Source organism: Paenibacillus durus (genome assembly GCF_000756615.1).
Taxonomy (GTDB): Bacteria; Bacillota; Bacilli; order Paenibacillales; family Paenibacillaceae; genus Paenibacillus_AQ; species Paenibacillus_AQ durus.
This window is the reverse complement of record NZ_CP009288.1, coordinates 2,247,956-2,305,626: the sequence shown is the minus strand read 5'-3', so window position 1 is coordinate 2,305,626 and position 57,671 is coordinate 2,247,956. Positions and strand designations below refer to the sequence as shown.

Sequence of the window (57,671 nt, the reverse complement as noted above, 5' to 3'; positions counted from 1 at the left end):
CGCTCCCGGCCTGACAAACCTGATGGCTCTCTACGCCAAAGGTCTGATGGATCAGACGGATGCCATCGACATTTCTATTATGCTGGGATTGGGAGATCAGCACGGCAAAGCCGCGGTCGAATGGACGATCGACAACCTGGACACGAAATATGATTTGATTCAGAATGGGAATCATATTGAAGCAGCGAGTTTCACTGAAGGCAAAGCAACGGATTTTGGAGAGAGGTTAGGGCGTAAAAAAGCATATCGGTTCAATTTCTCGGATCAGCATACGCTTCCGCGAACACTCGGCGTGCCGTCCGTTTCCACACGTCTCTGTTTCGACTCGGCTGCAGTGACCGGGTTGCTCGCTTGGTTTAGAGCATCGGGAATCTTCCGTTTCTTGAAATTTACGCCGATTCGCAACACCGTCGTCAAGTTGTTCGGCAAGCTGCGTTATGGAGAAGAAATATTTGCCGTAAAGATCGATGCATGGGGGAAAAAGAATCACGGCGATGTGCTGGTCGAGTGCTTCGTTCAAGGAAAAAATGAAGCCGAAATTACCGCCAAAGCAGCCGCTGCTGTGGCAGCTGCTGTATACCGATCCTCGTTCGCGCATGGTATCTATCATATTGAGCAGTTATTTGAATTAAAGGACATCCTTCAATATAACCATCAATCAGTTTCCTTTCAAGTCAGAATGACTACAAAACCGTTCCCCCCGCTTCCCGCATGATTCGAAGACGAATTAAAGTGTGAACCAGTACTAAGTCGTTCACTATTCCATTTCTTCTAAGTTCTCTCCGAATACATCCTTCGCAACTTGTATCGCGGATGCAGCGCACGGCCAGCCCGCGTAAAACGCAAGATGGGTCATCGCTTCGATCAGTTCTTCTTTGGTCAGACCGTTCTCTTGGGCCAGCCGGAAATGATAAGGAAGCTGCCCCGTATGTCCTCCGGCGACTAGCGCTGATACCGTGAGCAGACTGCGCTCCCGAAGCGATAATTGTTCTCTTCTCCAAACGTCCCCAAAGAGCACTTCTTCCGAATAGCGAACGAAAGCGGGGGCAATATCCACGAACGCTTCACGGGCGTTAGATTCAATTATTCGATGCTTCATTCTTATAACTCCCCTTCTTGACTGGACGTTCGATCATTTGCGCTATGCCGTTACCGAATGACCAGTCTTCGAATTCCGTATCAACCAACACAACGAACACATCTTCTTTCCTCATTTTAAGCGTGTTTGACAATAGCTCGGCTAACTTTCCGTAAAAGCTTATTTTCTGCTCTGTGCTTCTTCCAGATTTGAGCGTGATTTGAATGTAGAGCAACCCGTCACTTCGCTCTAAGTCCAAGTAATTGCGGCTGTAATAGAACTCGCTTGCTGTATGAGCATGAAATACTTGAAAATAATCATCTTCCGGAACATTGAAATGCTGGATAAGAGCACCCATGATCGCACGGCTTATGATGGGTAACTGATGAGTCCCATATTGATGTTCCAAGTAGCTTACTCTAACGAATGGCATGTTCCATCACTCCTTAATCGGGATATTCCAAGTGTACTCCGCACTTCTTTATTTGTATAATGGAATAAAATCATACACTAATTCAAATTATTCGATGGAGATATATGCCATGGACTTGAAGGAACTAACCGCATTTCAAACCATTATTGAAGAAGGAAACTTCTCTAAAGCGGCCCTGAAGTTAAATTACGCGCAGTCTACGATAACGAATCAAATTCAGCGGTTGGAGAGGGAATTAGGCATTCAGCTATTCAAAAGAGGATGGGATGCGGAGCTAACGGATGCCGGAAGAATCTTCGCTGCTGAGATCGACAAGCTCATTCAACACTGGAACTATGTATCTGAGCAAGCGAAAGCTTTGCAAAGGGAGGAGATTGGTACGCTGAGCGCCGGAGGGTTGGAATCGTTAACTGAGCGTGTATTGCCCAACTCGCTACGCCGATTTCGGGAACATAAACCTAATGTATCGTGTCATTTTATCATCGGGAATACCGACTCCCTGTCTCGTGCAGTGCTTCAGAATCAATTGGACTTTGCTATATGCGGTGAGCCTGCCGATCCGTCTTCTTTCCGCTTTGAGCCGCTGTATAACGAGAAAATCTCCTTTATTGCAGCGAACAACCATCCTTTGGCAGAAAAAAGCGGAATACTCTTCAAAGAGTTGTTAGGTTATCCGTTGATCGTCGGGGGAAAGACATGCCTATACTATTTACGGTTATCCAAACATTTTTCCCATTACACCGAGACTCCTTTTCTATATTCAGTAAGCCAAATCTCGGCAATTCCCGGGTTCGTCAAGCAAATGTCTTCCTTAGGAGCCGTTCTCGATTCAACGCCATTACCTTCAAGCGTCAAGAAAATCAACGTCGAACTGAAGGATTCTTCCATCCCGGTCGGCATACTGCAATCACGTAATAATGAGTATATTTCATCATCCAAAAATCTATTGATGCAATTTATTAAAGAGGAGTTGGTCTCATCAAACGAAAAAAACACGCCCTAATCAGCGTGGTCTTTATTTGTGTATAGTGTGGCCTAGGGGGGTGAATCCCTGCTGGCATCGTTGCCAGCAATGCGCTTTGGCGTGATGGTCAGGGGCTCTTGCCCTAAACCTTTGCTTGTACTAATTGTCCTTTTCGCCCGCCCGGTTATCAATAACGGCTTTCATTTGCAGCTTATCAAACGGGGGATGCATGTATATCTTACAACAAAGATATAAGTTAGGTACTATCTTTCAAAATGATGACTTCCTATAGGGACATCAATATTATTGATCGTTGCACTAAGCATCATTTTCTTTTTCGAAACAGATGCCTGTTCGACTACTTCTCGCCACAGGGAAACGACCCGGCCCTGAAGCCGGAATGCGGCGTTTCCGTTGGTTTTGACGTGGAGTCGCTGGATGAGGCAATAGAGAATTTGAAAAGCAAGGGCATCCCGGTAGCGCGCGGACCGATCATGCCGAATCCAAGCCTGCGTTTCTTTTATATACTGGACCCCGACGGCTTCGAGGTGCAGATCGCGGAGCATAGCTAGGCCAGCGCATTTCAAGTCAATAATCTACAAACTAGAGCGCTATCCAATCACCATAACTGGTCATACTGTCCCTGATACTCTTGGTCGGCATGCATAATCATTAATGATTTGCCGAATTACCTCAAAAAGAAATAGACCGCCTTCGTCCAAAGGAATCGGTCTATTTCTGCCCGTAATACCTTGAAAGCCCGCCCTTAAAAGCGGCTATTCAAAAAATTCACGATATCATTTAAATGCAGGGTTCTTAATATTCATTTTTAGTGTTCCACTGATGAACCTCCCCTGCTTACACTTCGTTTAGAAGCAGGGGTTTCTTACCAGCCCATACCGTTACTTTCGATAAGCACATAGGTTGGCTATCTGCTTTCGCTGAATGCGGAAATCTAACGGTGGGGTTCAGTAAGCAACACTTGTACAAGTGGGTGGGAACTCACCTTCTACTACTTCTCGCACTCACGCGATCCGTAGATACTTGATTTCTTTCGTTTCACCCAAAAAACGGATCTCTCCATGCAGATACTTGGATAATATCCCCTTGCTCCCGTGTACATCCCGGTGTTCGGTATAGCCGCAGGAACAGCTGTAGTTTCGGCTGGATGTCTTTTTTCTTCTTCCGCAACAAGGACATTGTTGGCTCGTATAGCTTTCATCTATGGTTTTAACTCTGATTCTCTGGGCTTCCAGTTTGTATTCGAGCTGCTTCTGAATCTTGCCAAAGCTCCAGTTGGACAGCTTTTGGGTTACGATCTTTCTCTTCTTCTTTTTTGTGTTCCGCTGTACGCCGTCCACTTTTCCAACAACCGCCTCTTTGACCTCGTTTTTTCTGCACCATTCTACGAATTGTCTTGTGGTTTTGTGGATGGCGTCATTCAGTTGGCGTTCGCTTTTGCTGAGTATGTATTTTTTAGCCCGGTTGTATTTTTTCCATTGCCGGCTGCCTTTTTGGCATTTGCTCATGAGCTTCTGGATCTCGGCCAGCTTCTTGTTTCTCAGCCTGTGAGTGCTTCTTACCTTTCTTCCGGTGATAATGATTGACTTGTTTTCAGTGGTTGTTGCCGTGATGGAATGAATTTCTCCCAGGTCAACGCCTGCGGTCTGGCTGCCTTGATTGTCCGCTGCCGCTTGTCCATCATCATAGCTCATAGAAATCATCAGTTTCCGGTCATACACCAGCTCGATTTCCTTGATGTCCGCATCAGGCAACTGCGGGACGGTGATTTTGATTGGCTGCTGGCGTTTGCCGTTTTGGATACCCAGACTTAAGTGGATCGTGTTGCCCTCAATTTTGAACGCTTGGTCTACCCATTTGGTGTTGAAGTGCTTCTTCTTTTTGTAAGGGTATTTGGTAGGGAGACCTTGCTTTCTGGCTTGTTTTGCGCTATCTCTGGCAAAAAGATATTTATGGCAAACCGCCTGTACAGACTGGGAATGCAGTGGAAACTGATTTTTGAGCGCCGCTTGAAGTTCCGTTTTTCCGGTCCATTTTCCATCGTGCTGCAGGGCATAGTCTTTGGCTACCGACAAGCAATGATTCCAAACTTCTGCTGAAATCCGGTTACACGCAAACAGCCGTTCCAGATCCGTTTTGGAGGTGTGAAACGGTGTTTTGACACATCGGATCACCTGATTTTCGCCTCCTTCCCTTGATTCTCGATGTACGCCTTTAGTACCTCCAAAGGAGCGCCGCCCACAGTAGTTAGGCAGAAGCTTTGCGACCAAAAATATTCTTTCCACAGCTTCGTTTTGACTTCGGGGAAGTCTTTTTTGATGAGGCGAGAACTGGCACTCTTATAGGCATTGATAAATTTGGATAGTTCGGTTTTGGGATGAGCCTTGAACAGTACGTGGATGTGATCACTATCGTGATTCCACTCGCTCAGTGTAATATGATAGTTCTCTCCAATGCGTTCAAAAATGTTCCTCGCATACTCGGAGACCTCGTCGGTGAGCACTTTTTTACGGTACTTGATACAAAGGATGAGATGGTAGTTTAGGGAGAATACTGAGTGATTATTCGAGTCTAATTTCATTGATACACCAGCCTTATATCTAACTAAGACTGATTATATCAAATGAGCTAATGTAGATCAATAATTTTCCAGGGTTGCCTGACCGATATTCATCCCCTCCCTGCGCAGAGGAAGGGAACTTCTCTCGGAATGCTGTTAAATAACACATTCAATAATATTTTCGCTGTTTGTTACCTTATACCCGAGCTTCTTATATATATTCAGTGCATTCTCATTGTTCGCCCGGAGTTCAAGATGGGTTTCGTCCATCCCCTTGCCTGCCAAATAATCCATTCCTCGGCTAATTAGATATGTTGCTAATCCCTTTCCACGCCATTCAGGTAACACGAAGATTTGTTCCGTAGAAGCTCTGTTTATCTCTTCGTTCATATTTTTTTCTTCATCCCAGTAGAGCATAATACTGCCAATTAATTGCCCCTTATTAAATGCAGACAATGTTGTGCCCACTGCCCACAGTCTAGATAACATGAAATGCTTTACTCCCTCTATATTCCATGGCTTCTCAGGAAAAGCTACATTGTAAGCTCGAACGTAATCTTCTATTTCTTTATCTTCGTTCATCTTCCACTCCTTCACTTCAATCTGATCAGGATTAGGATAATACTCAATGGGCTCAGCAAGATTTCTAGCCATATGATAAATCCCTTCATTTACTATAAAACCATTAGAAAGCACATACTCTGAACTTTCCTGTTCGGACGGGAAAAAGGTAAAGCAAATTTTGGTCTTTTTTTTAACTGCATCTTTCTTGATTTCACTTACTCTGTTCATTAAATGTTGAAATAACCGCTCTCTTAATGCCGCATGATCCGCAGTTAAGGGATTATACTTAATTTCCACCCAAAGTATATTCTCCGCACTATCGCTACTGTCTGCTGCCATTATAGGATAAATAGAGGAATATCCCTCCAGCAGACCTTGCCCGTTCAATGCACAGAACATATTCCCGTTGTCAAATTCGGGGGAAAGGTACGCTTCTCCTGGAATTACTGATGTTTCAGGGAACACTTTGTTGTACGCTACTTGAACGTTATAAATGCTGGAGACGTCTTCCGGAATAAAGTTTCGAATTATGTAATTGTTCAATCTATTAACCCCATTTCAAATAAATAACTTATTATTCTTGAATCAGAACTCCATTATTCCCATAATTGTAAATATAGAACTAGCTAAAGAGATTGTCCAGCTCATCCTGTGTCAAATATTGTTATTTCGAAATCGGAGATAGTAACTTCAATTTCTTCTTTAGAACAGCAAGGATTACCCTTAGCTCCCTATCTATAATTTTGTTATTTCGGGTAAATTGTTTAATAGCCAAAAGAAGTGCTGTAACTATTAACTCTCTTGATTCCGTACTGTACGCTTGATTCGCCTTTGTTTTTAACAAATCTGTCTCAAACTCACTAAGTTTCGCAACTACATTATCCGTATGTTTATAGGTGTCTGGACCCATATCATAATCAGGAGAATACGAATATAATTCATCCGTCGCGGCCAGTAACCACTAAGATGATTCTTCATTGCCAATATGCCTTCTTCTATTTGTTCCAACAGTAAATACATATCATTTAAGAAAATCCTCCATGATACTCCACATCTAAGCATTTTCAGCCCTTCTCCGATAAACTCCAATCAAGTCAGACTCCTTTCTGTCCTTAACAAGTATCATTGAGCTTACATCTGAATGATGAATTTGAATTCACTTTATAGTACGATATAATAGGAAACAAAGGTCGTGAAGTACACGCCGCTTACATGCAATATCCATCTGAATTGATTTCAGGAGGGCATTGTATTGAAGCGGTTTTTTTGTGGAAATAAATTAACACTCGATTTATGAGTTAAGGGGGAGCATAGCGATGTCGCGATTTGAGCAGCAATACGGGGAATGGTTAAAAAGCAATCTGGAGAAAGAGAGTAACCACAGGCGAAAGGAGTTACTGGGTAAAGGGTTAGGCCACGGAACGGTTGAGTTCCTCCGCACGGTATGGTTCCCGGCAATCGGGAATTTGGATCATCTGTTTCCCGAATGGGAAGTACGCGATTTCAATAACGGCTACCGCTATCTGGATTTGGCTTATATGCCTGGAGGTGTGAAAGGCGGGATTGAGATTCAAGGCTATGGACCGCATGCCAGAGATCTGGATGTCAGACGGTTCAAGGATTTATGCCGCCGGCATTGCTTGCTAGCCCTGGATGGTTGGACCTTTCTCCCCATCGCTTATCCTTCGATTGTCGAAGAGCCCAAGCAATGCCAGCAGTTGGTGCTGTCTTTTATAGGTAAGTTCATCGCGACGGATGTTTCTTCCACGTTAACATGGCTGGAAGCGGAGACTCTGCGTTTCGCAAGACGTGTGCTCAGGGCGTTCACACCCTTGGAACTTGCACATCATCTCAAAGTCACCGACAGACATGCCAGGCGAATTCTACATCAGTTGGTTGAACAGCAGTTAATGGATATCGCAGGTGGACAGCAGCGCAAACGGACGTACCAGCTAAGAGTATAAATAAATATCCGGTGGATGGATTATACATAGAATAGGGTAAGATTATCTGAAATTCTTGAAGGCGTCGTAACGGCGGAAGAGTCATCGACTTCGCAACGGACCGAGGAGCTCTTATTTCCACCAAAAGCACTTTTTCGTCAAGCTTGTGGACTCAGATGCAGCTATTTGCTGATATTCGCTCGAAATATGCCTGGTGGATAGGGAATTAGCGCGATACGGTCCGTTAGCCCGGTTAAATGTGCCAAATAGAGAAAATAAGGGCTGTGCGGTCCGTGGTGGTCATGAATAGGAATTTAGGAAACCGAAGGCTAAGTAGCGGAATTTGGGAATTTTGGAATAGACCTTTAGATTCCTCACTCCACTCCCTGCTTGATCATGTAGGTCCCGCACAACGCAAAAAACGGCATCTCTGCCGTTTTTTCTGTGATGGACTCTTAGGGACTCGAACCCCTGAATTCATCGCTGCCAGCGATGCGCTCTCTCAGCCGAGTCGGTTTCACTGCCCCCGTGATTACTTCAGTCGCAGGTCAGCTTCTTCAACTTCGCCGCTCCGATCCGAAATAAACAAGGAGATTTCTCCGTGGAAAGTTAACGTTAGCGCATGCATAGCTCTTGTGCAAGCGATATACAGCAGACTTCTGTCCATATCCGTCTTATAATTCGACGAGTCTGCGTATGGAATAATGACCTCATCGAATTCCAAGCCTTTTGCCATATGGACTGTTGTTACAATAACCCCTTCGTGAAACGTTTCGCTGCTGAAATCCAGCAAATGAACGGATGGATCGGTTTGGCTTAATTCCCCGTGCAGAGCTTTCGCCTGAGCTTGCGTCTTGCAGACGATGCCCAACGTACGAAACTCGGAGACCCTAAATTGCCTAATCAGCTCGCTAATTCGAATCACTTCGTTTGCGCCGTTTTCGGCTTGAATAATTTGGGGAAGGGTTCCATGCCGTTCGATTGGAACGATCTTGCTATTAGGATATATTCGCTGCGCGAATGCGATAATTTCGATGGTTGAACGATAGCTTTTTAACAATTCGACGGTATCGGCTTCGGGGAATATTTGTTTAATGCTTACGATCGAAGAGGAAGAGTACGGATTCACGGACTGATTGCTATCGCCAAGGATCGTCTTTTTACATTTGAACAATAAAGAGAGAACGGCGTACTGGACAGCGGTATAATCCTGCATCTCGTCAACCAGCAAGTGCTTGACCTCGTCGTATCCCTTCGCCCCTTCAAGCCGGATCTTCAAATAAACAAGAGGAAATACGTCTGAAAATTCAAGGGTTCTCGGTTTCCTGAGCTTGAACAATTCCGGTCTCCCTGCGTAATCGTAGAAGTCCTTGTAGATCGCGAGAAGATTTTGCGTCTTGAACATCTTTTTAACCGCTGTTTTGAGTTTGTTCACCATAGAAGCTTTCAACTTGCCGCCGTCCGCATCCCTTGCTCTTCCGGAGATGACCGTAGCCGTCTTTTCCAATCTGAGCTTTACGGGGAGCCCGGCTGAGGCTCGGTAGGTATCCGCTATTTGTTCTTTATCGACGAGCACGTCATGGAACCGAATATCGGCGGGACAAAAATAACTCTCGCTCACTTGTTCCACAAAGCCGTCCATCCTGCGAACGAAATCCACGCTGGCCTTGTACCGGATGCGCTCGATCAGGGAAACGTCCATGGACGCCGCAAGCTCCGCTACCTGTTCGTTAAAGGTCTGACACTTGCATACTCCGGCGAGCTCGTTTGCGGCGATTTCGTCGAATCCGATCTCCGCAATCTGTTCCTCGCCCAGTTCGGGCAGAACGTTCGATATATAGTCGGAAAATACTTTGTTCGGCGAGATAATCAGGATGTTCCGTGAGGTCAACGTCGTCTTGTGCCTGTACAGCAAAAAAGCAACCCGATGCAAAGCGACCGAAGTCTTTCCAGATCCAGCCACTCCCTGAATAATCAGCTCATGAGAGTATTCGTTCCGGATGATCTCATTCTGCTCCTTCTGGATGGTGGCGACGATGTTTTTCATTTTCTCGTCCGACGTTTGGCTCAGCTCCTTCTGCAGCACATCGTCGTTAATGTTCATCGCACTTTCGAGCATATACTCCATTTTGCCTTGCCGAATCCGATATTGCCTCTTTAAGCCTATCTCTCCATCTATGTCACCTTCGGGAGCGATATAGCGCGCCGGACCTACATTGTAATCATAAAAAAGGCTCGCTACCGGAGAACGCCAATCGTAGATCGCATTCTCTTGACCGGCTTCTTCGCCGAAGGAAAAAACGCCGATGTAATAGGCTTGAGCTTCGTCCTGGTCGTTGGCCGCGAAATCGACCCTGCCGAAATAAGGAGCCAAGGCCAGCTTTTGAAGTCTGCTCCGCTTGACGACCGCGCTTTCTCCCCGTTCGATGGATAACGAGATGTCGACGACGTTCGCCGCCCTTTCCGCCGGATCGAGCTGATCCCTGTTCTCCCACACGTATTTTTTGGCGTCAATAATCTCATCCCGGGCCGCGCGAATTCGGCCGTCCAAGTCCTCCAGCGCTTGGCGAATCCGGGCCACCGCCCGGTCCAAAACCATTCTTTCTTCCGCTTCCGTACGATTAACGAACATCATATCCCTCTATTCTTTGTAAAGTCACCCCTAAGTATAGAAGGAATCGAAAAAAATATAGACTTATACTTTCCCGTATATTATTATGTATTTATCGTGGGTCCAAAAAACCTTATACGAACAGAACAAACAATAAACGTCCCGGCTTCATTCACAGAAGCCGGGACGTTCTTTTATTCCGCGCGAATTTGCCCAGAATCCAATCAGGTTGTCATTTGGCAAATGCATGCTGATTATTCAGTCTGATTTAATCCCTTCAAACGCAGAGGTTACTATATTTTGCACATAAGGATCGTCCAGCTTCTCACCGATTACTAACAATCTATAGAAAATCGGCCCGTAAATCAGGTCAATGCTTAACTCAATATCAAGATTTCCCTTCAATTCCCCCCGCTGAACCCCCTGTTCCAATAGTTGTCTCGCCTCAAGCCGGCGCGGATAGAAATATCTGAGCCGGTATGCCTCTGCCAGCCCTGAATCGAACTGCCCTTCACCTATTAACTCCGTAATGATCTTACCTTCCCGGCTTGTCAAGAATCGGGCTAAATTAGTGGCGTGTATGAGTACATTATTGAATGCTGAGCCTGTGTCGGGCAGCGGCAGTCTTTCTGCTGCAGCAGAAAGGAAGCCATCCATAACAACAGCAGCCTTGTTGGGCCACCATTTATAAATAGTGGCTTTACTCACCCCGGCACGCTCAGCAATTTTCTCAACAGTGACCGCTCCAAAGCCACTCTCCAACAACAAGTCATAGGAAGCTGCAAGAATGGACTTTTCAGTTTCAATATTACGCGGGCGCCCTCTTTTGACATTCACGGAAATCCCCTCCAATAGAAAACTATACGTTCATTATACATAATATCCGGCAAAAAGAAAAAATAAAAACTGACTATTTACAAAACTGTACGTTCAGTATATTATAAAGACATGAATTAGCGAACTATACGTTCAGTATTTATTTTACGAGGAGGATTATTATGCAAACAGAACAAGTAATGGAGGGTAAACGAATTTCGAGTTGGATCACGCTGCTGTTAGCAGCTGCATGCGGCCTTATCGTTGCCAATCTGTATTATGCCCAAACACTGGTCGGACCGATCAGCGCCGCTACGGGTCTTTCTTCCGACGCAGCAGGACTAATTGTCACTTTAACTCAAATCGGTTATGTCGTAGGGCTGCTGTTTATCGTACCGCTTAGTGACATTATTGAAAATCGGCGTCTTGCGGTCTTATCGCTGCTTGTTGTTGTATGTGCTTTGATTGCGGCAACATTCACACCTAATGCGATATTGTTCCTCACTGCGTCCCTATTCATTGGACTCGGATCTGTGGTGGCCCAAATACTGGTACCCTATGCTACCTATTTATCGTCTGAAGAGCAGCGCGGACGTGTGGTGGGGAACGTGATGAGCGGACTTTTGCTCGGAATCATGTTAGCCCGGCCGGTAGCAAGCTTTATAGCCAGCCTTTGGGGATGGCACGCAGTATTTGCATTGTCGGCGGTTATTATAGCTCTTTTGTCGCTTCTGTTGTCGCGTATTCTTCCTGAGCGCAAGCCTTCACCTACGATGAATTATGGCGAATTAATCGTTTCATTGGGTGCTCTATTAAAACAAACCCCTGTATTACGCCGCCGGGGCATTTATCAAGCCTGCCTATTCGGTGCCTTTAGTCTCTTTTGGACTACGGCTCCTTTACGCTTGGCGGATGATTTCGGATTGTCCCAGCAAGGCATTGCATTGTTTGCTTTAGCCGGTGTGGGTGGTGCAGTAGCAGCGCCGATTGCCGGAAGACTGGCGGACAAAGGCTGGACCCGATTTTTGACCGGACTGGCGATGATCATCGCTGCCTTGTCCTTTTTGCTGGCATACCTTTTTCAAGGCAATTCAACAACGGTTTTAGGACTGCTCGTGCTTGCCGCTATCACGCTGGACATGGCTGTATCGGGAAATCTTGTGCTTGGACAGCGTGCGATTTACACATTGGGGAGTGAAGCGAGAGGACGTCTAAACGGACTGTTCATGTCCATCTTCTTTGTTGGCGGAGCGATTGGCTCGTCTTTAGGCGGCTGGACTTATGCTCACGGCGGATGGAGCTTAACCTCCCTGGTAGGAATGATCCTGCCGATTCTAGCTTTTCTGTACTTTCTTACGGAAAAAAGAGCTTAATCAGAAACCTGAAGTTGTAAGGGCGATGCAGCCGAGAGGACTTAACCCCGTTAGCATGATGCGCTGTCAAGCACACACATGGCCATTTCGGACTGGATCCGAAATGGCCATGGAGTAGTTAAGGCTGGTTTCTGCCCCCGGTACTCGGCATGGAGTCAGCTCAGCGTAGCAAGAGCCTCCCGCGTGAACGGCTGCAGATCTTCGGTGCGGTCATCGCGGATCTTGGCCGCCCAGGCCGGGTCGCTCAGCAGCGCGCGACCGACGGCGACGAGGTCGAATTCCTTGCGCTCCAGACGCTCGATCAGATTGTCGATGCCGGCAGCCCGCCCGCCCTTGCCTTCCTCGAACAGGCTGGTGAAGTCGGAGTCCAGGCCGACCGAACCAACGGTAATAGCCGGCTTGCCTGTCAGCTTCTGCGTCCAGCCCGCTACGTTGAGGTCTGATCCCTCGAACTCGGGCTCCCAGAATCGGCGCGAGGAGGCATGGAAGATATCGACGCCTGCCTCAGACAGCGGTGTGAGGAAGCGCTCCAGCTCCTCTGGATTCGCAGCTAGTTTGACGCTGTAATCAACCGGCTTCCATTGGGAGAAGCGGAAGATAATCGGGAAGTCGGGGCCGACCGCGGCTCGTACCGCCTCGATAACCTCCACCGCGAATCGGGTGCGGCCAACGAGATCGCCGCCATACTCATCCGTCCGCTTGTTGGTGACGTCCCAGAAGAACTGGTCAATGAGGTAGCCGTGCGCACCATGTATCTCTACTGCGTCAAAGCCGATGCGCTTCGCGTCAGCTGCGGCTTGGGCATATGCCTGCACGAGACCGTGAATCTCCTCAACCTTAAGTGGCTCTGATACCGGCTCGCCAGTCAGGCTGAGGCCAGACGGCCCGATCGGGTCGGCATTTGATTCCGGGAATTTCTCCCTCTCGCGGGCCGTACCGGTATGCCAAATCTGCGGAGCGATTTTCCCGCCGGCTTCATGCACTTCGCGGACGACACGCGCCCATCCTTGGAGAGCTTCCTCCCCGTAAAAATGCGGCACGCCGTGATCAGCAGCCGCAGCCGGATGGTTAATGACTGTTCCTTCAGTGATGATGAGGCCGACGCCGTTTTCCGCCCTCCGCCGGTAATATCCGGCCACGTCGGGACCTGGAACACCTGCCGGTGAAAAGCCACGGGTCATTGGGGCCATGACAATACGATTTTCAAGCTTCAGTCGTCCGCCTTCAAAAGGCTTGAACAGCGCCTCTGCTGATTTGGATAGGGTCATTTTATTCTCTCCTCACTTTAGGGTTGTTTGTTTATCTATAAATATAAATATATGGATTAATAAACAAAAATGCAAGCCCTACGGGGAAAACTCTTGGAACTACTTCTTCTTGGCCTGCAATCCCGCCGCAAAATCCTCCAAAAAGGCAGCGATCGCCTCCTCATTTCGTCTGTAATAAGTCCATTGGCCATAGCGGCGGGACTCCAGCAATCCGGCCTTCTGCATAGAGGACAGGTACGAGGAGATGACCGACTGCGCCAGACCGGATTTTTCCTGAATGCTTCCCACGCAGACACCGCCCGGGAACTCTTCTTTAATGACGGTCGGCAGTTTCTCATTCATCTGTTCCGGCTCCCGCAGCCAGCAAAGGATGTTGAGACGGGTTTCATTAGACAGAGACTTCAGCACCGTAAGTATATCTTCGTTATTCATTCTTGACTCCCACTCCTGGTTGGTTTGTTTCCAGTATACCAAAAGTCCTGCTCATGAGAAAAATATAAAAAGAAAAACCCTTCTATTCAGAAGAGTTTGGTTTGAGGGTATAATGCGGTCGAGAGGACTCGAACCTCCACGGGGGGTTAGCCCACACGGACCTGAACCGTGCGCGTCTGCCAATTCCGCCACGACCGCATATGAAGTAGATACATCTGTAATCGCTGTAATAATGAATATACTCTTTCCCCAAATGAAAAGCAACAAATTTTTCACACTTCTGTTATTCGTCTGTGATATCGAGAGCTAACCGTAAGGAATCGCAGGACTAGGCCAGACTAGGTAGAGACTCAAAATGAACTTACACCGGTTTTGGGCCGTGCCGCCCAGCATACAAAGCATACAACGAAGGGCTGTCCCCTAAGTCATCAAAAATGACCTGGAGACAGCCCTTCGCCCTTCCTAAATTTTAAATTTCTCCATCAATTCCTGCAGCTCCCGCGCGCTCTTCGTATTCTCGTCCGCCATTTCAGCTTCTTGATACGTCTTCTCCACGATATCGGAGGTCTTCTCGGCAATATCTTGAACGCCTGCGGCGCTTTCCGAAATCGTCGCGGCGACCTCGTTAATTGCAATCGTAATTGCAGAAACCGTCTCGCTCAAATGACTGGCTGAATTCTCAAAATCGTTCATCAGATTGCTTACCAACTCAGCATCCTGCTTGTACTGCTCACCTACTTCTTTCAGCTTATCGTAGTCGCTCAGTACCGTCCCGTCGATGAAGGACAGCAGATCCTCCGAGCTGTTCTTCAACTGACCGACGGAAGTATGGACTCCTTTTACGATATCCTGAATGCCCGACGCGGTCTCCGACGACTTCTCCGCCAACTTGCGGATTTCCCCGGCCACAACGGCAAAGCCTCTTCCTGCTTCTCCCGCCCGGGCCGCTTCAATCGCCGCATTAAGCGCGAGCAGATTCGTCTGGCTCGTTATATCCATAATCGTCTTCGCCAGTTCGTTGATCTGGGTAATTGTGCCGGACTCTTCAATCGCCTTCTCCATCTTAACGCGAACAGAATCGTATATCCCTTTGGCATACACTGTGGACTCGTTCATACCCTGCCTCAGGGCCAAGGCACGGTCAGTAATGTCGGCTGAAACTCTCCCGCCTTCCTTGGCCCTTTGGGCCATTTCGCTGACATTAATGTCAACCTCATGAATCGCGGCAGTCATCTCCTCAGAGGATGCAGCGGTTTCTTCCATACCTGCGGACAGTTCCTGTGTCGTCGCTCCGTTGTCATGGGCGTTCTCTCTGACTTCAACGGCCAGCCGTTCGAGCATCTCCGCATTGTTCAGAACTTGGCCGGAGATATTCATCATACTGCCCGCCATATCCCGCAGCACGCTGCGGGTCCGGACCGTCGCTTTGGCGATGATGCCGGTCTCATCTTTATTTTTCAATAGATATTCGTATGTGCTGTCATGTCTCAGGTCCAGTTCGGCCGTCTTATTAATCAGTTCGGTAAGCTTGGTTATTGGTACAGCTATTCTATGGGAGGTGAACAGACCGATCATCAGGGTCAGCACCAGACTGATAAGACCGAGCAGCACGATGAAGGTCGTCATTTCATTGACCGGCTGCATGATCTCGCCGACATCTCCTGTCAGCACCAATGTCCATTTAGTCTCTGGCAGTACGGTATAAGCCGCCTTCTTGGCCCTGCCATTGAAATCATAATCAATGATAGCATCGGCCGGCTGTTCCCCTTTCTGAACGCGGGCTACTATCGCTTTAACCGATTCATTCTCCACTGGTTTACCGATCTTTTCCTTAGTCGGGTGATAGAGCATCATCCCTTTGTCATCAACCAAGTATGCATAGCTTGATTTGCTGTTCAACACCTTCGCGTCGCCCAAATAGGTCGTCAGGCTGTCCGCATAGACGGCGGATACCGCAAATCCCACCATTTCTCCATTAGCTTTAATCGGATGGATAAATGCGAGAACATATGCGCCGGTCGCCTTGGACTTCAGCGTCTCGCTGATCACGGGTTCTCCGGTCGCGAGCACTTTCTTCGCATAGGCCCGGTCGGCAAAGCTTTTGCCCACCAGTGAAGTATCGCTATCGGCAATAGCTGTACCGTTCATATCGGCGATAAGCACGTGCTCAAGGTTGCCCGCATCCTTAACCACTCCCTGCAACCTGGCAATAATGGAGTCTCGAAGATCATTATCGGCAGTTCCGCTTTGCGCCTGAACCAGCAGCTGCGTTATGTCGCGCTCACCCGCGATCAGGGCCAGATTTCTTTGCTCCTTCTCGATCATGGCGGCAATCGTATCCGACTTGCTCGAATTCAGATGCAGCATTGATGCACTGGTCATGGATGCCAAAGTACTGGATGATTTGGAATAGCTGAAAATTCCCATTACAATGGTGGAGAACAAGCTGACAGCGAGAATCATCAGAGAAAGCTTTGTACGGATTTTCATTTTTTACACCCTTTCGGCACATTCGGTACTTATGTCGGTAACCGCCGCTCTTAGACAGAGATTACTATTGCTCTTATCGGTATTTATTTCGAAAATGAAAAGAGTATTCGACAAAATCCGCAAAATTAACCGAAAAATTTGATTATTTACGTTCGAATGAAATAATCGGTACGCAAACGGCAAAAATCCGCCGAGACGAAGATGAATTCGCCTGGCGGATTTTTTATTCATTCCTATGCTTACGGAGCTTAATTTTTATTCACATTCTGGTAGCTGGCTGTTCCCCCAAACACGTTAAGTCCGAAATAACCGCTGGTGAACGTGGCGTCGTTTACATCTATGACCGGTGTTGAAGCGCCATCGAAGTACACCTTAATATTCGTCCCCGAGGTCACGATTTTAACATGATAGGCCGTACCGGAAATAATCGTCGCCGGGACGTTAGCTAGCATCTGACTGGAGGAGAAACCGCCATTCAGCTTGTAGAACAGCCGCAGCGCCTTGATATTAGGATCGATGTTAAAATAATAACCGCTTGAGCCGTCGGCGTTGGCCCGGAAAATCATCGAACCCGCTCCTCCGGCCCGGTCCAGCTTCACATCCGCTTCATAAGTAAAGTCGGCGCCGCTTACACCGGACATGTAATTGCTGTCTTTATCGAATGTGCCGGAGATGCCGTCGCCCGTGACCTTCCAGGAGTCCGCAGGAGTACTGTTCCAGCCGGTTAAATTCGTTGTAAAAGAGCCCACCTCGACGACTGTCGACGAGGCAATTCCGCCATCCTGCGTCGTAGCGGTTATGACGGCTCTGCCCTGCGCCTCTGCCGTGACGTTTGCGCTGACCGAATCGGCCTGAGCTACCGACGCTACCGCCGAATTACTGGAGCTCCACACCAGTGTCTTATTGGTTGCCGAGCGCGGAAGCACATCCGCGTACAGCCGGTAGACGGAGCCTGCCGCCAGTTGAACACGGGTTTGGTCCATGACAACCTTCTGCGGCGAAGAGCCGGAGGCGGGTTCGGACCGCCAGACATTATCCAGCGGATAAACATCCAGCGAGACGATTTTGACATCGCCGCCGGTCGTATAAAAGCTAAGGCCGGTACGTGCCGATCCGGGGAAAATCATATCCGAGAAGACCGCTTTACCGTCGTTTCCGAATGCCTCGACAGAGGATTGATCAACGTAAATCCGCATCTTGACTTTGCCATTTTCCAGCGGAAGAACCGTACTTTGTACGGGATGGAAGTTGGCCGTGAACCCGTCTGCTCCTGCGGATGAGCGATCCACGAACATTTCAGACGAACCTGTCTTATAGCCAACGACCGTCTTCTGGCCTCCGCCTTCCCGAAGCTGGAAGCCGAATTCGGATGCCGTACTGCCCGTTGGCAGCTCCAGCACCGCATCGATTTCATAGGCCGTGCCCTTAACCGCCGCGAGCGGATTCGCGCTCGCCGGAGTCACGGTAACGTCGCTTATCGAGGTTGCCGCACCCCGGAGCGCATCCATTTCAGTGACAGGCGTCTCCGTAAGCCGGATGCCGGTTCCGGCAATGTCGGTCAGCTTCAGTTCCCGTGGCACGGACATCTGACCGTTCCACGGGGAGGTCGGGAAGCTGAAGGGATAATCCCAGTTCGACATCCAGCCGATGGAGATCCGGCGCCCGTCGGCCGCAGGGATTCCGTCGAACGTCATCGCCGCATACATATCCTTCCCCTGCTCGGTCCGCAGCACGGTTGACGCCGGATTGTCACTGGTAAAGGTCGTACCGTCAAAGCTGCCGACGAAATACTCCGACGCCGAACCCTGCGTAGCCGGGACTGCGCCGGTGCTCAGTACCAGCACCCATTTCTTGTTCGCTGAGTTGCCGTCAACGGGCAGCTGGAACAGGTCAGGGCATTCCATGATGCCTCCATGCAGATAAGCGCCATACCCGAACGTACTGGCATACGTCCAGTTTAGAAGATTTGTCGATGTATAGAACCGGACATTGTCGTTCCCCGACACAACCATGACCCACTTCGAATGATCGGCATCCCAGACAATCTTCGGATCGCGGAAATCCCAATTCCCGTTGCTCCCTCCGGGATTCTCCACCACCGGATTGTTCGCGTAATCCGTCCATGTGCGTCCTTTGTCGCTGCTGTACGCGATGTGAATCTTTTGGTTGCCGTTAGGCTTTTCCGGGTTAAATGAAGTGTAATAAGCGATTATGCCGGAGCCGCCAGGGAACAGACCGGAAGAATTATTCAAATCCACCACAGCCCCGCCTGACCATGCATCGCCGGCGTCATTTCTTGGAATGGCGATCGGCAGATGCTTCCAGTGGACCAGATCGGTACTCACCGCATGAGCCCATTCCCCTTCCTGCTGATGAAACATATGATATTCTCCTTGGTAGTAGACCAATCCGTTCGGGTCGCTCGACCGGTTTCTTGTTTCTGTAAAATGGTACTGCGGCCGGTACGTTTCGTTGTAATATTGGCTTAAATCCGCAGCATACACATCTTGAAAATAAGCCGTCCCATTGAATGCGTTCAGCCCGATGACGCCGGACGTATAGGCCGAATCAGTCGCGGAAATAACCGGCGTCACCCCGCCGTCCACATAGACCTTGATGCTGGAACCGCTTGCAATAATTTCCACATGATAGACCCGCCCGGTATCAATGCTCATGTTGGCCGTGGCAATCGTGCTTCCCCCGCTGCGGTTGAACAGACGGACACGGTCCAGATTCGGGTCGATGTTCAGCACGTATCCCCCGCTTGATGCGGATGCGGCGCGGAACACAAGGCCCGCTGTGCCGTGCGATGTTCCGTTATCGACCGAAAGATCGCCTTCCAGTACAAAGTCGGACATCCCCGTTGCCGCTACATTATAGGTATCCGAGCTTCCGGAGCTTGTCCCCTTGAACCCGCCAAGCTGCGGAATCCAGCTGCCGCCGCCTGAAGGCGTCCAGCCCTCCAGATTCGTCTTCAGGGTGCTGATCAGAATATTTTGAAATACCGCCGAACCGTTATATACGCCTATCCCCGCAAAGCCCTGTGTATAAGAAGCGTCCGTGACCGTGAGCAGCGGATTATATCCGGTGGGATTCAAAAAATCATACTGCCAATATATTTTGATTGAGGAACCCTGGGCCTTGATCCGGACGCGATAGACTTTGCCGGTGTCCACCTGCGTATCCGCCTGCGCCAGCGTGACATTTCCATCCGTCTTATACAGCCTTAAGCGGTCCAGGTTCGGATCAATTTGCAGTCCGTAAGCCTGCGTCCCGTCCGCATTCGAACGGAACAGCAGCGTGCTCAGGGCATACGGGTCGTTGATCTGCACATCTGACTCGTAGGTGAAATCATTCGAGCTTGTGGCAGAGATGGCCGCAATGTTCTGATTGGAAGCTGCCGTCCCCTTCCAGCCCTGCGAAGTCAGGTTCCATGTACCCGAAGCATTCCAGCCCGTCACATTCGTATTGAGCACATTCACATAGACGTTCTGGAAATAGGCGGTTCCATTATATACATGAAAGCCCGTAAGCCCCGAGCTATATTTGGAATCGCTTACAGAGAATGCCTGCGCACTGTCTGCATATACTTTTAGCGAGCTCCCGTCGGCGGCAATCTTTAGATGATAAGAGCTGCCGTCGCTCATCGTCTTGGAAAAAGGCGTATCCAAATCGGTTCCCGTAGCATAATCAAACAGACGAATGCGGTCCAGGTTCGGGTCCAGACTGAGCACATAACCTTTCGAACCGTTCGCGCTCGCCCGAAAGACCAGCGAGGCCACGCCATGCGGTGATGAAGCGTCCACTTTCACGTCAGCTTCGTATACGAAGTTCGCTCCCACCGACGTCGTCGACATATTAAACGCATTGTCCGAGCCCGGACTGACCCCGCGCAGGCCGTTCGTCCCATCCTGCGTCCATGTTCCCGACACAGGCAAATAGCCGGGCGTATTGCCGGCCCATCCCGCCGCCAGAGCGGACCCGGGAGAACACAGACCCGACAACCCCAATGCAAGCGCTAACAAAAATGCTGTTAATTTAAATCTCGATCTTCTCATACATTCGCTCCTTTAATATCAAATGAGCAAGACCGGACGTTCGCCGCCTCGGCCTTGCATTGTTGCCTTGTTATAAATTTGGACGGCATGTTATCCGTATGCAGCCGCTAGAGCCAGCCGCAGCGATGGATTACTCTGTGACCGGCGCTCCCTTAACCAGCTCCTCAATCTCCTCGTGAGAGGCGAGTGAAGCGATGGCTCCAAGGCGCGTCGTCGCCAGAGCTCCCCCCGCATTTGCATAGGCCAATGCCTTCCGCAGCTCCCCGTCGCTCCACTCCCATGCTGGCAGGCCATTCTCCAGCATAGTGCCGATGAACGCACCCATGAAGCCGTCTCCAGCTGCGGTCGTGTCCACCGCGACAACCGGATAGGAGGCTGCTCTGCCCCCGGTCTTCCGGGTCCGGTAATAGGAGCCTTCTGCACCGAGCGTCACAAGCAGAAGCTTCACCGGGAACCGCTCCAGCAGTTCCTCCGCCCCGGCCTCCAGCTCGCTCTTTCCCGTGAGAAAGAATAGCTCCTCCTCCGACACCTTGACGACGTCCGCCTCCTTAAGACCTTCTTCCATCGTCAGCTTGGCATGCAGGTTATCCTGCCACAGCGCCGGACGCCAATTCGGATCAAAAGTGATCCAGGCGCCCCGTTCTTTGGCTTCCCTTACAGCGCCCAATGTGGCGCTGCGGGACGGCTCGGAAGTCATCGAAACCGAGCCGAAATGGAATACCTTGGCACTTCCGAGAAGCGAAGAGTCGATTTCCTCGAAGGCAAGAGCCTCGTCCGCTCCGGGCTGCCGGCAGAAGTGAAACGACCGCTCCCCGCCTTCGCCCAAATGGACGAAGGCCATCGTCGTATGAGCACGGTCTGTGAACACCAAGCCTTTGTCGTCAATCCCTTCCTTTCTCAGCGTGTCCTGCAGAAAATGTCCGAAAGGATCATTGCCCACCTTGCCGATAAACGCCGTCCTCTTGCTGAGCCGGGCAAGCGCGGCCAGCACATTCACCGGCGCTCCTCCCGCATTGCGCTCGAACAGCGGATTACCCGCCGGAGAGATGCCTCCTGGTGTAAAATCGATCAAAAATTCGCCAATCGCTACCGCATCGTAAGTCATCATTTAACGCTCCTGTCTATAGTTAATTTGTGGGCCTCTTTAGCCCTTCACACCTGACATCGTAATGCCCTGGATGTAATAACGTTGAAGGAACAAGAAAATAATCAGAATCGGCACAGTAGAGATTGTGCTTGCCGCAAGAATCTTCGACCAATCCGTTCCCTCTGCCGAGGAGAACGCGGCTATAGCGACCTGAATCATCTGCTTCTTGTCGTCGTTGATGACGATCAGCGGCCACAAATAGGAATCCCAGTTGCCAAGGAAAGTCATAAGTCCCAGCGTGATCATAGGAGGTACAGCCGCAGGCAGAACAATTCGGAGAAAAGTACGCGGCATGGACGCTCCGTCGATTTTGGCAGCCTCCAGAATTTCGTCCGGGACCTCCGCGAAGAACTGCCGCAGCAGGAAAATGCCGAATACGGACAGCATCGAAGGAATGATCAATGCTTTGTAAGAATCAAGCCAGCCGAAGTTATGCATAAGCAGATAGTTAGGCACGAGCGTTACTTCCCCGGGAATAATCATGGCTGACATGAACAGGGCGAACACTACTCCCTTGCCCCGGAAACGCAGCTTGGCAAAAGCAAAAGCGGACATGGCATTGATCAGCAGTACAAGCACCGTAACGATGGAAGCCACAAACAGCGTATTGCCGATGTAAGTTAGGAACGGATTGCGTTCATTGAAAATGACGTCTTTAAAGTTCTGCAGTGTAGGATGCACCGGCACGAACAAATGGATATTGAAGCTGTTCGAGTATTTGAACAATTCCGCATAGGGGCGGGACGCCCCCGATATCATCCAGAAGATCGGAATGATCGACACAATGGCAAGGATGATCATTATTGTATATTTGACAAAGCTTGCAATACGGCTCATCTCTTTCCCTCCTAGTAATCCTGATTCCGGAACAGTCTCATTTGCACCAGCGAAATGACGAGTACGATCGCGAACAGGATGAACGCCGCCGCTGTTCCGTAGCCCATTTGCATTTGCTTGAATGCCATTTGATAAATATAGAAGACTGCGGTTTCAGTCGCTCCGTTCGGCCCGCCGTTGGTAAGAACGAATACCAGACCGGAAATCTTGATGGCATCAATCGTGGTAATGATGACTACAAAAGCTGTGGTGCGGTTAAGCAGCGGAAGCGTAATCCGGAAGAACTGCTGGATTTTGCTGGCCCCGTCGACTTTAGCCGCTTCGTATAAATCCTGGGGAATGTTGTTCAGGCCCGCCAGGAAGATGATCATGAAGAACCCGACGGCTTTCCACATGCCAAGCATGATGACACCATTCATCGCCGTGTCCGGATTGGACAGGAAATTCGTCGTCGGCAGATGCAATAGCTCCAGGAAATTGTTCAGCAGGCCGTATTCCTTGTTGTAGATCAGTTTAAAGACCGTCGCGGCTACCGCCGTCGAGACAACAACCGGAATAAAGTAGATCGTTCGGAACAGGCCGGTTGTGGCCACCTTTTTCTGGATTAGCAGCGCCATCCCAAGCGAAATAGATGTCTGAATCGGGATGACGATGATGGCAAAATAGAACGAATGTCTAAGGCTGGCGAGGAATGATTGATCCGTCATCAGCGTTCGGTAATTGTCCAGACCGACAAAGCTTCGGGTGCCGCCGACCAGATTATAATTTTGAAAGCTGATAATGAACGCCTGCAGCATGGGGTAGAACACAAAGATCATCAGCAGGGCGAACGAAGGAAGCACGAACCACCATGCGGTCATCTCTTCGCCGTTCAAAAAGGAACTCCGGCGTTTCTTCGGTAAAGTATTTGCCCCAGGAGGTTTAGTGGCTGTTGTGGTGCTTGACATAAGTTACCTCATCTCCAATCCTTCCGCCGCTTCGGGTCCGCTGCCCCGCGAAGTGCAGGGAAGTACTACCATGCGGCGGATTATTTTTATTTAATGTCTACGGCTTGTAAACGAATGCGCTGAGCACGGAAAAGATTTTGCCGTCCGGAGTCCGCGCCTTGATCTCCGCTTGCCCTTCCTTGATTCCCTTGACGACCGCCGTCGTTCCTCCGTCGCTCACAACCTTTGCGACCGTCTCGTCGGATGATTCCCAGACCAGCTTCTGCGGCGCGGTATATGGCAGCACTCCCGCGATGGCCTGCGCACTCCCGCCGGCCGGCACATCTACGCTGGATTTATTCAGCACAACCCGCAGCGGATTTGTTCCATCCGGCGCTTCGTCCCGCCATACGGACTTCAAGGGATAGAACGCAGCGCTTTCCAATTTGGCGCTGCCTTTGGAGAGATACAGCTCCAGGCCGCTGCTTGTGGTATCCGGAAAGATAATGCTTGAGACTACCGTGGTGCCGTCTCCCGAGAACACCTCCAGCGTGGATTCGTCCACATAGAGGCGCAGCTTGACGGTCCCGTTCTCCGGCTTCAGCGGAGCTTCCACCTTCTCGGCAAAGCCCGGTTCAAACGAGCTGTCTCCCGATTTGCTTCGGTCGATCGTCAGGGTGGAGGAAGCCGCCTTGTAGGAAATGACCGTCTCCTGTCCGCCTCCTTTTCTTACCTTGATACCGAATTCCGCATCGGCTCCGACATCAAAAGCCGCATCCAGCTCATATGACGTGCCCAGCAGCCCGGCAAAGGGGTTGGTTCCCTTAGCCAGCTCCTGCGCCGGTATCTCCACCAGCTTGCCCCGAAGAGCGTCCAGTTCCTTGGCCGGCTGCTGCGCAAGCCTTAAGCCTTCTCCCGGAACTTCTTTGAGCGTCAGGACGCGCGGCACGGACATATTGCCTTTCCAGGAATCTGTTGGCATATTGAAGGGATAACGCCAGTTGGACATCCAGCCTGTATAAATCCTCCGGCCATCGCTTTCGGGAATGTCGGAGTAGGAGACAGCAGCGTAGAAATCCTTCCCGTAATCGGTCCAGAGCACCTTGGAGGGCTCGTTCTCATTCGTGAAGTTCTTGCCGTCGAATGAACCGACGAAATACTGCGCAGTGGAGCCTTTGGTCGCCGCGTTGTTGCCGATGCTCACTGCAAGCACCCACTTCTTCTCCTTCGTGCCTTCAACCGGAAGCTCGAACAGGTCCGGGCATTCCCATACCGCTACATGCGAACCTTGATCCGCTCCGAACTCGCCGGTCATCTCCCACTTCTTCAGATCAGGCGAGGAATAGAACCTGACTTTGTTGTCCACAGAGACGACCATCGTCCATGATTTGGAAGGTTCATACCAGAACACCTTCGGGTCTCTGAAATCCTTGAGGCCAGGGTTCGGGATGACGGGATTCCCTTCATACTTGGTCCACGTCCGGCCTCTGTCGGAGCTGTAGGCGAGGCTCTGCGACTGCAATCCGCCCTTGAAATGGGTGAATATTGCAACCAGGCCTGGCTTGCCGTCAAAAAAACCGCTCGTATCCTTCCAATCCACCACTGCGCTGCCTGACCAAATCTCTCCGAGCGAATCCCGCAGCAGCGCTGCCGGCAGATGCTGCCAATGAATGAGATCCGTGCTGACCGCATGCCCCCACTGTCCGCTGTTCTGGTAGAACTGGTGATACTCCCCCTCGAAAAAGACCATTCCGTTCGGATCGCTCAAATTGCCCGTTTCCGGTGACAAATGATACTGCGGCCGATACAGCTCGGTGTAATAATTCGGGTCCTGGCTGAATTTGAAAGGCGCCGGCGTTACTTCATTTGGCGTGCTTTCACGTTCCGCCTCTCCGCCCTTGGACGAGCCTCCCTTTTCGCAGCCCGACACCACCATAACCAGAGCCAGAGCCATCAGGCATAATAGCTTATTTGTTTTTCCGCTCATGCCGTCTTCTCCTATCTTGGGTTCAAAATATAAGCTTCTCCTTGTACGATTTCATTGTAGACGACCGGCGGACTTAAAAATTTCAATATCATCGGATATTAACTTGCAATTTTTTGACCCGCTTGCCGGACGGTTGTCCAGCTTGCCGCCAAGCCGGAGCAGACGGCAAAAAGCCGTTTTCAAGCAGCAAAAAAACCGCACCCCGGCGGTTCATCCGCTTAGGGTACGGCCCTATTGATTATAGACAAGCAGCGGTCTATAGCAGCGCGAAAACGCCTCACCGCATGTTCAATAAATAATCTTCCCTGTATTCCTTCGGGCTTTTGCCGCATGCCTTCTTGAAGACGGTGCTGAAATAGCTGGAGCTGGAATAGCCGACAAGCATCGCGATATCCGTCAGCTTCAGTTCGTTCTCCTTCAGCAGCTGCTGGGCTTTTGCGATGCGCAGACCTGTAACATAATCGCTGAACGTAACTCCCACATGCTGCTTGAACAGGCCCGATAGATACGTTTCGTTCAAATGGAACATATCTGCCAGGGAGGACAGATTCAGCTCGTAACAGAAGTTCTCCTCCACGTATTGGCGGACGGCCTCCACGATATGCTGGCCGCTGGAAAAGCGCGTCTTCTTGACCTCTTCCATAACAAGGCCGGCCAGTTCGTCGATCTGCCCCATAATCCCTGCTCTGGATTGATAATCCGATATGGTCATTTGGCAGTTCCATAAATGTTTTTGCAGTGAGGAGTCGCCCAGCTCGAACTTCTTAGCCACCGAACTGAACAGCAGCAGCATCCGAAGGGCCAGGAATGTAAAAGCAAATACCGGCGTATCCCGTTCCGTGGAAAAAACGGTTTGCAGCTGACGGCGGAATGCCGGCATATCGAGATTTTCGATGGCTTGGACCAGCCTGCGCTCCATTTCGGGCGTAAAAGCATTCGTCAGCTCCAGCAGCCCGGTCTGCCCGCTCTCCTTGTGCTCATGCACGGTGCTCCGGCTCCAGGCCAGCATACAGGAGGCATAGCCGTTCTTCAGGGCGTCCCATCCTTCCGCCTTCTCCCCAATTCCCGCGACACTATCCACATTCAAATATTCGGAGATGTTCCGTTTCAATTCGGCGACGAATTTCTTCGCGCTGTTCTCCGGCTTGCCGTCCTCCATCATGATCAGGAAATACATCATAGAGGAGTGGGCAATCTCCGGAAACGGATAGATGCCTTCCCGCCGCGAAGCCGTCTCCCTGCACAGCATCTGGAAGGCGAGGTTCATCAGGTCCCTGCGTTCCCGGCTCACACCGAGTCTGTCCGGAGGAACCCGCATCTCCACCGCGGCAAAACGGGCTTTAAAGCCGTCCGCTGCCAGAGGAGCGAGCTGAAGCTGCTGCAGCCGCTCCTTGACGGCGGAGAGACTGTACCATTCATCTTTAACCAGCTGCAGTAAATAGTGCTCCTGCAGCATAAGCAGCTGTTCATTCTTCTGATGCCGCTCCTGTTCCGAAGCGCGGAGCCGCTCCTGCTCAGAGCGAATATCCTCGGCGATTCTGCCGAGCATCTCGGTGAGTTCCCCCCGGGCGACGGGCTTGAGCAGGTAGTCTTTGACGCCAAGCTGGATAGCCGCCTTCAAATATTCGAAGTCCGAATAACCCGACAGTACGGCTGTACGCAGTCCCGGATAGCGTTCCTTGCAGAGCGAGATCAGCTCAATACCGTTCATTTTCGGCATACGGATATCGGAGAGAAGAAGGTGGGGAAGCGGACCCTTTTCCAGCAAGTCTAGCGCTTCGCCGCCTCCGGATGCCTCATACGCAATCTGAAAACCCGCATCTTCCCAGTTAATCTTGGCTTTGATGCTGTCGCGGATGCCCTTCTCGTCATCGACCAGCATAACTCTGTACATAGCTTTCAACTCCTTATCGGCGGCAGCTTCAGTGTAATGGCCGTGCCCCCGCCTTCCTCCGATTCAATCGCAACCTCGAACAGGTCCCCGTAATAAAGACGGCAGCGTGACAGCGTGTTCCTGAGGCCAATACTGTTTCCTTTATCGTTTAATATTCCAATTCCGCTTTTTAGTTCCGTATCCGCAAGTATGCCTGAGATCATTTCCTGCGGCATGCCTATTCCGTTATCCTTGACCGTCAGCCACAGCCGGTTGTCCCGGAATGCCGAGGTCACAGCCACTTCTGCGGCTTCACCTTTTTCCAAACTGTATTTCACCGCATTCTCAACAATAGGCTGAAGAATAAATTTCGCGATATGAAGGGATTCCGCCTCAGGTTCGCTGTGGATAGAGAATATCAGTTTATCCTGGTGCCGAAGCTTCTGAATAAGCAAATAGTCGCGGATATAGCCTATTTCTTCGCTCACCTTCACCAAATCGCTGTCCAGATCAAGCGAATATCTCATCATTTTGGCCAGAGCTTCCGTCGCATCCATGACCAGATCTTCCCGTTTCATCGCTGCCAGACCGCCGATAATTTCCAGCGTGTTGTTAAAAAAATGCGGATTGATCTGCAGCAGCAGCGCTTTGTATTCGGCATTCTTGCGCCTCAAATCCGTCTCGAATTCCGTCTCGATCAAATATTTCAGCCGATGGGTCATCTGCTCAAAGACGCTGGCTACATAATGCACTTCACTCCGCCGTGTGCGCACTTTGGGCATATGCTGCAAGGCAAGGTCGAACCGCCCGTGCTTAACATGCCTCATCGCCCGCGCCATGGCGCTCAGCGGCTTCGTAATCCCGATCGACAGCCATAGGGCGACAGCGATGACAAGCACCAGCAGGCCAAGGCTTCCAAGCAGAAGCGTCTGCTTGATTTGAGTGATCTTCGCGTACAGTTCGGCTTTGGGCACTTCGCCGATAATAATCCAGTTCTGTGCAGGAAGCTTGCGGTAGAACAGCAGATAATCCGTATCTTTCTGCCGCAGTGGAAAGATTCCGCTGATTTGTCCGGCGGAGTGCGCCTTCACATAAGCCAGTCCCTCGCTGAGCACCTGCCTGCTGCCGCCGAGGTCCTGATTAAGCACGCCGGTTCCCTCCCCGGTCAGCAAAAAGGCTCTTCCGCTGCTGCCGAACCGGATTTTGTCAATATCGTCCCGCAGCAGGCTGGTCGGATAGTTGATCTTGAGAACCCCGATATTGTTCAGCGACTGAAGCTGAACGAGGGGTACGACAAGGCTGTTCACCTCGCTCTGCCGCATGCTCTCATCAATCTGGTCGCGATCTCTGTGGGCCCCGGTCCATCGGATATTGTAGCGTCTATACTGCTTGTACCAATCACTTTCCAGATAGCTTTTATCCTGCGTCCAGATTCCCCCTCCGACTTCCTTAAAGGCCGAGACGGAGATGATATTGGAGTTGTTGACGGTGTAGGATGAGAAAAAATTCCTCAATTGCTGCGTCGCCAGGTATCTCTCTCCGGTGGAGCTTCCGCCATTTAAAGTGGTTGTAATCCACTGCTGGGTAAACGGACTGCTGAGCACCTGCTTCCCGGTATCCTCGATCTGCATAAGCAGCGTACCGGCATGCGAGGCGAACTGGTCGATCGTCTGCAGCGTGGAGTTCTCAATGGAGGATTGGATCACGTTCGCGGACTCCCTGCTAAAAATGAACACTACTGCGGTAAAGGGAATGATCAGCAATATGGAAAAGGACAGCATTAATCGGCTGCGCAGCGAGTACAACATACCATTCCAACTCCTCCTGAAGACTCCCATCTTCGCTTATCGTGCCGCTAAACTTTAATCAGTATAGTCTTTTATTAATGAAAAAGGAATGCGGACTTCTTACATCGTTAATTCCGCCAAAGAGACGGCCGAAAACTCGGCCGCCTCTTTCCGTAACTATTCTTATCAAGCACCGATGGCTAAAGCTTATTTTTGCGGCAGATCGGCATAAGCCTTGTCGATTTTAGTGATGGCATCGGCGACGGCTGCATCGACATTCCGTCCGCTGATCGTCACTTCTTCAATCATCTTGTTAACCGCTTCGGACATTTGCGGGAAGATCGGCGTAATCGGACGCGGTCTGCCGTATTTTTGGTTCTGTACGACAAAGACGTTCTTCGGATATTCATTGAGTTCCGGGAATTGCTTGGCTACCGAGTAGCGGGCCGGAATATCTTTGGTACTCGAGCAGTAAGTCTTCGCACCCTCCGCTCCTGTTACGTAGTTGACGAACTGCCAAGCGGCCTCAGGGTTCTTGCTCTTCGCGGAGACGGCCAGCGCCCAGCTTCCGTTCGCAACAGCCTGCTGCGTTTCCTTAGGCAGCGGAGCGATGTCATAATCAACGCCCAGCTTGAAGTTCGGGAACTTCTCGGCATAGTTGCCCAGCGACCAGGAACCGTCGATTGTCATGGCAAGTTGATTATTCGGGAAAGGGTCCGGCGGATATTCCAGCGAGGATACCTTGGACTTGTTGTACAGATCCGAGAAGAACTGCAGCGCCTTCTTCGTTTCCGGTTTATCCAGATAGCCTTTGGAGGTCGTTCCGTCCGGGCTCATGATATCACCGCCGAATTGCCAGATGATCGGGTATTTGAAGTAAGCCGTTCCGCCCGCGTTGCCGAAGCCCATGGCAGGGTCGATGCCGTAGACGCCATTGCCCGGATCATTCAGCTTCTTGGCAGCGTCAAGCACCTGATCCCAGGTAATCGGCTCATCCGGATTTTTGGAAGGAAGCGGAATACCCTTAGCTTCAAACATCTTCTTGTTGTAGAACAAGGCGATCGATGATTCGGTCAGCGGCGCCATGTAAATCTCGTTCTTATAAGTATACGTCTTGATGGTGGACTCCGGAATATCTTCCAGATTGCCGTCCTTTTTAAAGTATTCCGTCAGCGGTTGCAGAGCGCCAGCCTGCGCGTAGGAAGCCATGTTCGGAGCGTCGATTGCCAGAATATCCGGCGGGTTGCCCGAAGCGATGGACGTTCTGAGCTTCGTATCGTAATCCGCATAAGGGATCGGGCTCATCTGCACTTTGATGTCGGGATGGCTCTCATTGAAGGAAGCCACCAATTTATCGTACGCCGAGTTCTCGGCATCGTTACCAGAGTTTCTCCAGAAGGTAAGCGTTACCTTCTCGCTCTTTGTCCCGGAAGAATCTCCCTCTGCCGAGCTGTTGCCCCCTCCACTATTTCCGCATCCGGCCAACAGGCCGGCGATAAGCAGTGTGCTTATGGCCAATTTTGTTTTCTTTTTCAATACTGTCCTCCCCTTTCTGTTACTGAATGCCCTTACATTGCAATCATAGCAGACCCTCTTCGCCATAAAATTCATTATTTTCTGTTACGCGTTTCTAAAATATTCAGGAAGACTTCTACGGGAAAGAATAGCGGCTGCATACCGGGCAGTAACCTGGGAGCTTATAGATTATTATGCAAGAAGAAACGGCTTCGCCGTCCGTAGAAATATAAGACAAAATGATAAGCGCTCAGGCTTATGAATTCATATATTTTAAAAAAAGAGATGCTGCCCGGACCGTTATCTCGGCCCATTGGGTAACATCCCTTTTACTCGCCACTCGGTTCTTGGCGTAAACCCGCGTTCATCCTACATGACAACCGTTAAAGGGCAGCGTTCATCAATTTATTGGCTAAACTCCCTGCGGAAACAGCGCATCCCGGGCGGGACAAGGCTGGCGATCCAGAAACTGCTCCAGCTGAGCAGGCATCGGACTATAAATATCCTTCAGCGAAGTGCCATTGTAAATATTGCCAATAATGACCGGATGGCACAGCTCGGAGATCAGAATATCGCCGTTGCCGTGCAGGTGCAGCTGCTTCTTGCCCTCAATGCAGTGGGAAAAATAAACGCCCGGCTGCTCCCGGAAGCCGAGTTCCTCCATGAAACGGTCCATACAGGTGAAGTACAGCACGGTATCTTCTTTTTTATTGGCAATCAGATCGTTGACCGCCTGTTTCAGCGCTTCCCGGGCCGCAATCGCTTTCCAGCCGCTGTGATCCATAATGATGCTGTTCTGAATTTCATGCGTGCGGACGCCCAGGGAATAGACATGCTCGCTGATTTCCCGCATATGGTGCTCAGTCTCGCTGAACAGCAGCGTTTCCAGCACCGTATCCACTTCCGTCTTCGCGAACAGAGCGATATTCTCGCGAATTTTCTTGTACACATCAGGATGGATGTTGTAATACCGTGAGAACTTGTCCGCCGAAGTAAAATTAAATGAGATATGTATCGTCGTCAGTCCCGCGAGGGCGAGCTTGTCGATCCGTGTTCCGCTCAGCAGGCTGGCATTGGAATTAAGCTGCGTCTGGATTCCTCTAGATGCACAGTAGGCGACAACCTCCAGACAATCGTCAAATTTTAGCGTAACTTCGCCGCCGGACAGGCGGACTCTTTTCAAAGAGGGAAGTTCCTCAAGGATGCGGATAATCTCTTTGCCCTCAAGGCTCTGCCCGTCATTCCGGTTATATGCGCAGCAGTAATCGCAGCGAAAATTGCAGTTCGAGGTAACGCCAATTTCCAGCCCCTCCAGATCCCAGGTTTGCGGTTTGGTAAGCTCCAGTGATTTGTAAGTCATGCTCTTAGGTCCTCCCGAGAAGTAATAATTATGGGCTTCGCCCGATGCTTGAACCTTAGTGATTATAGCGGTTTATGCTTACGGAATATGTGATTTTTATAGCTTCCGCATTACCGAATACCGTCTCCTCTGCTTTGCAAGCGGCCGTCTGCCCTCCATTCGTTCGTCTCGCACACCATAGACTTCTTCTTCCCCCTTTCTCAAAATCCATTTTTCAGCATAAAAATTTAATGACACTATATTTTATTTGACAGTAACTATCAATTTATATAGAATTCCATTATGAATCTCATATCGTTTTATTGAAAGGTGGTCCTTATTAATGGCGCATTCTGAAAAATCCAAATGGTGGGTACTCTTCTTCCTTACCTTCGGATTGCTTGCGGTCGGACTGGATATGACCGTACTCAATGTGGCTCTTCCTACTTTAGCAACGGATATGCAGGCATCAACAAGCCAACTGCAATGGATTTTGGATTCCTACAACCTGGTGCTGGCTGCCATGCTGCTTCCCGCAGGAATGCTGGGTGACCGTTACGGCCGCAAAAAGCTGCTTCTGCTGTCGCTAGTCCTTTTCGGCGGAGCCTCTGCGGCTTGCGCTTTCTCCTCTACTCCCGCAATGCTGATCGGGATGCGCGCTTTACTTGGCCTGGGCGCGGCATTTCTGATCCCTCTATCCATGTCCGTTCTTCCCGTCCTATTTACGGAAGCCGAGCGAACCAAAGCCATGATGATTTGGGCTATGGCGAACATGCTCGGCATCCCTCTCGGCCCTATTCTCGGGGGATGGCTGCTGAATCACTACAGCTGGGGTTCCGTATTTCTGATCAATCTCCCTCTGATCGCCATCGCACTGATAGCGGTCGGACTGCTAATGCCGGAGTCGCGGAGTGAGAAGCGCCTTCGTCTGGACATCCCGGGAATTCTCAGCTCCAGCTTGGGTCTTGCCTGCGTCACTTACGGGGTTATTCGCGCCGGGGAACACGGTTGGGGGGATAAAGGGGCGCTGGGCGCTCTGCTGGCGGGTCTCTTGATAGTGGCAGGCTTTCTGATTTGGCAGCGCCTGACCCAGCATCCTCTAATCGATTTATCCCTATTCCGCTCCTCCGGCTTTACCTGGGGCACCATTCTCGCCACCAGCGTGACTTTCGCTATGTTCGGCCTGCTCTTCGTCATGCCCCAGTACTTTCAGGCGGTCGACAGGGCCGATGCTATGGGTACGGGTCTACGGCTTCTTCCTATGATCGGCGGGCTGCTTATAGGTGCCAAACTAGCCGACGCGATCATCGGCAAGTTTGGAGCTAAGTATGTCGCCTCACTTGGTTTCGCCATTATGGCTGGCAGCTTGATCTTGGGTACAGCCACCAGTCTGAACAGCAGCTACGCTTTCGCAGCTCTCTGGATCAGCTTTGCGGGGCTGGGGTTGGGATTTGCTCTTCCTACCGCCATGGATTTAGCAATCAGCAAACTGTCCGCTGAGCGAAGCGGCGTCGGCTCCGCGCTCGTCATGGCGATGCGTCAGGTCGGCGGAGCCATCGGCGTGGCTCTTCTGGGCTCTGCCCTTAATTCCGTCTACCGCGACAAGCTGGTGTTTGATAATCTCTCCGTAGAGGCGGCGAACACCGTGAAGCAAAGCGTATCAGCGGGGGTTGCCGTCGCGGACCGATTAGGATCTCCGGAGATGCTTGCAATGATCCGGTCTTCTTTTGTACAGGGGATGGATCAGATGCTTTGGATTTGCGGCGGCATTGCGTTGGTCAGTTCCCTGCTGGCTCTACTCTTCCTGCCCAGCCGGACGGCTGTAAAAGAAATGACAGAGCTTAACAGCACCCGGTCCTGATCCATTGGGTTGTCCCTTCCACCGAAAAAAAGGTAAACTGGAGGAAACATGCATCAACGGAGTTTCCTTGAAGCGGTATATTGGAGGGATTGAATTGCCTGATGTGAAGAGGCAGAAGGTCGGACTGCGTGAACGAAAGAAAATCAAGACAAGAGCCGCCATTCAGCAGAACGCGATTCGGCTGTTTCGCGAACAGGGCTACCAGGCGACCACTGTGGAACAGATTGCCGAGGCTGCGGAAATATCTCCAAGCACCTTTTTTCGGTACTTTGCGACCAAAGAAGCTGTGGTTCTGGAAGATGATTACGATCCATTCCTGATTGAAGCCTACCGTAAACAGCCTCCCGAACTTAGCCCAATCCAGGCCTTGCGGAACGCAGTCCGCGAAGGGTTCTCTTTAATACCGGAAGAGGAACGGAGTGGCATCTGGGAACGGGTTTCGATGGCTATGTCCATCCCCGAGCTCCGCGCAGCCGAAATCCAGCAAATTACCAGGACCGGAGAGATGGTCGCCGATATTATCGCGGAACGTTTAGGCTGCTCCCCCGGCGAGCTCAAGATTCGCGCTTTAGTGGGAGCCTTCCTCGGTGTGGTGATTTCAACGCAAATCTATTATTTTGAACATCCGGAGAGGGAGTTCATAGATATTCTGGATGAATCCTTAGCACTCCTGGAGGCTGGATTTCAGCAATAACCACACTCAGGATCGGCAGCACCGCTGCGCTGATCATACGAAAAGGCTGACCAAGGTCTTCGCTGCAATCCTTGGTCAGCCCTTTGTTATTTACAGATTTGCGAGCAAGCGTTTCTTGTCCTCAGCAGTACGAAAATCCACCGCCTAAAGGCTTGAACTCACTAAATTACAGCCGCTAAGCCTACTCGCCCAATTCCACCGACTTGTTCATCTCGTTCCACGCTGCCTGGCCAATCAGTCCGAGCCGCCAAATGGCAATGCCCTTCAGGTCGTAGCGCTTGGCAAGGCCAATCTTCGTGTTAACGGAGCTTTCATTCTCGCTATAAAGCGAGATGCCGAGCACCAGCTTATCCTTCGTCGTCTGCTTCAGGGCCAGCCGGATCGCTTCATCCACTTTATCCGTCGGCTCGGGACTCTTTTGATCCTCGTATGCGTAAGCCATAATTACAAGCTCATCCGCCAAAGACGCCAGCGTCTTATAGTCATAGCCTGCATATGAACTGTTGATTGGATGCAGGGAAATGTCTACTTTAAGTCCCTGGGCACGGGCTTTGCCCGATAAATTTTTGACGAATGCGTTGTAATCCGAGCGCGCCTTCGCTTTGTCGCCGGTCAATCCAAGACCTTCCAGATCCAGCATAATGCCTTTGAAGCCTTTCTGAACGGCGGTATCGACAATCTTCCCTATCGTCTGATCTTGAAGGTTCTTATCCTCCAGGTTCTTCGTCAGCTCCAGCTTATCATCGCCCGAGTAGACCATGAGGTATGGCGTCTTCCCGCCAGTAGCGGCATTCTGCACAATCGATTCAGGCGTTACGTCTCCGGCAGCCTTCGGCCAATTAAAGTCCGCGCCCGCCGTGGTAAATTGCCCATCCTTATCAATCCGGCTCCAGCCAAAAGCAACATCATCAAAACCCGGCAGCAGCGAGTATTCGGGGTATGAAGAAAATGCATAGAAGCCAAGCGTATACATCTCCTTCTTCGGTGATGTGATTGCCACTGTCTTCGTAGACTGGGTCCACAACACCGCCGCGCCGAACTGCTGGCTGAAGAAGCTCAGCGGGATCATCGTCGTTCCGCGCACCGTCTGCGGCGCTACCGCCAGCTTCACCGTCTTTCCGTCTACCAGGGCAGTCTTACTGCCGAGCGTCAGAATCACCTGCTTACTCCCTGATTCTTCATCGCCTACGGCAGTGATTTTCTTAGCGCTCTGATTCCACTTCACCGTAATGCCAAGCGCTTCCGAAATGGCCCGGAAAGGTACCATCGTCGTACCGTTCATTACCGCCGGCTCCACCGGAAAAGGCAGCGGATAACCGTCTAGTATAATGCTTACGCCGCCTGCGGCCGATGCGGTCTGAGGCGCAGCAGCAGGCACGCTTCCCAGCAGCAGTACCCCGCAGAGCAAAAGTCTTCCCCAATGCTTCATTTACCATGTCTCCTGTTCTCTCAAAAAATGATTCAAGTCTATGAATGCTCATCTCTTTTAACGCTGCCGGTAGGTAATAGGTTGCTCTAATCAGCGGCAACTCTATTATTTTACCAATAATTGATAGATTGTTCCAGTAATCATAGATTCTGCCGAGACAACGCAAAAAACCAAACGGCAGCTGGATACCGCTTGGTCAATAACGGGAAATAACTTATTTGGCCGAAACGGTAGGCTCCAAGCCCCGGATTACTTCACCCACCTGATTCAAAATGTTCTCCACAGAAGAGTGATCATTCACATCATAGTCATCGATATTGAGCCGCAGCACCGGACAAGCGTCAAATTCGTCGATCCAAGCCGAATACCGGCCGTACATTTTCTCCCAATAGGAGCGGTCGGTCTGAACTTCCATTTCACGTCCCCGTTCATTAATTCTGTTCAGAATTGACGGAAGGCTACCCTCCAGATAAATCAGCACATTCGGATGAGGGAAGTACGGCGTCATGACCATCGCTTCATATAAACTAGTGTACGTGACATAATCCGTGGCCGACATCGTCCCCTGATCTGCATGCATTTTGGCAAAAATACCGGTATCCTCGTAAATGGAACGATCCTGAACAAAGCCTCCGCCCAGCTCGAACATCCTCTTCTGCTCCTTGAAGCGCTCGCCGAGAAAGTAAATTTGCAGATGAAAGCTCCATCGCTCAAAATCGTCGTAAAATTTCTCAAGATACGGGTTGTGTTCGACCTGCTCCAGCGACGTCCGAAAGCCGAGAAGATCGGCCAAGGCGGCCGTTAGGGTGGATTTGCCGACGCCGACGGTGCCCGCCACCGTAATCAGCGCATTTTCCGGGATATGATATGGATTCATTGCACAAGCTCCTTTTCTTGGGTGGAAAAACAACCAGATCATTGTATCACGCCCCCCGGATCAGCGCATAGAAATTAATTTGGTTCGAAACCTTTTGCCCTTACCCGCGTCTAACCATTGACTATTTTCAACTATTTTCCATATTCATAGGGAGGAGATTCGACATGAAAAAATGGTTAGCCGGTCTCGGACTGGTTCTTGGCATCACACTATCCGTACAAGGAGCCGCCTTTGCAGAAGATGCGGGGACAAGCATCGCCGAATTCGGTCCGAGTTCGCTGCTTAAAAGCGATGGAAGCTACTGGATATGGGGGTATAACCAATCTGTTCCTACCCCGCTGGTCGGACTTGGCAAGATAAAAGCCGATTTGGGCAGCGGTATCGTGCAGAAGACGGACGGTTCATTTTGGCTATTTAGCAGAAATACCCGAACTATGGCGCTCGAAACCCGGCAGATTGAGGGCCTGAACCATCCGGTTAAAATCGTAAACAGCACCCCTTACGAGGCTGTCGCTGTGGATGCTGACGGCTCGATATATCACGCGGCCAAGGACGCTGAAGGGTACGTCGATCTGATAAGCTTCTCTCCCGTCTTCGGCATCGGTCAGGTAACGGATGCAACCGGATACTACGAGAATGCAAGAAGAGAAAGCGAATGGCATTATATTTTCTTGAAGAGTGACGGAACGGTCTGGAGGACAAATCAAGAACTTTCCTCCTTTGAACAGATGCCGAACCTCACCGGTGTTACCGACATCGAGGGGAGCACCGCGCTGAAGCAGGACGGAACGGTATGGACATGGCCGAACGAGTTTGACAGCGACCTGCTGCCTGTAAATCCCCCCACCGCAGTAGCGATCCCGGAACTTGCCGATATCCGGTCGATTGAGATAGGCTGGCGGGCCAATTTAGCGATTGACGGCAAATCCCGTCTGTGGTTCTGGGGCTCGACCATAACTGGATTTTCTGACGGAACGACGTTACACAAGCAGGATAAACCCGTGATGTTGACCGGAGTCAGCGCTGTCAAGGAAGCCTGTATAACAGAGCGGTCTTTGATTGCTCTAACCCTTTCCGGCAAGCTGTACGCGGCGTCCATCGACCGGGAAGCTATGCCCGGGAACGCGGAATTTGCTCCACTGGCATCCGATGTCAAGACCATGAGAAACGGCGGTCGGCATATCATCATGCAGAAGACGGACGGCAGTCTGTGGGGCTGGGGCGTGAACAAAAACGCCGAGCAGGGAACCGGCGATTACGAGTTCATGCATAGTAAACCGGTTGCGATGCAGCAGCCGATTAGCGTCTCGTTGAACGGCGAGGCTGTCGCCATGAACAACGGGGTCATCACCAAAGACGGCCAGAACTTCGTCCCGCTCCGCTCGGTATTTGAGAAATTGGGCGCCGTTGTCACCTATGAGGAAACCACGGGGCAAAAGATGGTCACCATCACCCGCCAGGATTGCGATAAAAAGACAGTAATCCAGGTAAACGCCAAGACCGGGGCGACATACGTTAACGGCGCTCAGGTAAAGCTGGCGAACAATCCCTTCAATATCAGCGGCACGGTCTATCTTCCGCTCCGCTTCATCAGCGAGAAGCTGGGCGCAAGCGTGGAGTGGCTGCCCGGGGAAGAGCGGATCGCCATTACGATGAAATAGATGAAATAAACTCCATCGACATCTTTCCTGTCTGCGGCATTCGAAACCGATACTGGTCTCGAATGCTTTTTTCTATGTAAAATCAACTGCTTCTATAAGCAACGGCATCAAGCATACATAAGCAGGTCGGATTCACGAAATCCGTTGTGGTTGTCATTCTCGCAGGAAAATGATCCTTCTTAAAATATTTATAAAACACATCCTTCACTGCGCTGAAATCCTCAATATTCTTGAGATATAAATTGATCTGAACAATATCGTCGAATGTCACTCCGGCCGATTCCAAAGTAGCCGCCAGGCTGTCAAAGCTGGCTTGCATTTGGTGTACGATATCATCTGATTCATGCCCGCTGCGTGATGCGAGAGAAAGATAAAATCCCCTGCCGATACGTAAGATGAACAGGTATCATCTCCATAATGCGATGGCGTTCTAACAATCATCCCAAACATCCCTTTCTGGTGGAAAATAATTGCGTATACCCATTTTACCAAACACACGTTCGCAATACAACCTTTATTTCACATGAAAAAGACAGCCGCCAGGCTGCCTTTTTCACTAACAAAGATATTGAATTAGCGTGCTATATTTCTTCGCCAGACTTACGACAACCGTCCGCTGTAATCCTCATAGCCGAAGGTACGAATCACTTTAATGCCTTCTTCTTCATTGTAGGACACGATGGACGGCAGGTTGACGCCGTTGAACATATGGTTCTTAACCATCGTGTAATGCGCCATATCGAGGAAGACCAGACGGTCCCCGTTCTTCAGCGGCTGCTTGAACGAATAGTCGCCGATGATGTCGCCTGCGAGACAGGTCAGTCCGCCAAGGCGGTACGTATGCTCATACTCGTTCGGCTGTCCCGCACCGATGATGTTCGGCCGGTAAGGCATGGCCAGCACATCGGGCATATGGCATTCCGCCGAGGTATCGAGAATGGCGATTTCCATGCCGTTCTTGACCACGTCCAGCACCGTCGCCACCAGATAGCCGGTATTCAAGGCGATGGCTTCGCCCGGCTCCAGATAGATTTGGACGTTATATTTGTCCTTCATATATAGAATGCAGCGGATGAGTGTCTCGACATCGTAATCCGGACGGGTAATATGATGCCCGCCGCCGAAGTTGAGCCACTTCATATTTTTCAGGTAAGGTCCGAACTTCTCATCCACAACCTTGATTGTACGCTCCAGCGTATCCGAGTTCTGCTCGCACATCGTATGAAAATGCAGCCCCTCGATGCCGTCCATCTCCTCCGGCCGGAAGTTATCCAGCGTCACGCCGAGTCTGGAATTGTTATAGCAGGGATCATACAGCGGAATCTCAATTTCGGAATATTCGGGATTCACGCGGATACCGCAGCTAATGTGCTTCGGAGCGCTTTGCACCTTATCCTTATACCGTTTCCACTGGTCGAAGGAATTAAAAACAAGATGGTCGCTGTATTTCATCAGCTCGTCGAATTCCGAGTCCACATACGCCGGAGCGTAGGCATGGACTTCTTTTCCCATTTTCTCATAGCCAAGACGGGCTTCGAACAAGGAGCTGGAAGTGACGCCTTTCAGATACTTCCCCACGAGCGGATAGAGAGCGTGCATGGAGAAGCCTTTTTGGGCCAACAGAATATGCGCGCCCGTGCGCTCCTGAACGGAGTTCAGCAGCTCAAGATTTTTGACGAGAAGTCTTTCGTCTACAACATAACTGGGTGAAGGAACCGCGCTGTAATCGATCTCTTTCATCGGTTCTCCCTAATCCAGCAGCGTCGGCGAGAAATCTTCCTGCCACGGCAGTCCTTTAGTATTCAGCAGTTCCATGAACGGGTCTGGGTCCAGTTCTTCCACGTTGTAAACGCCCGGTTTCATCCAGGTTCCCTTAATCATCAGCATAGCGCCGATCATGGCCGGTACGCCCGTTGTGTAGGAAATGGCTTGGGAGCCTACTTCACGGTAACACTCCTGATGGTCGCACACATTGTAGACATAGTAATTCTTCGGCTGGCCGTCTTTGGTGCCTTGAGCGATGATGCCGATGTTCGTCTTGCCCTTTGTTCTTGGTCCGAGCGACGCCGGGTCCGGCAGAACCGCCTTCAGGAACTGGAGCGGAATGATCTCTTTGCCTTCGAACAGGATCGGCTCGATGGAAGTCATGCCGACATTTTCCAGAACTTTCAGGTGCGTCAGATAGTTTTGGGAGAAGGTCATCCAGAAGCGGATTTTCTTGATTCCCGTAATATTTTTGGCCAGGGATTCCAGCTCTTCATGATACAGCAGGTAGATGTCCTTCGGTCCGATTTCCGGCAGGTCGTATACCTTCTTCTCGGACAGCGGCGGCGTTTCGATCCATTCACCGTTTTCGTAGTAGCGTCCATTGGCGGTGATTTCGCGGATATTGATCTCCGGGTTGAAGTTAGTGGCAAATGGATAGCCGTGATCGCCCGCGTTGGCGTCGACAATATCGATCGTGTGAATCCCGTCAAAATAGTGCTTCAGCGCATAGGCCGAGAATACGCCGGTCACGCCCGGGTCAAAGCCGCAGCCCAGCACAGCCATAATGCCGGCTTCTTCGAACTTCTTCTTGTATGCCCACTGCCAGCTGTATTCGAATTTCGCCGTTTCCGGCGGCTCGTAGTTCGCGGTGTCCAGATAATGCACGCCCGTTGCAAGGCAGGCATCCATAATGGTCAGATCCTGATAAGGAAGCGCGACGTTAATCACGACGTCCGGACCAAAGCTTTTGATGAGCTGGATAACCTCGTCGGTATTGTCCGCGTCAACCTGGGCCGTCTGAATTTTCGTGCGGCCTCCGTCCAATTTATTTTTCAAAGCTTCACATTTCTCGACTGTTCTGCTCGCAATACAGATCTCCTCAAAAACATCCGGGTTCTGGCAGCATTTATGAACAACAACGCTTGCGACGCCGCCAGCGCCGATAATTAACGCTTTTCCCAAAATGAATGACCTCCTCAAAGTTTTGTGGTGAAACAGCTTCCTGGATTAAACTTCAGCAAAACTCGCTTCGAAAGCGTACGCAAAGTTTTGTGGTGAAACAGCTCCCTTGATAAACTTCAGCAAAACTCGCTTCGAAAGCGCGTGCCTATGAAAAATCAACAACGCTGATTATACATAACCTACTGCAAATAATCAATAAAAATCGACGAATACCGTGAAGAATTTACACAAACAATCATAATGCTTGAAAATCCTCAAAAATGCATAAAAATCCTCCGTTTTTCACCGCTTTAAAACGATAAAATCGGCAACCGCCCACAGTGTAGCTATACCCTTTTCACACAGAAATAAACGGCCCATTGACCGGACCGCCATACAAATGAAGCAATTTAACTATTGTATCACAATGGGATTCAAGATCACAGCTGCGTGCATATGCCGCCAGGGGAAACGCTTACGGATTGTTCATACAAATATTCTGCACGGGAAATACATTCTATGTTCAACCTTTCGCGTCTGGCCACGTGCGTCGGGTTGGGACCATCCGTCTGGCCACGTGCATCGGGTTGGGGACGTCCGTCTGGCCGGCAAACCAGCTAAAATGCAGGTTTTTTCCATCGAAAGGGTCGGTTAGAAGGAAAATCCTGCGATTGCGCAGGAATTTCAGGTGATGCGGACTGAATTTGAAGTGGGACAGGCCCAAAAACTGCACGTTTGCAGGCGTGTTCCCCGTGGTCTCCTCAAGTGGACAAAAAGATGTACCATTTCAGGTTTTTGCCCTATACTGCCCGCCCGCGCCTCATTAAAGTTCGGATCGTACCCTCACTAAAATTCGGATCGTGCTATCACTAAAGTTCGGATCGTACGCCAGGTTCGCGCGTCATTTCGGCTGCAGCCGTTACTCCTTCTTTCTTGCAGAGGATTTGCCGCCTTCGTTAATCGAAAAAACAGCCCCTTCCCCTCGGAAACAAGAGGCAGGGGCCTTTTTGACATCATTTATGGAAGGAAGTCTAGCCTTACTGACCGAAGCCCATACGCGGACGCTGGCGCTCCTTCGTATCCAAGGCTACCGACCGAACGGATGATACCGGAACATAGTGCATCTGATATTCGGTCTTATACTTGATGAATTTTTCGTCCGCCTTCTCCAATACGCCGTCGCTTAGACAAGAACCGTCCAGAAAATAGATCGTTACTTTTTCGCCCTGCAATGCAGATAACATGTTGTACTCCTCCTTTGCCCTCATAAATGGGTAATGATGGTGTCGATAATGCCGTACTCCAGCGCTTCTTCCGCGGACATGAAGTAATCCCGGTCCATATCCTTCTCGACCTTGGCTTCCGGCTGGCCGGTGCGCTCCGAGGTGATGCGGACGAGCTTCTCCCTTGTCTGCAAAATCCGCTTGGCGGTAATGGCAATGTCGCTGGCCTGCCCCTGAGCGCCGCCGTGCGGCTGGTGGATCATGATTTCGCCGTTAGGCAGCGAGCAGCGCTTCCCCTTGGTTCCCGACAGCAGCAGAAAAGCGCCGAACGAAGCCGCGAAGCCCGTACAGATCGTATTCACCTGCGGCTTGATCAATTGCATCGTATCATAAATCCCGAAGCCTGCGGAAGTGGAGCCTCCCGGACTGTTGATATACATATAGATATCCTTCTCAGGGTCCTCCGCCGCCAGGAACAGCAGTTGGGCGATAACGCTGTTCGCCAGCGGGTCGTCAATGGGTCCGCCGACGAATACAATCCGGTCTTTCAGCAGCCTGGAATAAATATCGTACGTCCGTTCACCCCGGCTCGTCTGCTCCAGCACATAAGGAATATAGCTCATTTTCAATTACCTCCATATATTTTGTTGGTCATATCTAACCCGTAAACGGCTTTAGGCTCCGAAAAGATACGCTGGCAGCCAAGAAAACATCCTATCCACACGCCCACCACTTCGGATAAAAAATATTTTTGCGCCGCGTATCGTTTGAGCTCTGTTATTCGTTTACACTGGGAAGAAAGAGTGACTGACTTAACTTAAAGGAGGCGGTCCTATGGCTGCGTCAAAAAGCACAAATACCGGAACCCTTCCGGATCAGGACGGTATTCTTCACCTGCAGGCTGCCCTAAAGCGGTACTGCCTGTCATTAACCGGATCAAACTGGGATGCCGAAGATCTGGCGCAGGATACATGGCTAAAAGCATTGGAACCTTTAAAAGCCGGGCACAATAATCCGGAAGCATTCCTGCTGAGGATCGCCAAAAATGCATGGATAGACGCCGGGCGGAGAAAAGCCTTGCTTCAGCGGATATTGCAGCAGTCTAGCGAAGCGAAAAATATGGAGCAGGAGAATGGGGAGTTTGAGGCCGAAATGGCCTTTCAAGCGATGATGAAGCATTTGTCTCCCCTGCAGAGGACGGTATTCCTGATGAGAGATGTCCTGGAGTACACCTCGGCGGAAACGGCGGAGCTGCTGGACACCACAGAAGGCGCCGTTAAAGCGGCGCTGCACCGGGCGCGGCTCGCCATTCCCGCTGTCAGAAAGGAATTGTCGGCGGACGGTCCTATGCTTCCAGGAGACCAGAGCTTTCGCGCCTTTCTGGAGCAGATGGCGGCTGCATACAAGCAGGGTCAAATCGCGGAGCTTATTGAACTGACACAGCAGGGCGATGCGAAGCAAGGCACCGTTATCGCAGTCAGCCGCCGAATGGAGAACGTTCAACCTTACCGCATAAATGCACAGCCGCGACATCACGGCATGCGTATGGCGGCATAGCGCACTGAGCAAAAATAGCCCCGGACAGAAACGAAAGAAGCGCCACAGCCGCAAGGCCTGACGCTTCTTTCTGTTCTATTTGCAGCGTCTGAATTCGCCGCTTGCAATTCACCTTTGTTCGAGCTTCTTCGGCTTCCCCGCCAGCTTGATGCGTTCGGCTCCCCGCGCTCACTGTGATCCTCCCTCCGCAGCCGGCTTCTTCCCCAGCTTAAACCGTGAAGTTAATTTCCTGGCAAGTCCGGGCAGAATCGCAAACCCGTCCTTTTCAAACAGGGAATTGACCGTAAAATACAGCGGGAAGATCAGTGCTGATAACACTAGCCCCCAGATGATCAGGGAAAAGAAAGAATGGATAGGAAGATTGACGCTCTTAATAATCAGACCGATGAAGACGAACAGCGCGATATTCGCCCCCCATTTTCGCAGCGAGATCCAAGGACTGCGCTCCAGAAGTCTCCGGTTAGCATAAATAATCATATCCGTGGAGCGGTAGAGAAGCGCCACAATCGTGCCCATCAATACACCGTAGATGCCGAACATCAGGACAAATCCGATGGAACATACGAGATTGATCGCCGACTCCAGAATCGATCTTCCCTGGGTGCTGCGGAAATGACCGGCAATTTCGATCACATTATCTACCGGCGTCCGGGCATTGATCAGCAGCTTGGCAGCGACGAACAGCACAGGGAGAAGGTAGTCGATATAATTCGTATCTTTTACCCCGGCTGTATATAGCCCCATAAATGGCAGTATCAGAATATATACCATATTGATTACCGCGAAAATAAACCCCATATAATACGTCTCGTACATATTGTACATCTTCATGAACTTCACTCTGTTGTCAAAATAGCTCTGGCCCAGTGCGAATTTGAGGCTGCCGCTGATCATATGTACCAGATTGTCCACGATGTTGAACACCATATTGTACATGACGTAGATACTGACGACTTTCAAATTGGTGAAGACCGTCAGCACCAGAATGTCCGTATTTTTGAAAATCAGGTAGGACAGCTCGTGAACAAGCACAGAGTTCTTTTGGCTGATCGCCGCATAATCGGGCTTCCGGTTCAGATCAATCCAGCTGTAATGCTTGCGCACATAGACCCGGTATACGACAATTTGCAGCAGAATGACGATAAAATAAACCGCTTGCACAGCAATAATATTAAAGCCTTGAAGCAGAAGCAGGATTCGGACAAGGCTGTTTACGACATTGGCAGCCGTGCCGACCGAAGATTCGATATAACTCTTTCCCTCGGCCAGGAGCAGCACTCTGAACTTCCCCTGAAAATAATAGTTAACCGCGCCGCCCAGCCCGCTGAGCGCCACAACCGCCATTACCGTAAGCGCGTCAAACCCGGATTCAATCACAAATGGATAAACAACAGCAATCAACACAACCGCGGCAAAATAATAAAGGCCTGTCTTCTTGTAATAAATGGAGGTTGCAGCCAAAATGTCATTGATCTTGGAACGGTCGTTCTGCCCGATCGGACGGTACAGGGCCTGAATCGAGGCGGCGCCTACGCCAGCTTCCAGCAGAGACAGATAGGCGATAATCTGCGTTATGGAAGCGATCAGTCCGTTGGCTTCCGAACCGTAATTCAGCATAATCAGCCTGGGAATAAAGAAACTGAGCGCAATGGTAACCAGTTGGCTGAGTAAACCGATGGAAACATTGAGAATGCTGCGTTTGGCTATCATACCGTACCTCCTTTAGCTGATTCTTAAGCTGCCGCGTCAACCGGATCATACAACACCCAACACCGCTTACGACAAAATGGCTGCCTGCGGTTGCGCGTTATGCCGCCGCATGGCGGAATTTGGAGCGAAGGCCCGCCTTTATCCGTATAGCCGCCTGACGGAATCCGAGCAGCAGCAGATACAGCTCCGGAGCGATCAGAAAGGAGCGGATTTGCACATTCACTCTGCCGTGCTCTTTCATTTGGCGCTTCATGACAAGGCGCATCTCTTCGTTCAAACGGGGGTAATGCTTGTCGATATCCCGCAGCAGCGCACGGATCGAAACATTGCCGGGGCTTCCTAGGCAGGTCTTTAGATTGTAAAAATAGTTCTCAAGCATATGGCGGGAGAGCAAAGTATCACGGACATCCTTCAGCTCCGGACGCCCTTTCATATATTCCGCCGCCCGCTTGAAGGCATCCGCATAATCAAATTTTTTGACATTATAGACGCTTGAAATGGACGTGCTCCGCTGGAGATAGAAAGACAGCACTTTGTCAATAAATACAACATCGGCCGCAAGCGCCAATGCTTTGAAGGTGTACTCCTGGTCCTCTCCGTTAATACAACCCGCTGCGTACGTCACGCCGCCTTCTTGCAGCATCGCTCTGCTGTAAGCGGCGCTTGCCGTCCAAATCCGCATATTCTTCTCTACCAGTATCCGCCGGAGCGCATCCGCACCCGTCATTTTCTCCGGAAGACCGTGAATATCCCGGTAAAAATCAAAGATCTGCTTCCCGTTCTCATCGACCAGCAGCCATTTCCAGCATATAATGTCGGGAGCTCCGTCTTCCGCGGCTTTGACAAAAGATTCTACCAGAGCGGGGTCCACATGATCGTCGCCGTCCAGGAACATAACGTAATCTCCAAGCGCCTCTTCTACGCCCCGGTTTCTGGCGGCGCTGACGCCGCCATTCTTCGTGCGGATCAGCCGGCAGTTGGACAGCTTTCCCCTGTCGATAAAGTCCTGAACCGCCTGTCCCGTTCCGTCAGTGGAGCCGTCATCAACGACAATCGTCTCAAATTCCTTGTTCGTCTGTTCTGCCAGCGACTCAAGCGTATTGCCGATATGCGTCTCGACATTGTACGCCGGAATGATTACGCTCAGCTTCATTAAAGCTCTCCTCCTCTTGACGGTTATCCGCTATCCTCTTATTTATTTCCGGCTAGAACGGCCGGTTTGAACTTTACGCCGCTATCGCCGCCCACACTGTCCATGAACAGCGCATTCAGCTTGGCGCCGATAATCTCCTCGGAGTATTGGCTCTGGACAATCTTCAGAGCGCGGTCGCCCATCTCCGAGCTAATGTCCGGGTCCGACAGCAGCTTGCGCAGCGCGTCGGCCAGCTTGAGCGGGTCGAGATCCTCCGCAAGCAGCCCGTTCTCTCCGTCCCGAATAAGCCCTCTAACGCCCATAACATTGAAGGCCACGGCGGGCAGCCCGCAAGCGCCCGCTTCCAGAAGGACGAGGGGCAGCCCTTCGTAGCGCGAGGGAAGCACAAACAGCTCGCAGGCGTTATAATAGTGCCTCAATTCGTTTTTGTCGCGCACCGAGCCCAGCAGGATGATTTTATCCTCAAGACCGGCAGCCGATATCCGATTCCGCAATTCCTGCTCATCCGGTCCGCTTCCGGCGATCAGCACCTTCAGTTCCGGAAAATCCCCAAGCGTCTTGACAGCCTCAACGAGCAAAGAATGCGCTTTTTGATGCTCGTCCAGCCGTCCGACCGTAATGATATACCGCGTGTTATCATCAAGACCCAAAGCCCGTCGCGCCTCCTCCTTGTCCTCCTTGTGGAAGATGGAGCGGTTGACAAAATTCGGAATAATGCGGATACGGTCTTTCATCTCGGGCAAAGACGACAGCATGCTGCGGTGCTCATCCTCGTTAAGCGTCGTCAGGTAGGCTGCCTGCTGCAAGGTCCGTCTTTTGATCGGCATCAGGAAGCCCGGGATACTTCCGCCATGATAAGCAGCAATGATGGGGATGCCCACGGATTTGGCGATGCCAGCGAGCCGTTCAAACCGCCCGGACGCGTACTCCTGCGCGTAGATGACATCGATGCCGTCTTCCCGCAGCATTTGCGCGAGGCCGGGCTGAATGGTGGATACGTACTGGGAGACAAATTTGAGGACGGGAGTCCGCTTCGAGAACGGAATCCGGTCATACAGACGGTACGGGGTATTGACCGGTATGAACTTCACCGTACAATCGACGACTTTATGGCGGTAGGTGCGTGCCTTGCTGCCAGTCTTCGTGAAATTGTAGATGGTGGTTTCAATACCGTGCTTACGCAGCAGGCGGGCATAATCGAACGAAAAATCATTATGATAGGATTCGACATACTCCCGCTCGCTGATGCCGAGTCCCTTCACAAAAAAATCCTCGAAGCAATTGGTATGCATGAAAATTCCGATATGCATGACAGGTTCCTCCCCGGTAGATAAGAATACGTAACCGAACCGCGGTTTACGGGTAAACCTACATCAGGCTCTGATTCTTTTCTTTACGGAATGGAAAGATCAGGGTGCTGTACAGCAGGCTGTAGAACGCTTCGCTGGTGGACAGAATCAGGGCGGCCATCTTCAATTTGGGTCCGACCGGCTTAGCGCCCAGAATTACGGAGAGATTCTCCCGCAGAAACTTTTTCACCTTGGCGACATCTTCGCTTTGATCCATACCGTCTTTTTGCCTGAGCAGATAATTGTACAGCTCCATCGCTTCATTAATTACGACGTTTGCGGCCCAGCCCCAGGTATGCTTGTCGATTTTGTCATAGTACTGGCTTCTGACCTTGTCATATTTCTCATAAGCGCCGGAGAACTTATCCTGCAGCTTTTTCAGATCTTTGCTCCCCGTGATGCTCTCTTTTCTCTTGAAGTAATAATATTTGGGTATGTTGACGATAGCGACCTTTGAAGCCTGCATGAACAATTTATAGGTGGTCGGAGTGTCCTCATAATAAACCCCAACGGGATAGTTTACGCTGCGGAACAGTTCTCTTTTGTAAAGCTTGTCCCAGGCCAGATTCTTAACCCGGACATCCATCAGCAGTTCGCTTAATCCTTCCACGTTCCCTAGCACGCGGGGATAGCCGTCAAAGTTGTTAATTTGGAACAGTTCACCGTCAACCACCTCGTAATGGCAGCATACGGCGATATCCGCTTCATGTTCGATCAAGGAGTTGTACAGCGATTCGTACATATCTTCGGCAATCCAGTCATCCGAATCGACAAAGCCGATATACTTGCCCTCTGCGGCGTTGATCCCCCAGTTTCTGGCATCGGACAATCCGCCGTTCGGTTTGTGAATGACCTTGATCCTCGTGTCCATGGCCGCATAGCCGTCGCAAATGGCGGGGCAGTTGTCGGGAGAGCCGTCATCGACTAGAATCAGTTCAAAGTTCTCGAAGCTCTGTGCCAGAATCGAATCCACGCATTTGTGGATATAGTTCTCCACCTTATACACAGGGACTATGATGCTGATTTCCGGTTTCATCGAAGCAGGCACCCCTTTTCGTTAAAAATAAAAAATCTAGCGCAAAGCTCACGTTCGGCAGATTGCGATTCACTTAAACCAAATATATTTATCGCTTGGAAAAAGGTCAATGCACTTTCAGAAAACACCGAAAAAATGGCTCTAACGTAGTAGACGGGTGTACGCTTCAAGAGGGGGACCCCGAACCGAAGGTTTCCCTGGCTATCCCACCAGCGGACGTTGTATGGAATAAGATAATAAATAACCCAAAATTTTCTTTTTTATCATAAAAAGGAGGAACCCGGCCATTTCGGCGGAATTCCTCCTTAATTATTACTCCGTTGTTGCCCTTTTCAGTTCCTCCACATAAGCAATAGCAAGCTTGGAGAGCACGGCGTCCTTGTGGCAGATCCAGCCGACGTTGATGCTCTCGCCACAGTCCAGCGGAACGGGAATAATCTCATTGCCGTTCAGGTCCGCGCTCAGCACGCCGGTAGAAATCGTATATCCGTTCAGCCCGATGAGGAGATTGAACAGCGTCGCCCTGTCGTTGACCCGTATGCTTTTGGGATGCGAGAGCGTGCTCAAGATTTCCTCAGAGAAGTGAAAGGAGTTATACTCCCCCTGTTCAAAGGACAGATAGGGATACTCATGCAGCTGGTCTATGGTTACGATGGACTGCTTGGCGAGCGGGTTATGGATGCTGATAAAAATATGCGGCTTCGCCGTGAACAGACTATTAAACACAAGCCCTGCGTCTTTCAGCAGCCTGCCCATCACTTTGGCGTTGAATTCGTTCAGATACAGAATGCCGATTTCGCTGCGAAGAGTTTTGACATCCTGGATAATTTCGTAGGTCTTTGTCTCGCGGAGCGCGAGCTCGTATTCCTCCTGCCCGTGCTCGCGCACCAGGTTCACAAAGGCATTCACCGCAAATGCGTAATGCTGGGTGGATACGGAAAAATGCTGCGGCGACGGCTTTGCGCCAAGATACCGGTTCTCCAGCAGTTCGGCCTGCTCAACCACCTGCCGGGCATAGCTTAAAAATTCCGCCCCTTCCTTCGTGAGGGAGATGCCTTTGTTCGTCCGCTCAAAGATGGTGATCCCGATCTCATCTTCCAGATCCCGGATCGTGTTGGACAGGCTGGGCTGGGAAATGAACAGCCGCTTCGCCGCCTCGTTCATCGATCCGCGGCCCGCTACCTCGATCACATATTTCAGTTGTTGTAGAGTCAATGGGCGCGTTCCTTTCTTCTTGGCTTAGGCTTTACTCCTCTTTGAGGTTGTCGCAGGTAAAGCCCTGCTCTTTCAGCGTTCGCTTCGCATCGCTGTATTCCGGATTGGCGGCGAAGAAGGCCGCGACCCGTCCGGTCCAGTCTTTTTCCTCCAAGCCCTGGGCTTTCAATAATTGGCGCTGGGTTTCGTTAAGCTCCCTCAGATAACCGGCCTGATCCGAATTATAGCTCTCTTCATGCCATATCGCATGGAGAGGAAGGCGGGGCTGCTTCGGCACCTGCGCTTCGGTATAGCCTACGCAAAGCCCAACTACGGGGAATACATATTTCGGCAGCTTAAGAAGATCGATAACGCCGCGCGTATTCCGCCGGACTCCGCCGATCGGAATGATGCCCAGGCCAAGAGATTCCGCCGCGACAATCGCGGCTTCCAGCGCAATTCCCACATCGGTCGCGCCGGTCAGCAGAACATCCACATCCCGTTCCGCTTCGAATGAAATATTCTCGATCTCACCGGCCAGCTTGGCGCGGTAAAAGTCCATGCAGAACACAAGAAACACCGGAGCCCCAGCCACATGCTTCTGGTTCCCGCTGAGAACGGACAGCTGCCGTTTTCGCTCCTCGTCCCGGACGGAAATGATCGTCACATGCTGCCCGTTGATCCATGAGGGAGCTGCCTGCGCTGCCCCGATTACCTTCTCCAATACTTCCTGCTCCACATACCGCTGCGAAAACTCCCGGTAGGAGCGGTGATTAGCTAACGTTGAAAGCACTTCGTTCAAATGAATATCCTCCTTATCGTTACTGGCTAAGCCATATTATAACGGATATCCGCATAAAATAGCCCCACAAAGTGGAGTATTTCCCTGAAACATGCCCGCCAGACCTAGGCCACGCCCCCCTGTCTGCAGCTTGGTATTGTTAATATTATGTAATTCACATTATTAGTTGCTCTGATATAATTTCAGCTAGGCAAGATGAAAGGGGCATATGGCGTTGAAAAAAGAAATTGGTATATTAGTGTTGATGAGTGCTGTTTTGTTTTCCGGATGCGGTTCAGATCGAGGGAGTGGCAGCACGCAAGGGGCGAGCGAATCTCCAAGTAATCAGGTAACAGCGCAGCCGGAACAAGAGACTCATGCAAAACTGATTGAGGCTTCGGAAAATGAAAAAGTAAAACTTTACGCTATTAAAGAAACGAAAAATGTAATCGAAGGGGTAACTTTAGATATTGATGGCAGCCAAAAAGACTTTGATTGGGAAATCGCTGATACAGGAACTAAACCGCAGGTATTCTATACTGATCTTACGGGTGACGGTAAAGAAGAGGCCGTAATTACAATCAATACCGGACGAGGAACAGACCTAAATACTTATGACATCCATGTAATTAATGCCGGAGATTTATCCGAAATCAAAGTACAAAATTATAAGGAAACTGTTGCTGATCAGATTGAAACGCATGTTACTAAAAATGAGGACGGAAATTTAGCGATTAAAGTTAAAGCGCAAGGAAAGTACTATGAGTTCAGTTACGCTGCAGATCCAGGTTTAGAGGTGCAAGATAAACTCAATTTCGGTGGTACAGTTATTTATGAATTGGAGAATCAAAAAATAATATCCAGGATCGGTGGAAGTGTTGGAACTTCCCCTATTTACGTGTGTGGCTTCCATATCACATACAAATTCGATAGTTCGAAGAATGAATTTATTGCGGATCAAATTAAAGTTGAACCTTAAAGGACTTTTGTGAGGATAACTCCCTTGCCTAAAGTCTTAAGCGCCGCAGCGGACCCGCCGTTAAATGAAGAAGATTCCATTCTATACTCAAGCTTGGTGAGCAACTTGCCCTGGCGGTCTATATAACCAAATTTGCTGTCTGCTCCGGATTTTGATTCAATTCCTACCAAAGCGACTCCTTCTTTAAAGTCAAATGCTCTATTATACTGCTGATAAGCAATAATCTGAGTTCCGTTCTTATTAATATAACCGAGTTTTCCTTTTGAATTGTACACGTAAGCCAAGCCCTCGCTAAAATTACCGGCGCCGTAATATTTAAAAGGAATAACCGTCTTTCCATTTATATTAATATAGCCCCATTTTCCCTTGGCATTTTCAACAGCCGCTAACCCTCCGGAAAAATCGCTTCCTGCGTTAAATTGGAAGGGGATGATCGTTTTACCCGCTGCATCAATGAACCCGTATTTTCCTTTGCCGTTTCGAACAAGGGCCACTCCTTCGCTGAATCTGCGCGCATACGTGTATTGGTACGGAATGACCAATTCCCCGGAGGTATTGATAAACCCGAGCTTGCCGCCTTTCGGCGCATAAGCCGCCGCTAAGCCGCCGCTGAAGGCATAATCCGAATCGTACGTTTGGTTAAAGGTATGAACTATTTTCCCAGAGCGGTCAATAATCGCCTGTTCCGTTGAATCCGGAATGGACACATGAGCAACTTTCTCCGAGAACCTTTCTCCATCCGCATACTTGCAGGGAATTGCCAGCGCGCCTTTGGTGTTGATATATCCCACAAGCTTGGTTTTCGTGTTCATTACCATCGCCCGCTGTTCGGAAAAATCGCTTAACGGTTTGATCCATGCGGGAAGGGTAAAGGCTTCTTGTCCTTTCGCATTGTAGTAGACAAGAGTTCCATCCGATTGTTCGGAGAATAGTAAGCCGTCATGGAATTGCCCGTCGCTTGCAGGCCGGACAGGACTGAAATTTATCGGCGTTTGTGATAACTTGATCTGTGTTGCGGATGAAGCTGCGAAGCAGATTCCCGACATAAGGATTGTCATACATCCAATCAGTAACGCTAATCCAATTTTCTTCACTATTTTTACATGCTCCTTTTCGTCTTTAGTGCACAAAATATATCCTATTATGAAAAATAAATCCATAATTTTAGACGTTCAAATGATGAATAAGTTTCGCGCCAACAAGAAACGAATGCCGACTTTAATAAGACGACGCAGCCAGTTCCCTTACTTCCGCTGCTGCCAGCTGCCAGAAATACAACTTCCTTATTTCCTGCGGCACTCAGCAAAAATAGTCCGCCGTGGCCGCAGCCCTGCCGTAGATTAAAAAACAAAGCAGCGATTCTCCAATAACCGGAGAATTGCTGCTTTGCTGTCTTTTTACGGTTTTAAAAATGAGAAGGGCTATTTCGTTCGCAGAAGAATCTACTTATGAGACATCCCCACCGGAACTTCCTCACTTAATGTCCTCTTTGCTTCAGTGCACTTCCTCATTTTGGTACAGGGCGGATATCTCCTGGAATTTACGCTGGCAGCCAAGAAATATCCGAACGATATCCGGATCGAAATGCTTGCCCGCATTCCCCTCGATTATCTGAACCGCCTGTTCATGGGACATGGCATCCTTGTACACCCTTTTGCTCGTAAGCGCGTCATAAACGTCGGCGATCGCCATCAGCCTTGCCGAGAGCGGAATCTGTTCCCCCGCAAGTCCTTCAGGATAGCCTGTACCGTCCCATTTTTCATGATGGGAATATACGATTTCCTTCGCGTACCGGAAAAATGTCTCTTTCTTGTTCATCAGCTGCTCCGCCCGCAGAATCGCTTCTTTACCCAAAGTTGTGTGGGTCTTCATAATTTCGAACTCTTCCTTGGTCAGACTCCCCGGCTTCAGCAGAATGTGATCCGGTATTCCCACCTTCCCGATGTCATGAAGCGGTGCCGAGGTGACAATCAGGTCAACCGTCTCCCGGTTTAAGATCCCGCTGTATTTGGGCGTCCGGGCAAGATGAGTGGCCAGTTCTTCAATATACAGCTTCGTCCGCTGGATATGGTTTCCGGTATCGACATCCCTAATCTCGGCAAGGGCAGCCATCGACATGATGGTCACCTCCTGAACGAGAGAAATTTCCTTGATCCGCCTCGATATCTCCTTCTCAAGAAAATGGTTCTTGTCTTTGAGGAAATGGTTGGACTGCTTGAGAATCAAATGCGTCTTCACCCGCGACAGCAGAACTGGCGCGCTAATCGGTTTCGTAATATAGTCAACTGCCCCCAGCTCGAACCCTTTGTTCTCATCCTCCGCTTCTTCTTTGGCAGTTAGAAAGATGACCGGAATATCCTCCAGCTCCTTATCCATTTTCAGCCGCCGGCATGTTTCATAACCGTCCATGACCGGCATCATGATATCCAGCAGTATTAAATCGGGCGGTGCGGACTTGGCTACCGCGAGCGCCTTTTCGCCGTTCGTGGCGATTTTTACTCTGTAACTTTCTTTCAGGAGGCCGCTAAGTAAAGCAATGTTATCAGGTGTATCATCCACTACTAATACAACGGGTCTCAGGTCAAGCATTCTCATCACCCTCAATGTACTGATTGCTGTTCCTTGCCACCCTTTCAATCCGGTCAATCGCGTCTTCAAAATCGAATATCCCGATCGATTGCTCCGTTTCGCGCCAATCTTCCGGCTCCATCCATGCCTTTAACTGATTCTTCACCGTATTGAAATAGTCCACCGCTTCGCTGTCGCTAGCCTTCAACAGATCCAGCAGCCGGCCTATCTCCTGCTTCATCGGCCGGCGAGGAGGCATATCCCCTTCTGCTTCGGCACTGGAACTGGTAATTTCTCTTAATGCGGAACGGATTTCTTCCGATATGCTGAGGACGGCAGTGTCAAGTCTCTCAATAAGCGGCATAATCTCCTCCCCGGCCGGCCCTTCGGACAGCAATGCGCTGATTTCGTCCGATAAGGTCTGTACCTCCATAGCGCCGATATTGCCGGATACGCCTTTTAAGTTGTGCACAAGCCTATGCGCTTCGCCGAAATCCCGACGATCCACGGCCTTCTTGATCCGCTTTACGGTGTTGCCGTGATTGTCCGCGTATTTCCGCAGCAGACTAATATATAAAATCTCGTTGTTTCCGGTACGCTTGCGGCTGTTCACTGTATCGATTCCATGGATGTGCGGGAAGGACGGCGCCGCGATGTTTTCCTCTTGCCCGGCACCTCCGCTAACCGCCTGCGTAAGCTTGCTTTTCACATCGCCTGGCGTCCATTTATCGATTATGCTGAACAGAATATCGGGGTCGATCGGCTTGGATACATGATCGTTCATGCCTGCCGCCAGGCATTTCTCCCTTTCTTCCGGCATCGTACGGGCAGTCATGGCGATGATTGGCAGCTCCGAACCCTTCTCCCGAATTCTTCGCGCAGCTTCAAATCCGTCCATTACCGGCATTTGCATATCCATCAGCACCAGTTGGAAATAGGGTTCCGGCCGTTCCCCGATCATCCGGACAGCCTCCGCTCCGTTTGAAGCGATCTCCGTCTCAATTCCCTGACTTCTCAGCAGTTCAACGGCGATTTGCTGATTGATCTCATTATCCTCGGCCAGCAGGGCCCTTAGACCCGCTAGCTTATAATCTTTCTCATTCACACCTGAGGGGAGAGGCAGTTCCCCATTGTGCGGTGCGAACAGGTTGATAATGGTGTCGTACAGCAGGGATTGATTAACGGGCTTGACCAGTACATCGTCCAAATCCGCGGCATCGGCCTCTTTTAAATAAACGTCCTTCCCAAAAGCCGTAACGAGAATAACCGCGGGAATGGATTTAAGCGTTGCGTGTTTTTTTATCCTCCTGGCGGTGTCAAGTCCATATTCGCCCTCAATCTCCCAATCCAAAAATACGAGATCATATGGTTCATTCTCATCCGCTGCTTCAAGAGCATGAATCGCTTCTTCTCCGGATGATACGGCGGATGCGCTGCAATTGAAATCCTGCAGATTTTTGACCAGAAGCTCTCTTGCGGCCTGATTATCGTCAACGACAAGCATCCGAAGCGATCTCATTTCCTTGGGCATCTCCCTTGCTGCGGAGCTGTTTGCCTTGCTGACGCCGAACCATGCCGTAAACGCAAAGGTGCTCCCCACGCCCGCCTTGCTCTCCGCCCACAGGTTCCCTCCCATCATCTCGACCAGCTTGCGGCTGATGGCAAGTCCGAGCCCGGTTCCGCCGAATTTGCGTGTGGTGGAGTTGTCCGCCTGCGTGAACGCCTGAAAGAGTCTTGCTTCCGCTTCTTTACTAAGGCCGATCCCCGTATCACGCACGCTGAATTTCAGCTTAATCCTGTTGTGTACACGGCGGACCTGCTCGACCCGGACGACAACTTCGCCCTTCTCCGTAAATTTCACCGCATTGCTTACCAGATTGGTCAGAACCTGCTGAAGGCGAAGCGGATCGCCGGTCAGATTAACCGGAACATCGGCCGGTGTGTAATACATCAGCTCCAGGCCTTTGTCGGATGCGGATTGGCTCGACATGGCAACGGCGTCCGTGATCACTTCCGGGAGTTCGAATTCCGTAACCTCCAGTTCGAGCTTTCCGGATTCCACCTTGGAAAAATCAAGGATCTCGTTAACAATGCCAAGCAGAGATGTTCCGGCATTATGTATTTTGGACAAATAGTCTCTCTGCTTCGGACTGAGTTCGGTCTTGAGCGCCAGATGGGCCAGTCCGATAATGGCGTTCATCGGGGTACGAATTTCATGGCTCATATTGGCCAAAAACTCGGATTTGGCGGCTGTCGCCTCTTCCGCCATGTACAGAGCTTGAGTAAGCTCGCTTTCCTTTTGCTTCAGCCCGGTAATGTCCTCGGAAACGCCCAGAAGAAAGAGGGCATTACCATCAGCGTCCATAATGGGCAGCTTCGAGGTCTGGACATAACGGAGCGTACCCTGCTCGCTGTCACCCGGTAAAATTTCAATCTCGCTTACGGTCTGTCCGCTCTCCAGGACTTTTCGGTCCGTAGCGCTCTGCTTCCTGGCTACCTCCGGAGGGAACAGATCGGCATTGCCCAATCCATTTATTTCCTCGGGGGAACGTTCCAGGAAATCGGCGCAGGCCTGATTCGCTTTATAGATCTTCAAGTCTTCCGCATCTTTAACATAGACCATCACAGGGATATGATTAATGATGATAT

At 50.5% G+C, this 57,671-nt stretch carries 45 protein-coding genes and 1 tRNA gene (2 of these 46 running past the window's edge); 10 read left to right on the top strand and 36 right to left on the bottom strand.

Annotated elements, in window-relative coordinates:
• A protein-coding gene (locus PDUR_RS10295) for a saccharopine dehydrogenase family protein (RefSeq protein WP_052410160.1) crosses the window boundary here: on the top strand, positions 1–715 show its 3' portion. Its footprint begins 383 nt before the window's first position; 715 of the gene's 1,098 nt are visible here — the last part of the coding sequence; the start codon falls outside the window, past its left edge; it ends in the stop codon at positions 713–715.
• A gap of 42 nt (positions 716–757) precedes the next feature.
• Here PDUR_RS10295 and PDUR_RS10290 read toward each other — a convergent pair whose 3' ends face one another.
• Both PDUR_RS10290 and PDUR_RS10285 read right to left on the bottom strand, forming a co-directional pair.
• Positions 758–1,099: a carboxymuconolactone decarboxylase family protein gene (locus PDUR_RS10290; RefSeq protein WP_042206197.1), complete on the bottom strand. Its 342-nt coding sequence runs from the start codon at positions 1,097–1,099 to the stop codon at positions 758–760.
• On the bottom strand, positions 1,080–1,511 hold the full coding sequence (locus tag PDUR_RS10285; RefSeq protein ID WP_042206196.1) for a tautomerase family protein: 432 nt from the start codon (positions 1,509–1,511) through the stop codon (positions 1,080–1,082). Before PDUR_RS10285 ends, PDUR_RS10290 begins: the two co-directional genes overlap by 20 nt.
• Before the next feature lie 109 nt (positions 1,512–1,620).
• Between PDUR_RS10285 and PDUR_RS10280 the strand changes: the two genes are divergently transcribed.
• Together PDUR_RS10280 and PDUR_RS10275 are read left to right on the top strand one after the other, a co-directional pair.
• A complete protein-coding gene (locus PDUR_RS10280; protein WP_042206195.1) occupies positions 1,621–2,514 on the top strand; it encodes a LysR family transcriptional regulator in 894 nt (297 codons plus the stop codon).
• 236 nt (positions 2,515–2,750) lie between these two features.
• Positions 2,751–3,047, top strand: a complete 297-nt coding sequence (locus PDUR_RS10275; protein WP_081949463.1) for a VOC family protein — start codon at positions 2,751–2,753, stop codon at positions 3,045–3,047.
• Positions 3,048–3,500: 453 nt separating this feature from the next.
• On the opposite strand, the gene PDUR_RS10270 is transcribed toward PDUR_RS10275, so the two are convergent.
• The 3 genes from PDUR_RS10270 to PDUR_RS27245 form a co-directional block, all read right to left on the bottom strand.
• Positions 3,501–4,670, bottom strand: a complete 1,170-nt coding sequence (locus PDUR_RS10270) for an RNA-guided endonuclease InsQ/TnpB family protein (RefSeq protein ID WP_042206194.1) — start codon at positions 4,668–4,670, stop codon at positions 3,501–3,503.
• Positions 4,667–5,077: an IS200/IS605 family transposase gene (gene tnpA, locus PDUR_RS10265; protein WP_042206193.1), complete on the bottom strand. Its 411-nt coding sequence runs from the start codon at positions 5,075–5,077 to the stop codon at positions 4,667–4,669. Before tnpA ends, PDUR_RS10270 begins: the two co-directional genes overlap by 4 nt.
• Before the next feature lie 135 nt (positions 5,078–5,212).
• Positions 5,213–6,163, bottom strand: coding sequence for a GNAT family N-acetyltransferase (locus PDUR_RS27245; protein ID WP_052410159.1), 951 nt, complete (start codon positions 6,161–6,163; stop codon positions 5,213–5,215).
• Between the two features lie 773 nt (positions 6,164–6,936).
• Here PDUR_RS27245 and PDUR_RS10250 point away from each other — a divergent pair.
• A complete protein-coding gene (locus PDUR_RS10250; protein ID WP_042206191.1) occupies positions 6,937–7,584 on the top strand; it encodes a hypothetical protein in 648 nt (215 codons plus the stop codon).
• Between the two features lie 511 nt (positions 7,585–8,095).
• On the opposite strand, the gene PDUR_RS10245 is transcribed toward PDUR_RS10250, so the two are convergent.
• Together PDUR_RS10245 and PDUR_RS10240 are read right to left on the bottom strand one after the other, a co-directional pair.
• Positions 8,096–10,198, bottom strand: a complete 2,103-nt coding sequence (locus PDUR_RS10245; protein WP_330217252.1) for a HelD family protein — start codon at positions 10,196–10,198, stop codon at positions 8,096–8,098.
• A 234-nt stretch (positions 10,199–10,432) separates the two neighbouring features.
• Positions 10,433–11,011 (bottom strand): TetR/AcrR family transcriptional regulator, encoded by a 579-nt coding sequence (locus PDUR_RS10240; protein WP_042206189.1) that lies wholly within the window; start codon positions 11,009–11,011, stop codon positions 10,433–10,435.
• 161 nt (positions 11,012–11,172) lie between these two features.
• Between PDUR_RS10240 and PDUR_RS10235 the strand changes: the two genes are divergently transcribed.
• Positions 11,173–12,363, top strand: coding sequence for an MFS transporter (locus tag PDUR_RS10235; protein WP_407944294.1), 1,191 nt, complete (start codon positions 11,173–11,175; stop codon positions 12,361–12,363).
• Between the two features lie 155 nt (positions 12,364–12,518).
• Here the strand turns inward: PDUR_RS10235 and PDUR_RS10230 are convergent, their stop codons facing one another.
• The 13 genes from PDUR_RS10230 to PDUR_RS10170 all read right to left on the bottom strand — a co-directional run bounded on the left by PDUR_RS10230 (position 12,519) and on the right by PDUR_RS10170 (position 32,043).
• A complete protein-coding gene (locus PDUR_RS10230; RefSeq protein ID WP_042206187.1) occupies positions 12,519–13,631 on the bottom strand; it encodes an NADH:flavin oxidoreductase in 1,113 nt (370 codons plus the stop codon).
• Positions 13,632–13,730: 99 nt separating this feature from the next.
• The gene (locus PDUR_RS10225; protein WP_042206186.1) at positions 13,731–14,063 is read right to left on the bottom strand and encodes an ArsR/SmtB family transcription factor; all 333 of its coding nucleotides are present in this window, start codon (positions 14,061–14,063) and stop codon (positions 13,731–13,733) included.
• Between the two features lie 113 nt (positions 14,064–14,176).
• A tRNA-Leu gene (locus PDUR_RS10220) sits at positions 14,177–14,261 on the bottom strand.
• Positions 14,262–14,525: 264 nt separating this feature from the next.
• Complete coding sequence (locus tag PDUR_RS10215; protein WP_042206185.1) at positions 14,526–16,553, bottom strand: methyl-accepting chemotaxis protein; 2,028 nt, start codon at positions 16,551–16,553, stop codon at positions 14,526–14,528.
• A gap of 248 nt (positions 16,554–16,801) precedes the next feature.
• Entirely contained in the window at positions 16,802–20,611 is a 3,810-nt protein-coding gene (locus PDUR_RS10210; RefSeq protein WP_052410158.1) for a GH32 C-terminal domain-containing protein, read from the bottom strand.
• Positions 20,612–20,741: 130 nt separating this feature from the next.
• The gene (locus PDUR_RS10205; RefSeq protein WP_233277520.1) at positions 20,742–21,719 is read right to left on the bottom strand and encodes a carbohydrate kinase family protein; all 978 of its coding nucleotides are present in this window, start codon (positions 21,717–21,719) and stop codon (positions 20,742–20,744) included.
• A 36-nt stretch (positions 21,720–21,755) separates the two neighbouring features.
• A complete protein-coding gene (locus PDUR_RS10200) occupies positions 21,756–22,595 on the bottom strand; it encodes a carbohydrate ABC transporter permease (RefSeq protein WP_042206182.1) in 840 nt (279 codons plus the stop codon).
• An 11-nt stretch (positions 22,596–22,606) separates the two neighbouring features.
• A complete protein-coding gene (locus tag PDUR_RS10195) occupies positions 22,607–23,470 on the bottom strand; it encodes a carbohydrate ABC transporter permease (RefSeq protein WP_233277519.1) in 864 nt (287 codons plus the stop codon).
• Positions 23,471–23,639: 169 nt separating this feature from the next.
• On the bottom strand, positions 23,640–25,508 hold the full coding sequence (locus PDUR_RS10190; RefSeq protein ID WP_042206180.1) for a GH32 C-terminal domain-containing protein: 1,869 nt from the start codon (positions 25,506–25,508) through the stop codon (positions 23,640–23,642).
• Positions 25,509–25,785: 277 nt separating this feature from the next.
• Positions 25,786–27,402, bottom strand: coding sequence for a response regulator transcription factor (locus PDUR_RS10185; protein ID WP_042206179.1), 1,617 nt, complete (start codon positions 27,400–27,402; stop codon positions 25,786–25,788).
• A gap of 5 nt (positions 27,403–27,407) precedes the next feature.
• Positions 27,408–29,189 carry a sensor histidine kinase gene (locus PDUR_RS10180; protein ID WP_042206178.1) on the bottom strand — a complete coding sequence of 594 codons (1,782 nt, stop codon included), beginning with the start codon at positions 29,187–29,189 and terminating at the stop codon, positions 27,408–27,410.
• 186 nt (positions 29,190–29,375) lie between these two features.
• Positions 29,376–30,704 carry an ABC transporter substrate-binding protein gene (locus tag PDUR_RS10175; protein WP_042206177.1) on the bottom strand — a complete coding sequence of 443 codons (1,329 nt, stop codon included), beginning with the start codon at positions 30,702–30,704 and terminating at the stop codon, positions 29,376–29,378.
• 391 nt (positions 30,705–31,095) lie between these two features.
• A complete protein-coding gene (locus tag PDUR_RS10170; RefSeq protein WP_042206176.1) occupies positions 31,096–32,043 on the bottom strand; it encodes a radical SAM protein in 948 nt (315 codons plus the stop codon).
• A 322-nt stretch (positions 32,044–32,365) separates the two neighbouring features.
• Between PDUR_RS10170 and PDUR_RS10165 the strand changes: the two genes are divergently transcribed.
• Positions 32,366–33,883, top strand: a complete 1,518-nt coding sequence (locus PDUR_RS10165) for an MFS transporter (RefSeq protein WP_042206174.1) — start codon at positions 32,366–32,368, stop codon at positions 33,881–33,883.
• A gap of 103 nt (positions 33,884–33,986) precedes the next feature.
• A complete protein-coding gene (locus PDUR_RS10160; protein ID WP_330217262.1) occupies positions 33,987–34,577 on the top strand; it encodes an acyl-CoA-like ligand-binding transcription factor in 591 nt (196 codons plus the stop codon).
• Between the two features lie 181 nt (positions 34,578–34,758).
• On the opposite strand, the gene PDUR_RS10155 is transcribed toward PDUR_RS10160, so the two are convergent.
• Both PDUR_RS10155 and PDUR_RS10150 read right to left on the bottom strand, forming a co-directional pair.
• On the bottom strand, positions 34,759–36,006 hold the full coding sequence (locus PDUR_RS10155; protein WP_042206172.1) for a stalk domain-containing protein: 1,248 nt from the start codon (positions 36,004–36,006) through the stop codon (positions 34,759–34,761).
• A gap of 214 nt (positions 36,007–36,220) precedes the next feature.
• Complete coding sequence (locus PDUR_RS10150; RefSeq protein ID WP_042206171.1) at positions 36,221–36,883, bottom strand: deoxynucleoside kinase; 663 nt, start codon at positions 36,881–36,883, stop codon at positions 36,221–36,223.
• Between the two features lie 164 nt (positions 36,884–37,047).
• On the opposite strand from PDUR_RS10150, the gene PDUR_RS10145 reads away from it, so the two are divergent.
• Entirely contained in the window at positions 37,048–38,544 is a 1,497-nt protein-coding gene (locus PDUR_RS10145) for a stalk domain-containing protein (protein WP_042206170.1), read from the top strand.
• Between the two features lie 82 nt (positions 38,545–38,626).
• Here PDUR_RS10145 and PDUR_RS10140 read toward each other — a convergent pair whose 3' ends face one another.
• The 5 genes from PDUR_RS10140 to clpP form a co-directional block, all read right to left on the bottom strand.
• On the bottom strand, positions 38,627–38,875 hold the full coding sequence (locus tag PDUR_RS10140; RefSeq protein ID WP_269079212.1) for a RidA family protein: 249 nt from the start codon (positions 38,873–38,875) through the stop codon (positions 38,627–38,629).
• A gap of 269 nt (positions 38,876–39,144) precedes the next feature.
• Positions 39,145–40,284: a carboxynorspermidine decarboxylase gene (nspC, locus tag PDUR_RS10135; RefSeq protein ID WP_042206169.1), complete on the bottom strand. Its 1,140-nt coding sequence runs from the start codon at positions 40,282–40,284 to the stop codon at positions 39,145–39,147.
• A 9-nt stretch (positions 40,285–40,293) separates the two neighbouring features.
• A complete protein-coding gene (locus PDUR_RS10130) occupies positions 40,294–41,493 on the bottom strand; it encodes a saccharopine dehydrogenase family protein (RefSeq protein WP_042206168.1) in 1,200 nt (399 codons plus the stop codon).
• A gap of 1,016 nt (positions 41,494–42,509) precedes the next feature.
• Entirely contained in the window at positions 42,510–42,716 is a 207-nt protein-coding gene (locus PDUR_RS10125) for a hypothetical protein (RefSeq protein ID WP_042206167.1), read from the bottom strand.
• A 20-nt stretch (positions 42,717–42,736) separates the two neighbouring features.
• Positions 42,737–43,318, bottom strand: coding sequence for an ATP-dependent Clp endopeptidase proteolytic subunit ClpP (gene clpP, locus PDUR_RS10120; RefSeq protein WP_042206166.1), 582 nt, complete (start codon positions 43,316–43,318; stop codon positions 42,737–42,739).
• A 211-nt stretch (positions 43,319–43,529) separates the two neighbouring features.
• On the opposite strand from clpP, the gene PDUR_RS10115 reads away from it, so the two are divergent.
• Positions 43,530–44,252, top strand: coding sequence for an RNA polymerase sigma factor (locus PDUR_RS10115; RefSeq protein ID WP_052410157.1), 723 nt, complete (start codon positions 43,530–43,532; stop codon positions 44,250–44,252).
• Between the two features lie 168 nt (positions 44,253–44,420).
• On the opposite strand, the gene PDUR_RS10110 is transcribed toward PDUR_RS10115, so the two are convergent.
• From PDUR_RS10110 to PDUR_RS10085, 6 genes are all read right to left on the bottom strand, one after another.
• Positions 44,421–45,962 (bottom strand): lipopolysaccharide biosynthesis protein, encoded by a 1,542-nt coding sequence (locus PDUR_RS10110; protein ID WP_042206165.1) that lies wholly within the window; start codon positions 45,960–45,962, stop codon positions 44,421–44,423.
• 97 nt (positions 45,963–46,059) lie between these two features.
• Positions 46,060–47,115, bottom strand: a complete 1,056-nt coding sequence (locus PDUR_RS27240) for a glycosyltransferase family 2 protein (RefSeq protein ID WP_052410156.1) — start codon at positions 47,113–47,115, stop codon at positions 46,060–46,062.
• 38 nt (positions 47,116–47,153) lie between these two features.
• The gene (locus PDUR_RS10100) at positions 47,154–48,425 is read right to left on the bottom strand and encodes a glycosyltransferase family 4 protein (protein ID WP_042206164.1); all 1,272 of its coding nucleotides are present in this window, start codon (positions 48,423–48,425) and stop codon (positions 47,154–47,156) included.
• 58 nt (positions 48,426–48,483) lie between these two features.
• Positions 48,484–49,500 carry a glycosyltransferase family 2 protein gene (locus tag PDUR_RS10095; RefSeq protein ID WP_042206162.1) on the bottom strand — a complete coding sequence of 339 codons (1,017 nt, stop codon included), beginning with the start codon at positions 49,498–49,500 and terminating at the stop codon, positions 48,484–48,486.
• Positions 49,501–49,812: 312 nt separating this feature from the next.
• Entirely contained in the window at positions 49,813–50,715 is a 903-nt protein-coding gene (locus tag PDUR_RS10090; RefSeq protein ID WP_042206161.1) for a LysR family transcriptional regulator, read from the bottom strand.
• 31 nt (positions 50,716–50,746) lie between these two features.
• Positions 50,747–51,487, bottom strand: coding sequence for an NADPH-dependent oxidoreductase (locus PDUR_RS10085; protein WP_233277559.1), 741 nt, complete (start codon positions 51,485–51,487; stop codon positions 50,747–50,749).
• 217 nt (positions 51,488–51,704) lie between these two features.
• On the opposite strand from PDUR_RS10085, the gene PDUR_RS10080 reads away from it, so the two are divergent.
• Complete coding sequence (locus PDUR_RS10080) at positions 51,705–52,454, top strand: hypothetical protein (protein WP_233277518.1); 750 nt, start codon at positions 51,705–51,707, stop codon at positions 52,452–52,454.
• Here the strand turns inward: PDUR_RS10080 and PDUR_RS10075 are convergent.
• The 3 genes from PDUR_RS10075 to PDUR_RS10065 form a co-directional block, all read right to left on the bottom strand.
• The gene (locus PDUR_RS10075) at positions 52,451–53,548 is read right to left on the bottom strand and encodes a WG repeat-containing protein (RefSeq protein ID WP_233277517.1); all 1,098 of its coding nucleotides are present in this window, start codon (positions 53,546–53,548) and stop codon (positions 52,451–52,453) included. The genes PDUR_RS10080 and PDUR_RS10075 overlap by 4 nt on opposite strands.
• Positions 53,549–53,948: 400 nt before the next feature.
• Positions 53,949–55,043: a response regulator gene (locus PDUR_RS10070; protein ID WP_081949462.1), complete on the bottom strand. Its 1,095-nt coding sequence runs from the start codon at positions 55,041–55,043 to the stop codon at positions 53,949–53,951.
• Positions 55,036–57,671, bottom strand: partial view of a response regulator gene (locus tag PDUR_RS10065; RefSeq protein WP_052410155.1) — the 3' portion only. It continues 904 nt past the right edge of the window; the window shows 2,636 of its 3,540 coding nt (coding positions 905–3,540); the start codon falls outside the window, past its right edge — the gene reads right to left on this strand; it ends in the stop codon at positions 55,036–55,038. The genes PDUR_RS10070 and PDUR_RS10065 overlap by 8 nt, the downstream gene beginning before the upstream one ends.

Excerpts from the sequence above, each read along its gene's own strand:
- PDUR_RS10290 (WP_042206197.1), bottom strand. The coding sequence starts at position 1,099 with ATGAAGCATCGAATAATTGAATCTAACGCCCGTGAAGCGTTCGTGGAT.
- PDUR_RS10285 (WP_042206196.1), bottom strand. The coding sequence starts at position 1,511 with ATGCCATTCGTTAGAGTAAGCTACTTGGAACATCAATATGGGACTCAT.
- PDUR_RS10280 (WP_042206195.1), top strand. The coding sequence starts at position 1,621 with ATGGACTTGAAGGAACTAACCGCATTTCAAACCATTATTGAAGAAGGA.
- PDUR_RS10275 (WP_081949463.1), top strand. The coding sequence starts at position 2,751 with ATGATGACTTCCTATAGGGACATCAATATTATTGATCGTTGCACTAAG.
- tnpA (WP_042206193.1), bottom strand. The coding sequence starts at position 5,077 with ATGAAATTAGACTCGAATAATCACTCAGTATTCTCCCTAAACTACCAT.
- PDUR_RS10250 (WP_042206191.1), top strand. The coding sequence starts at position 6,937 with ATGTCGCGATTTGAGCAGCAATACGGGGAATGGTTAAAAAGCAATCTG.
- PDUR_RS10245 (WP_330217252.1), bottom strand. The coding sequence starts at position 10,198 with ATGATGTTCGTTAATCGTACGGAAGCGGAAGAAAGAATGGTTTTGGAC.
- PDUR_RS10235 (WP_407944294.1), top strand. The coding sequence starts at position 11,173 with ATGCAAACAGAACAAGTAATGGAGGGTAAACGAATTTCGAGTTGGATC.
- PDUR_RS10230 (WP_042206187.1), bottom strand. The coding sequence starts at position 13,631 with ATGACCCTATCCAAATCAGCAGAGGCGCTGTTCAAGCCTTTTGAAGGC.
- PDUR_RS10225 (WP_042206186.1), bottom strand. The coding sequence starts at position 14,063 with ATGAATAACGAAGATATACTTACGGTGCTGAAGTCTCTGTCTAATGAA.
- PDUR_RS10215 (WP_042206185.1), bottom strand. The coding sequence starts at position 16,553 with ATGAAAATCCGTACAAAGCTTTCTCTGATGATTCTCGCTGTCAGCTTG.
- PDUR_RS10210 (WP_052410158.1), bottom strand. The coding sequence starts at position 20,611 with ATGAGAAGATCGAGATTTAAATTAACAGCATTTTTGTTAGCGCTTGCA.
- PDUR_RS10205 (WP_233277520.1), bottom strand. The coding sequence starts at position 21,719 with ATGATGACTTACGATGCGGTAGCGATTGGCGAATTTTTGATCGATTTT.
- PDUR_RS10200 (WP_042206182.1), bottom strand. The coding sequence starts at position 22,595 with ATGAGCCGTATTGCAAGCTTTGTCAAATATACAATAATGATCATCCTT.
- PDUR_RS10190 (WP_042206180.1), bottom strand. The coding sequence starts at position 25,508 with ATGAGCGGAAAAACAAATAAGCTATTATGCCTGATGGCTCTGGCTCTG.
- PDUR_RS10185 (WP_042206179.1), bottom strand. The coding sequence starts at position 27,402 with ATGTACAGAGTTATGCTGGTCGATGACGAGAAGGGCATCCGCGACAGC.
- PDUR_RS10180 (WP_042206178.1), bottom strand. The coding sequence starts at position 29,189 with ATGTTGTACTCGCTGCGCAGCCGATTAATGCTGTCCTTTTCCATATTG.
- PDUR_RS10170 (WP_042206176.1), bottom strand. The coding sequence starts at position 32,043 with ATGACTTACAAATCACTGGAGCTTACCAAACCGCAAACCTGGGATCTG.
- PDUR_RS10165 (WP_042206174.1), top strand. The coding sequence starts at position 32,366 with ATGGCGCATTCTGAAAAATCCAAATGGTGGGTACTCTTCTTCCTTACC.
- PDUR_RS10155 (WP_042206172.1), bottom strand. The coding sequence starts at position 36,006 with ATGAAGCATTGGGGAAGACTTTTGCTCTGCGGGGTACTGCTGCTGGGA.
- PDUR_RS10150 (WP_042206171.1), bottom strand. The coding sequence starts at position 36,883 with ATGAATCCATATCATATCCCGGAAAATGCGCTGATTACGGTGGCGGGC.
- PDUR_RS10145 (WP_042206170.1), top strand. The coding sequence starts at position 37,048 with ATGAAAAAATGGTTAGCCGGTCTCGGACTGGTTCTTGGCATCACACTA.
- nspC (WP_042206169.1), bottom strand. The coding sequence starts at position 40,284 with ATGAAAGAGATCGATTACAGCGCGGTTCCTTCACCCAGTTATGTTGTA.
- PDUR_RS10125 (WP_042206167.1), bottom strand. The coding sequence starts at position 42,716 with ATGTTATCTGCATTGCAGGGCGAAAAAGTAACGATCTATTTTCTGGAC.
- clpP (WP_042206166.1), bottom strand. The coding sequence starts at position 43,318 with ATGAGCTATATTCCTTATGTGCTGGAGCAGACGAGCCGGGGTGAACGG.
- PDUR_RS10115 (WP_052410157.1), top strand. The coding sequence starts at position 43,530 with ATGGCTGCGTCAAAAAGCACAAATACCGGAACCCTTCCGGATCAGGAC.
- PDUR_RS10110 (WP_042206165.1), bottom strand. The coding sequence starts at position 45,962 with ATGATAGCCAAACGCAGCATTCTCAATGTTTCCATCGGTTTACTCAGC.
- PDUR_RS27240 (WP_052410156.1), bottom strand. The coding sequence starts at position 47,115 with ATGAAGCTGAGCGTAATCATTCCGGCGTACAATGTCGAGACGCATATC.
- PDUR_RS10100 (WP_042206164.1), bottom strand. The coding sequence starts at position 48,425 with ATGCATATCGGAATTTTCATGCATACCAATTGCTTCGAGGATTTTTTT.
- PDUR_RS10095 (WP_042206162.1), bottom strand. The coding sequence starts at position 49,500 with ATGAAACCGGAAATCAGCATCATAGTCCCTGTGTATAAGGTGGAGAAC.
- PDUR_RS10080 (WP_233277518.1), top strand. The coding sequence starts at position 51,705 with ATGGCGTTGAAAAAAGAAATTGGTATATTAGTGTTGATGAGTGCTGTT.
- PDUR_RS10070 (WP_081949462.1), bottom strand. The coding sequence starts at position 55,043 with ATGCTTGACCTGAGACCCGTTGTATTAGTAGTGGATGATACACCTGAT.